At 74.0% G+C, this 56,860-nt stretch carries 50 protein-coding genes and 1 pseudogene (1 of these 51 cut by a window edge); 16 read left to right on the forward strand and 35 right to left on the reverse strand.

Features of this window, described 5'->3' with window-relative positions:
- The first annotated feature begins 129 nt into the window (after positions 1-129).
- Positions 130-213, forward strand: coding sequence for a hypothetical protein (locus ABD345_RS40360; protein ID WP_380276611.1), 84 nt, complete (start codon positions 130-132; stop codon positions 211-213).
- Entirely contained in the window at positions 210-1,022 is an 813-nt protein-coding gene (locus ABD345_RS28110; RefSeq protein WP_344555948.1) for a PaaX family transcriptional regulator, read from the forward strand. The genes ABD345_RS40360 and ABD345_RS28110 overlap by 4 nt, the downstream gene beginning before the upstream one ends.
- A gap of 4 nt (positions 1,023-1,026) precedes the next feature.
- Here ABD345_RS28110 and ABD345_RS28115 read toward each other — a convergent pair whose 3' ends face one another.
- From ABD345_RS28115 to ABD345_RS28130, 4 genes are all read right to left on the reverse strand, one after another.
- Complete coding sequence (locus ABD345_RS28115) at positions 1,027-1,983, reverse strand: PDR/VanB family oxidoreductase (RefSeq protein ID WP_344555949.1); 957 nt, start codon at positions 1,981-1,983, stop codon at positions 1,027-1,029.
- Entirely contained in the window at positions 1,980-2,159 is a 180-nt protein-coding gene (locus ABD345_RS28120) for a hypothetical protein (protein WP_344555951.1), read from the reverse strand. The genes ABD345_RS28115 and ABD345_RS28120 overlap by 4 nt, the downstream gene beginning before the upstream one ends.
- Positions 2,156-3,184 (reverse strand): Rieske 2Fe-2S domain-containing protein, encoded by a 1,029-nt coding sequence (locus tag ABD345_RS28125; RefSeq protein WP_344555952.1) that lies wholly within the window; start codon positions 3,182-3,184, stop codon positions 2,156-2,158. Before ABD345_RS28125 ends, ABD345_RS28120 begins: the two co-directional genes overlap by 4 nt.
- Positions 3,185-3,375: 191 nt before the next feature.
- Positions 3,376-4,125, reverse strand: coding sequence for an IclR family transcriptional regulator (locus tag ABD345_RS28130; protein ID WP_344555953.1), 750 nt, complete (start codon positions 4,123-4,125; stop codon positions 3,376-3,378).
- Between the two features lie 260 nt (positions 4,126-4,385).
- Here ABD345_RS28130 and ABD345_RS28135 point away from each other — a divergent pair, with 260 nt between their 5' ends.
- Positions 4,386-6,875: a glycoside hydrolase family 9 protein gene (locus tag ABD345_RS28135; RefSeq protein WP_344555955.1), complete on the forward strand. Its 2,490-nt coding sequence runs from the start codon at positions 4,386-4,388 to the stop codon at positions 6,873-6,875.
- A 69-nt stretch (positions 6,876-6,944) separates the two neighbouring features.
- On the opposite strand, the gene ABD345_RS28140 is transcribed toward ABD345_RS28135, so the two are convergent.
- The gene (locus ABD345_RS28140; RefSeq protein WP_344555957.1) at positions 6,945-8,288 is read right to left on the reverse strand and encodes an extracellular catalytic domain type 1 short-chain-length polyhydroxyalkanoate depolymerase; all 1,344 of its coding nucleotides are present in this window, start codon (positions 8,286-8,288) and stop codon (positions 6,945-6,947) included.
- A 521-nt stretch (positions 8,289-8,809) separates the two neighbouring features.
- Between ABD345_RS28140 and ABD345_RS28145 the strand changes: the two are divergent.
- Together ABD345_RS28145 and ABD345_RS28150 are read left to right on the forward strand one after the other, a co-directional pair.
- Positions 8,810-10,288: pseudogene (locus ABD345_RS28145) on the forward strand (glycoside hydrolase family 10 protein); the annotation flags it as partial.
- Between the two features lie 267 nt (positions 10,289-10,555).
- A complete protein-coding gene (locus tag ABD345_RS28150) occupies positions 10,556-11,953 on the forward strand; it encodes a non-reducing end alpha-L-arabinofuranosidase family hydrolase (protein WP_344556071.1) in 1,398 nt (465 codons plus the stop codon).
- Positions 11,954-12,055: 102 nt separating this feature from the next.
- Here ABD345_RS28150 and ABD345_RS28155 read toward each other — a convergent pair whose 3' ends face one another.
- From ABD345_RS28155 to ABD345_RS28185, 7 genes are all read right to left on the reverse strand, one after another.
- On the reverse strand, positions 12,056-13,759 hold the full coding sequence (locus tag ABD345_RS28155; protein ID WP_344555959.1) for an ABC transporter substrate-binding protein: 1,704 nt from the start codon (positions 13,757-13,759) through the stop codon (positions 12,056-12,058).
- Between the two features lie 70 nt (positions 13,760-13,829).
- Positions 13,830-14,867, reverse strand: a complete 1,038-nt coding sequence (locus ABD345_RS28160) for an ABC transporter ATP-binding protein (RefSeq protein ID WP_344555961.1) — start codon at positions 14,865-14,867, stop codon at positions 13,830-13,832.
- Positions 14,864-15,928, reverse strand: coding sequence for an ABC transporter ATP-binding protein (locus ABD345_RS28165; protein WP_344555962.1), 1,065 nt, complete (start codon positions 15,926-15,928; stop codon positions 14,864-14,866). Before ABD345_RS28165 ends, ABD345_RS28160 begins: the two co-directional genes overlap by 4 nt.
- A complete protein-coding gene (locus tag ABD345_RS28170) occupies positions 15,925-16,881 on the reverse strand; it encodes an ABC transporter permease (protein ID WP_344555964.1) in 957 nt (318 codons plus the stop codon). The genes ABD345_RS28165 and ABD345_RS28170 overlap by 4 nt, the downstream gene beginning before the upstream one ends.
- Before the next feature lie 3 nt (positions 16,882-16,884).
- Positions 16,885-17,874, reverse strand: a complete 990-nt coding sequence (locus ABD345_RS28175; protein ID WP_344555966.1) for an ABC transporter permease — start codon at positions 17,872-17,874, stop codon at positions 16,885-16,887.
- Positions 17,875-17,965: 91 nt separating this feature from the next.
- Positions 17,966-19,435, reverse strand: a complete 1,470-nt coding sequence (locus tag ABD345_RS28180) for a GH1 family beta-glucosidase (protein ID WP_344555968.1) — start codon at positions 19,433-19,435, stop codon at positions 17,966-17,968.
- A 361-nt stretch (positions 19,436-19,796) separates the two neighbouring features.
- Entirely contained in the window at positions 19,797-20,828 is a 1,032-nt protein-coding gene (locus tag ABD345_RS28185; RefSeq protein WP_344555970.1) for a LacI family DNA-binding transcriptional regulator, read from the reverse strand.
- 304 nt (positions 20,829-21,132) lie between these two features.
- On the opposite strand from ABD345_RS28185, the gene ABD345_RS28190 reads away from it, so the two are divergent.
- Positions 21,133-22,104 carry a glycoside hydrolase family 6 protein gene (locus tag ABD345_RS28190; protein ID WP_344555972.1) on the forward strand — a complete coding sequence of 324 codons (972 nt, stop codon included), beginning with the start codon at positions 21,133-21,135 and terminating at the stop codon, positions 22,102-22,104.
- 103 nt (positions 22,105-22,207) lie between these two features.
- Positions 22,208-23,497: a glycoside hydrolase family 6 protein gene (locus ABD345_RS28195; RefSeq protein WP_344555974.1), complete on the forward strand. Its 1,290-nt coding sequence runs from the start codon at positions 22,208-22,210 to the stop codon at positions 23,495-23,497.
- A gap of 90 nt (positions 23,498-23,587) precedes the next feature.
- Here the strand turns inward: ABD345_RS28195 and ABD345_RS28200 are convergent, their stop codons facing one another.
- The 7 genes from ABD345_RS28200 to ABD345_RS28230 form a co-directional block, all read right to left on the reverse strand.
- A complete protein-coding gene (locus ABD345_RS28200) occupies positions 23,588-24,808 on the reverse strand; it encodes an ROK family protein (protein WP_344555976.1) in 1,221 nt (406 codons plus the stop codon).
- Between the two features lie 12 nt (positions 24,809-24,820).
- Positions 24,821-26,101, reverse strand: coding sequence for a sugar ABC transporter permease (locus ABD345_RS28205; protein WP_344555978.1), 1,281 nt, complete (start codon positions 26,099-26,101; stop codon positions 24,821-24,823).
- A complete protein-coding gene (locus ABD345_RS28210) occupies positions 26,098-26,877 on the reverse strand; it encodes an ATP-binding cassette domain-containing protein (protein WP_344555979.1) in 780 nt (259 codons plus the stop codon). Before ABD345_RS28210 ends, ABD345_RS28205 begins: the two co-directional genes overlap by 4 nt.
- A 117-nt stretch (positions 26,878-26,994) precedes the next feature.
- Positions 26,995-28,089, reverse strand: coding sequence for a sugar ABC transporter substrate-binding protein (locus ABD345_RS28215; protein WP_344555981.1), 1,095 nt, complete (start codon positions 28,087-28,089; stop codon positions 26,995-26,997).
- A 602-nt stretch (positions 28,090-28,691) separates the two neighbouring features.
- Positions 28,692-29,573: a fructosamine kinase family protein gene (locus tag ABD345_RS28220; RefSeq protein ID WP_344555983.1), complete on the reverse strand. Its 882-nt coding sequence runs from the start codon at positions 29,571-29,573 to the stop codon at positions 28,692-28,694.
- Between the two features lie 342 nt (positions 29,574-29,915).
- Positions 29,916-31,007: a LacI family DNA-binding transcriptional regulator gene (locus tag ABD345_RS28225; protein WP_344555985.1), complete on the reverse strand. Its 1,092-nt coding sequence runs from the start codon at positions 31,005-31,007 to the stop codon at positions 29,916-29,918.
- 232 nt (positions 31,008-31,239) lie between these two features.
- Positions 31,240-34,344 carry an OmpL47-type beta-barrel domain-containing protein gene (locus ABD345_RS28230; RefSeq protein WP_344555987.1) on the reverse strand — a complete coding sequence of 1,035 codons (3,105 nt, stop codon included), beginning with the start codon at positions 34,342-34,344 and terminating at the stop codon, positions 31,240-31,242.
- 356 nt (positions 34,345-34,700) lie between these two features.
- Here ABD345_RS28230 and ABD345_RS28235 point away from each other — a divergent pair, with 356 nt between their 5' ends.
- Genes ABD345_RS28235 through ABD345_RS28255 form a run of 5 tightly spaced genes read left to right on the forward strand, consistent with a single transcriptional unit; the run spans position 34,701 to position 40,984 of the window.
- The gene (locus ABD345_RS28235; RefSeq protein WP_344555989.1) at positions 34,701-35,996 is read left to right on the forward strand and encodes an extracellular solute-binding protein; all 1,296 of its coding nucleotides are present in this window, start codon (positions 34,701-34,703) and stop codon (positions 35,994-35,996) included.
- Between the two features lie 10 nt (positions 35,997-36,006).
- On the forward strand, positions 36,007-37,035 hold the full coding sequence (locus ABD345_RS28240; RefSeq protein ID WP_344555991.1) for a carbohydrate ABC transporter permease: 1,029 nt from the start codon (positions 36,007-36,009) through the stop codon (positions 37,033-37,035).
- Positions 37,035-37,877 carry a carbohydrate ABC transporter permease gene (locus tag ABD345_RS28245; RefSeq protein WP_344555993.1) on the forward strand — a complete coding sequence of 281 codons (843 nt, stop codon included), beginning with the start codon at positions 37,035-37,037 and terminating at the stop codon, positions 37,875-37,877. The genes ABD345_RS28240 and ABD345_RS28245 overlap by 1 nt, the downstream gene beginning before the upstream one ends.
- Positions 37,878-37,932: 55 nt before the next feature.
- On the forward strand, positions 37,933-39,432 hold the full coding sequence (gene arfA / locus ABD345_RS28250) for an arabinosylfuranosidase ArfA (protein WP_344555995.1): 1,500 nt from the start codon (positions 37,933-37,935) through the stop codon (positions 39,430-39,432).
- Between the two features lie 34 nt (positions 39,433-39,466).
- The gene (locus tag ABD345_RS28255) at positions 39,467-40,984 is read left to right on the forward strand and encodes a glycoside hydrolase family 43 protein (protein ID WP_344555996.1); all 1,518 of its coding nucleotides are present in this window, start codon (positions 39,467-39,469) and stop codon (positions 40,982-40,984) included.
- Positions 40,985-41,006: 22 nt separating this feature from the next.
- Here ABD345_RS28255 and ABD345_RS28260 read toward each other — a convergent pair whose 3' ends face one another.
- Both ABD345_RS28260 and fdxA read right to left on the reverse strand, forming a co-directional pair.
- A complete protein-coding gene (locus tag ABD345_RS28260; protein WP_344555998.1) occupies positions 41,007-41,399 on the reverse strand; it encodes a hypothetical protein in 393 nt (130 codons plus the stop codon).
- Positions 41,400-41,492: 93 nt separating this feature from the next.
- On the reverse strand, positions 41,493-41,807 hold the full coding sequence (fdxA, locus tag ABD345_RS28265; protein WP_344556000.1) for a ferredoxin: 315 nt from the start codon (positions 41,805-41,807) through the stop codon (positions 41,493-41,495).
- 97 nt (positions 41,808-41,904) lie between these two features.
- Here fdxA and soxR point away from each other — a divergent pair, with 97 nt between their 5' ends.
- Complete coding sequence (gene soxR, locus ABD345_RS28270; protein WP_344556002.1) at positions 41,905-42,369, forward strand: redox-sensitive transcriptional activator SoxR; 465 nt, start codon at positions 41,905-41,907, stop codon at positions 42,367-42,369.
- Positions 42,370-42,411: 42 nt separating this feature from the next.
- Here soxR and ABD345_RS28275 read toward each other — a convergent pair whose 3' ends face one another.
- The 10 genes from ABD345_RS28275 to ABD345_RS28320 all read right to left on the reverse strand — a co-directional run bounded on the left by ABD345_RS28275 (position 42,412) and on the right by ABD345_RS28320 (position 51,624).
- Complete coding sequence (locus ABD345_RS28275) at positions 42,412-43,644, reverse strand: beta-ketoacyl-[acyl-carrier-protein] synthase family protein (protein WP_344556004.1); 1,233 nt, start codon at positions 43,642-43,644, stop codon at positions 42,412-42,414.
- Positions 43,637-43,891 (reverse strand): acyl carrier protein, encoded by a 255-nt coding sequence (locus ABD345_RS28280; RefSeq protein WP_344556006.1) that lies wholly within the window; start codon positions 43,889-43,891, stop codon positions 43,637-43,639. The genes ABD345_RS28275 and ABD345_RS28280 overlap by 8 nt, the downstream gene beginning before the upstream one ends.
- 29 nt (positions 43,892-43,920) lie before the next feature.
- The gene (locus ABD345_RS28285) at positions 43,921-44,934 is read right to left on the reverse strand and encodes a beta-ketoacyl-ACP synthase 3 (RefSeq protein WP_344556009.1); all 1,014 of its coding nucleotides are present in this window, start codon (positions 44,932-44,934) and stop codon (positions 43,921-43,923) included.
- A gap of 11 nt (positions 44,935-44,945) precedes the next feature.
- The gene (locus ABD345_RS28290) at positions 44,946-45,794 is read right to left on the reverse strand and encodes an SDR family NAD(P)-dependent oxidoreductase (RefSeq protein WP_344556011.1); all 849 of its coding nucleotides are present in this window, start codon (positions 45,792-45,794) and stop codon (positions 44,946-44,948) included.
- Positions 45,791-46,828: a 3-oxoacyl-ACP synthase III family protein gene (locus tag ABD345_RS28295; RefSeq protein WP_344556073.1), complete on the reverse strand. Its 1,038-nt coding sequence runs from the start codon at positions 46,826-46,828 to the stop codon at positions 45,791-45,793. The genes ABD345_RS28290 and ABD345_RS28295 overlap by 4 nt, the downstream gene beginning before the upstream one ends.
- A gap of 251 nt (positions 46,829-47,079) precedes the next feature.
- Positions 47,080-49,998, reverse strand: coding sequence for an acyl-CoA dehydrogenase family protein (locus ABD345_RS28300; RefSeq protein WP_344556013.1), 2,919 nt, complete (start codon positions 49,996-49,998; stop codon positions 47,080-47,082).
- 201 nt (positions 49,999-50,199) lie between these two features.
- Complete coding sequence (locus tag ABD345_RS28305; RefSeq protein ID WP_344556015.1) at positions 50,200-50,328, reverse strand: hypothetical protein; 129 nt, start codon at positions 50,326-50,328, stop codon at positions 50,200-50,202.
- 50 nt (positions 50,329-50,378) lie between these two features.
- Positions 50,379-50,627, reverse strand: coding sequence for a hypothetical protein (locus ABD345_RS28310; protein WP_344556017.1), 249 nt, complete (start codon positions 50,625-50,627; stop codon positions 50,379-50,381).
- A complete protein-coding gene (locus ABD345_RS28315) occupies positions 50,624-51,073 on the reverse strand; it encodes a DUF6228 family protein (protein WP_344556019.1) in 450 nt (149 codons plus the stop codon). Before ABD345_RS28315 ends, ABD345_RS28310 begins: the two co-directional genes overlap by 4 nt.
- Positions 51,070-51,624 (reverse strand): TetR/AcrR family transcriptional regulator, encoded by a 555-nt coding sequence (locus ABD345_RS28320; RefSeq protein ID WP_344556020.1) that lies wholly within the window; start codon positions 51,622-51,624, stop codon positions 51,070-51,072. The genes ABD345_RS28315 and ABD345_RS28320 overlap by 4 nt, the downstream gene beginning before the upstream one ends.
- A 77-nt stretch (positions 51,625-51,701) precedes the next feature.
- Here ABD345_RS28320 and ABD345_RS28325 point away from each other — a divergent pair, with 77 nt between their 5' ends.
- Both ABD345_RS28325 and ABD345_RS28330 read left to right on the forward strand, forming a co-directional pair.
- Complete coding sequence (locus ABD345_RS28325; protein ID WP_344556022.1) at positions 51,702-52,625, forward strand: NAD(P)H-binding protein; 924 nt, start codon at positions 51,702-51,704, stop codon at positions 52,623-52,625.
- A gap of 136 nt (positions 52,626-52,761) precedes the next feature.
- On the forward strand, positions 52,762-53,442 hold the full coding sequence (locus ABD345_RS28330; protein ID WP_344556024.1) for a hypothetical protein: 681 nt from the start codon (positions 52,762-52,764) through the stop codon (positions 53,440-53,442).
- Between the two features lie 47 nt (positions 53,443-53,489).
- Here the strand turns inward: ABD345_RS28330 and ABD345_RS28335 are convergent, their stop codons facing one another.
- The 3 genes from ABD345_RS28335 to ABD345_RS28345 form a co-directional block, all read right to left on the reverse strand.
- Complete coding sequence (locus ABD345_RS28335; RefSeq protein WP_344556026.1) at positions 53,490-54,011, reverse strand: hypothetical protein; 522 nt, start codon at positions 54,009-54,011, stop codon at positions 53,490-53,492.
- 138 nt (positions 54,012-54,149) lie between these two features.
- A complete protein-coding gene (locus ABD345_RS28340; protein ID WP_344556028.1) occupies positions 54,150-55,034 on the reverse strand; it encodes a class I SAM-dependent methyltransferase in 885 nt (294 codons plus the stop codon).
- A 101-nt stretch (positions 55,035-55,135) separates the two neighbouring features.
- A complete protein-coding gene (locus ABD345_RS28345; RefSeq protein ID WP_344556030.1) occupies positions 55,136-55,633 on the reverse strand; it encodes an FBP domain-containing protein in 498 nt (165 codons plus the stop codon).
- A 97-nt stretch (positions 55,634-55,730) separates the two neighbouring features.
- Between ABD345_RS28345 and ABD345_RS28350 the strand changes: the two genes are divergently transcribed.
- Positions 55,731-56,300, forward strand: coding sequence for a TetR/AcrR family transcriptional regulator (locus ABD345_RS28350; protein ID WP_344556032.1), 570 nt, complete (start codon positions 55,731-55,733; stop codon positions 56,298-56,300).
- Here the strand turns inward: ABD345_RS28350 and ABD345_RS28355 are convergent.
- Positions 56,183-56,860, reverse strand: the 3' portion of a protein-coding gene (locus tag ABD345_RS28355; RefSeq protein ID WP_344556034.1) for a tetratricopeptide repeat protein. The gene runs 228 nt beyond the window's last position; 678 of the gene's 906 nt are visible here — the last part of the coding sequence; its start codon lies off the right edge, out of view — the gene reads right to left on this strand; the stop codon is at positions 56,183-56,185. The genes ABD345_RS28350 and ABD345_RS28355 overlap by 118 nt on opposite strands.

Raw genomic sequence — 56,860 nt, forward strand, 5'->3', positions numbered from 1 at the left:
CTTCCAGGCAGTCACACCGAGCCCGGCCGCCGCAGCGGCATGACCCGATCACTGGGCGTCACCACCCCGGCTTGACAATGCCATTGGGAATCTCCTTCGTGGGGGTGGAACCGGCCTCAACTTAGGCAGATTCGTGTTAGCCGTCAAGATATTGCCAAATATTGTGGTCCCCGGTCCCCCGGCCCGGTCCGGGGTCCTAGGCTGGGCCCGTGATCGACCTCGACCCCGCACCCCGCCCGCAGTCCCTGATGCTCACCTTCTTCGGCGTCCACGTCCTGGGGCGGGACGCGGCCCTGTCCTCCGGCTGCGTCATCGAGATCTTCGAGCGGGTCGGCGTCACCGAGGAGGCGGTGCGCTCCACGCTGACCCGGATGGTCAACCGCGGGCTGCTCGACCGGCACCGGCAGGGGCGCAAGATGTACTTCGGCCTCACCTCCAGGGCCGTCTCCGTCCTCCAGGACGGCCACGACCGGGTCTGGAGCACCGGGGCGGTCAACCGGCACTGGCGGGGGCAGTGGACCCTGGTCGGGTTCTCCCTCCCGGAGGCGTGGCGCCGCCAGCGCCACGACCTGCGTTCCCGGCTGACCTGGGGCGGCTTCGGGCCGCTGCAGAACGGCCTGTGGGTGGCGCCGGGCGAGGTGGACGTCGCCGCGCTGCTCGGCGACCTCGACCTCGACGCCCACCTGCGGGTCTTCCGGGGCACGGTGCTGGCGCCGACCGAGGTCGCACAGGTGGTGGAGTCCGCCTTCGACACCGAGGCCATCGCCGCCGGCTACCGCGCGTTCCTGGCCCGCTGGAGCGGCCCAGCGACCGAACCCGACGACCCCCTGAGCCGCCAACTCCTGCTCCACACCGACTGGCTGGAGCTCGTCCGGCGGGATCCCCACCTGCCCGCCGAGCACCTCCCGGCCGACTGGCCGGCGATCCGGGCCGAGGAGCTGTTCCGCACCATCGCCCGGCAGGTCGCCGCCGCCGCGGGCCAGGAGGCCGCCCGACTGATGGACGTCCTGCGCACCGGGTGAGCGCTCACAGGTCGAGCACGAGCCGCTCCCCCAGGCAGCGCGAGACGCAGACCATCATGCTGGCCGACTCCGCCCGCTCCGCCTCGGTGAGCAGCGCGTCCCGGTGCTCGGGGCGCCCGTCCAGGACGTCGGTCTCGCACGTCCCGCAGGTGCCCTGCTCGCAGGAGTAGAGGACCTCGACGCCCGCGCCCCGCACGGTGTCGAGCACCGAGGCGTCCGCCGGGACGGTCAGGGTGAGCCCGGACCGGGCCAGCACCACGGTGAAGGCCCGGTCCGGCCCGGCCCCGGCCGGCTCGCGCGGCTGGAACCGCTCGACCCGGGCGGGCGGCCGGCCGGTGCGCTCGCGGTGCCGTTCGACGGCCTCCAGCAGCGGGCGGGGGCCGCAGCAGTAGACCTCGGCCCGTTCGTCCAGCGCGTCGAGGTGGGCGGCCAGGTCGGGCCGGCCCGCCTCGTCCCGGGGGTGGAGCAGGACGCGCGGCCCGTAGCGGTCGGCGAGCTGCCCGGCGAAGGCCATCGAGGAGCGGGAGCGGCCGGCGTAGAGCAGGCTCCAGTCGGCGCCGGCCGCCTCGGCCGCGGCGAGCATCGGCACCAGCGGGGTGATCCCGATGCCGCCCGCGACGAACAGGTACCGCGGGGCGGGCAGCAGCGCGAAGTGGTTGCGCGGGCCCCGCGCCCGGACGGCCGCGCCCCGGTGGAGCGTGTCGTGGACGCGGACCGAGCCGCCGCGCCCGCCGGCCTCGCGCAGCACGGCGACGGTCCAGGCGGCGCTCTCGGCCGGGTCGCCGCACAGCGAGTACTGGCGCTCCAGCCCGCCGCCGAGCAGCAGGTCGAGGTGGGCGCCGGGCGTCCAGCCGGGCAGCGGGCCGCCGTCGGGGCGGGCCAGGGTGAGCGAGACGACGCCCTCGGCCTCGTCCCGGCGGCCGGTGACGACCAGGTCCAGGGTCGGTTCGGGCGCGGTCACGGCCGTCCTCCTTCCGGCGGCGGGGCGGCGTGCCGGGGGTGGTCGAGCAGCCAGGCCCACACCGTGACCGGGTCCGGCTGGGTGGAGCGCGCGCCGCAGAAGCAGCGGGCGTCCAGCACGTCGCCGCCGGGCAGCCAGTCGACGCGGTACACCCGGCGTTCGGGGGCGGCGCTCACGCGTCGGCCCGGCCGGTGCCCGCGGCGGCCAGTGCGGCGAGGATCCGGCGGGCGGCCAGCGCGCCGGTGTCGATGTTGATGCTGAGCTCCTGGTAGGGGCCGGGCTCGGTGTCCAGGGCGCGCTGGAGCAGGTTGAGGGCGTCCACGTCCTGCATCACCACGGTGTGGTTGAAGTCCCGCAGGAACGCGGTGACCTCCTCGTCGCCGACCGCGAAGTCCCGCGAGACGGCCCAGAAGTCGTAGACCTTGCCGGGTGCGGACGGGGTGATCGCGTAGGTGATCTCGGTGCGGAAGACGGGCGCGGACCGCCCGACCGGGGTGATCCGGCTGTGCAGCAGGTACAGGCAGGGGGCGAAGTACTCGATGTCCTGGAGCCGGCTGATCCGGCCCTCGATGCCGGTGGAGCGGGCGTAGAACGGCGGGCACTCGGCGTCGGCCATGTGCCGCGAGACCCGGACGACGCCGGCCTCCTCGTCCACCTCGGTGGTGATCGGGGTGGCGGCCACCTCGGGGGTGCCGATGTAGCCGCCGTGCAGGTACGTCTCGTGCGAGAGGTCGAGCAGGTTGTCCACCAGCAGGCCGTAGTCGGCGTCGATCGGCTCCATGCCGCGCACGGTGGTCATCGCCGGGTCGACCAGGTGCGGGGCGCGCGGGACGCGGGAGGCGTCGGCGGCGGCCGGGTCGCCCACCCAGATCCACACCAGCGAGTCCTGCTCGACGACGGGGTAGGACGCGACCCGCGCGGTGCGCGGCACCCGGGTCTGGCCGGGGACGGACACGCAGGCGCCGGCCCGGTCGTAGGTGAAGCCGTGGTAGCCGCACATGATGCTGTCGCCCTCGCGGCGGCTCTCGGAGAGCGGGAAGCGGCGGTGCACGCAGCGGTCCGCCAGCGCGATCGCCCGGCCGTCCTCCCGCGAGCGGTAGAGCACCACGGGCTCGCCGAGGATCGTGCGGCCGAGCAGGTCGTCGCCGACCTCGGTCGTGTACGCGGCGACGTACCACTGGTTGCGGGCGAACTGTGTCATGGGGGCCGTCCCTGAATGGGTGGGGTTTCAGCGGGATGCGACGAGGCTCCCAGCGCCCCCCGCGGACCGACAACGGGACTTCCGTCAGGCGAAAGGCACCGCACGGACCACCACCGCGCGGTCCGCCACCGCGCGGCCCGCCACCGGGGCCCGTCCGGCCGTGCGCGCGTCGCTCCGGCGCGCCGGAGCCGTCAGGCGAGCCCCAGCGCCCGGGAGATGCCGCGCGCCGCGAGCCGCACGGCGGGGGCGAGCGCGGCGGCGCTGCCCTGGGCGCGCACGACCACGGAGACCGCCGCGACCACCGCGCCGTCGCCGCCGCGGACCGGGGCCGCCACCGACAGCGCGTCCTCGGTGACCTGGCGGTCGCTGACCGCCAGCCCGGTGGTGCGCACCTCGGCCAGCAGCCGCCGCAGCCGCTCCGGGTCGGTCACCGTCCAGGGGGTGAAGGCGGCGAGGGCGGCCGCCAGGTACGCCTCCTGGAAGGCCGCCGGGGCGTGCGCGAGCAGGGCCAGGCCGACGCCGGTGGCGTGCAGCGGCCAGTGCGTGCCGGGCCGGATGTGCACGCCGACCGAGGAACGGCCGGCCAGGCGGTCCACGTAGACCGCGTCGCCGCCCTCCCGGACGGCCAGTTGCACGTTCTCGCGGGTCGCCTCGTACAGGTCCTCCAGGAACGGCAGGGCCGCCTCGCGCAGCACCGGCCCGCGCGGGGCGAGCGTGCCGAGTTCGAACAGGCGCAGGCCGACGTGGTAGACGCCGTCGGCGTCGCGCTCCAGCGCGCCCCAGGCGGTGAGCTCGGACAGCAGCCGGTGCGCGGTGGGCAGCGAGAGCCCGGCGCGGCGGCCGACCTCGGTGAGCGTCAGGGCGGGGGCCGCCCGGTCGAAGGCGGCCAGCACGGACAGCAGCCGTCCGGCGGCGTTGGTGGCCGGGGTCTGGAAGGTCATGGGCGCGACCGTAGGGCATCGAGCGGTGCACGAACAGGGGTGGGCGCGGTGGGCGCGACCAGTGCGGATGCGCTCGGCCGCCGGCCCGGCGGCGCCGCGGGGCGGCTCCCGCTCCCGGGCGGACGCCAACTCGCTCTGGTTTACCGCCTCTTGACGTGCCCGCTGCCCGGCTGGCTTCATTGGGGCGGATGGGAGCGCTCCCACCCCCATGGGAGCGCCCACCCCACGCATCCCCTCCCCCCACAGGAAGGCTCCCACCCGTGCCTCCGATCACCTCAGGCCGCGGGCTGCCCCGCCGCGCGGCCGCCGTGCTGACCGGTCTGACCCTGCTCGCGGGCGGCGTCACCGCCACCGCGCTCGCCCCGGCCGGCGCGGCCACCGTCAGCGCGGCCGCCGTCGGCGCGCCCGCCGACTTCCCGGTCCGGGTCAACCAGCTCGGCTACCTGCCGGACGGCCCCAAGCGGGCCACCGTGGTCAGCTCGGCGACCGCCCCGCTCGCCTGGCAGCTGCGCGACTCCTCCGGCGCGCAGGTCGCGGCCGGCAGCACCACCGTGCACGGCGCCGACCAGGCGTCCGGCCAGTCCACCCACCTGGTGGACTTCGGCGCGTACACCGGCACCGGCAGCGGCTTCACGCTGGTCGTCGGCAACCTGGCCAGCCACCCGTTCGACATCTCGGCCTCGCTGTACGACGGGCTGCGCGCCGACAGCCTGAACTTCTTCTACCAGCAGCGCAGCGGCATCGCGATCGACGCGAACCTGGCCGGCGGCAGCGCGTACGCCCGCCCCGCCGGGCACCTGGGGGTGGCGCCGAACAAGGGCGACACCAGCGTGCCGTGCCAGGCCGGGGTGTGCGACTACCGGCAGGACGTGCGCGGCGGCTGGTACGACGCCGGCGACCAGGGCAAGTACGTGGTCAACGGCGGCATCGCGACCTGGGAGCTGGTCAACTCCTTCGAGCGGGCCCGCCGTTCGGGCGGGGACGCGGCCCTCGGCGACTCCACGCTGCGGGTGCCCGAGCGCGGCAACGGCGTGCCGGACGTGCTGGACGAGGCCCGCTGGGAGCTGGACTTCCTGCTGCGGATGCAGGTACCGGACGGCAAGCCGATGGCCGGGATGGCCTTCCACAAGATCCACGACGCGCAGTGGACCGGCCTGCCGACCCGCCCCGACCTGGACGACCAGCAGCGCGAGCTGCACAAGCCGTCGACCGCCGCCACGCTCAACCTGGCCGCTACCGCCGCCCAGTGCGCCCGGGTCTACGCGCCGTACGACGCCGCCTTCGCCGCCCGCTGCCTGGACGCGGCCCGCCGCGCCTGGACGGCCGCCAAGGCCAACCCGAACGTGCTCGCCCCGGCCACCGACAGCACCGGCGGCGGCGCCTACGAGGACGCCGACGTCTCCGACGAGTTCTACTGGGCGGCGGCCGAACTCCTCGCCACCACCGGCGAGTCCCAGTACCGGGACGCGGTCACCTCCTCGCCGCTGCACACCAAGCCGGTGGACGCGTTCTGGTGGGGCGGTACCGCGACGCTCGGCCGGATCACCCTGGCCACCGTGCCCGGCGTCGCGCTGCCCGCCGACGACGTGACCCGGCTGCGCGGCCTGCTGACCACGGCCGCCGACGGCTACCTGTCCACCATGAACGGCCAGGGCTACGCGGTGCCGCTCGCCCCCGACGGCTACGTGTGGGGCTCCAACAGCTCGGTCGCCAACAACGCGATGGTGCTGGCCGTCGCCTACGAACTGACCGGCACCGCCCGCTACCGCACCGGCGCGCTGGAGACGATGGACTACCTGCTGGGCCGCAACGCCCTGGACCGCTCCTACGTGAGCGGCTACGGCGAGCGCGCCTCGGAGAACGAGCACCACCGCTTCTGGGCGCACCAGAACGACGCCTCGCTCCCGCACCCGCCGGCCGGCTCCTTCGCGGGCGGCCCCAACTCCGGCCTGCAGGACCCGATCGCCGAGGCCCAGCTGGCGGGCTGCGCCCCGGCGGCCTGCTACGTGGACGACATCGGCTCGTACTCGACCAACGAGGTGGCGATCAACTGGAACGCCTCGCTGGCCTGGCTGGCCTCGTTCGCCGCCGAGCGGCACGCCGCCCCGGTGACGCCCGCCGTCCAGGTGGCCCCGGCGGCGGTGACCGTCCCCGAGGGCGGCTCGGCGTCGGTCGCGGTCAAGCTCTCGGCCGCGCCCGCCCAGAACGTGACGGTGACGGTCACCCGCACCTCGGGGGACGCCGACCTGTCGGCCGCCACCTCCTCGCTGGTCTTCACCCCGGCCAACTGGGCCACCGCGCAGCAGGTTTCGCTGACGGCGGCGCAGGACGCGGACACGCTGGCGGGCAGCGCGGTCTTCACCGCGGCCGGCCCGGGCGTCCAGTCGGCGACCTTCACGGCGACCGAGGCGGACGACGACACCGCGCCGCCGGCGGCCTCCTGCGCGGTGGCGTACAAGGTGGACAGCTCCTGGGGCAACGGGTTCACCGCGACGGTGACGGTGAAGAACACCGGCGCCTCGACCGTCTCCGGCTGGACGCTCGGCTGGAGCTTCGGCGGTGACCAGCGGATCTCCAACGCCTGGAACGCGACGCTCTCCCAGAGCGGCGGCGCCGTGACCGCGCGGGACGCCGGCTGGAACGGCACCCTGGCGCCCGGCGCGAGCGCGAGCTTCGGCTTCCAGGCGACGTACTCCGGCTCCAACGCGACGCCGGCCCGGTTCACCGTGAACGGCGCCGACTGCGCCTGAGCACCGGTCCGGCCGCCCACCCTCGCGGGGTGGGCGGCCGGGCCGTCAAGGCAGCTGGGCGTCAGGGCGTCAGCCCAGCTTCCACTGCTGGTTGCTGCCGCCGCTGCAGCTCCACAGCTGGACGGGCGTGCCGTCGGCGGTGCCCAGCCCGGCCACGTCCAGGCAGAGCCCCGACTGCACGCCGGTGACGGTGCCGTTGGCGTTGACCTGCCACTGCTGGTTGGGCTGGCCGTTGCAGGACCAGACGATCGCCTTGGTGCCGTTGGCGGTGCCCTTGGCCTCGGCGTCCAGGCACAGCGTGGCGCCGCCGACGGTCACGGTCAGCTGGTTCGACGCCGTGCGGGTCCAGGTCTGGTTCGCGGCGCCGTTGCAGGCGGCGATCTGCTGCTGGGTGCCGGCCGCGGTGCTCGGGTCGGTCAGGCACTTGCCCGCGCCGACCGCGCGCAGCGCGCCGGTGCCACCGCCGGAGGGGGCGGCGTCCAGGCCCATGAAGTGGATCGCGTTGGCGGCCATCCCGGCGCCCTGGACCGGCAGTTGGTGTCCGGCGCCGGAGATGGCGTACGCCTCGACCTGGGTGGTGCCGGAGCCGTTGTTGTAGCGGGTCCTGGTCCAGCCGGAGGCGGGGGTGTCGGTGGCCGAGGGCGTCTGGCTCACGCCGAGGACGTCGGTCCACTGCTTGATCTCTTCGCCGAGGTTGTTGTAGTTGAGGATGGTGTCGGCGGTGCCGTGCCACAGCTGCACCCGCGGGCGCGGGCCACTGTAGCCGGGGTAGGCGCCCCGCGCCAGGTTGCCCCACTGCTGCGGGGTCATCGAGACCTGGCCCTGGGCGCAGGCCGAGTTCCAGCCGCGCACCGAGCCGGTGTAGAAGCAGTGCTGGGGCACGCCCATGAACGCCGCACCGGCCTTGAAGACGTCCGGGTAGTCGGCGAGCATCACGTTGGTCATCATGCCGCCGGAGGACTCGCCGGTGACGTACACGGCGTTGGCGTTGCCGCCGTAGTGCTGCTCGGTGTAGGTGATCATCGACATCAGTCCGACCGGGTCGCTGCCGCCGCCCCGGGTCAGCGCCTGGTCGGAGGAGACGTCCCAGCAGCTGCCGCTCGGGTTGGTCGACGGGTAGATGACCAGGAAGCCGTACTGGTCGGCGAGTTGGCCGAAGTCGGTGCTGGAGTACAGGTAGGGGCCGGTGCCCTGGCAGCCGTGCAGGGCGAGCAGGATCGGCGGATTGGGCTTGACCGAGGCCGGCACGTACAGGTGCATGAGCAGGCCGGTCGGGTTGGTGCCGAAGTTCGTGATCTGGGTCAGCGAGGCCGCGGCGGCGCGGGGCGCCGTCTGCAGGTTCAGGCCGAGGGCGAGGGCGAGCACGGCGAGGACGCCGACCAGCCTGGACGCGAACGAGTGGATTCGGGGCATGGTGCCTCTCCGTCGGGAGTGCCAACGGCGTGAAGAGGGTCCGGCGCCACCACGGATGAGCGACCGATGGTACCCGCCGCACGCCGCCGCTGTCGCCGACTGCCCTGTCGGCGGCAGGAGTTGACCGAGGCGCAGCACCCCTTCCACCTGGGGTTCCACCGGACGGCGGCGCCCGCCGCCCGTCGTGAAAGTTGCAGGTCGCGAGGGGCCGGGCCCGCCGTGGGGGCCGGGCCGTCGGCTCTGATCGGCCGCTGCGCGGAGTATTGACAACCCGGGGCGCCTGGTACACATTTCACCGGGGCAACCGTGGAGAAGCGCTCTTTCTCGCAACAATGATTGTTAGCGCTAACAGCATGATCGAGGACCCGGCGCCCACCTCCCCCTCGACCGCTTCTCCCGCCCCGCGCGCCCTGCCGGTCAGGAACGACCCGGCGGGGCACGCGCCCGCACGACCGTCGGCGCGAGGCACCAGGTCTCCCCGGCGCGCACTCTCCTCCCCCACCCAAGGAGAACGATCCGTCATGCCACGGCTCAACGGAAAGACCCGTCTCCGCACCTTCCTGACCCCGGCCGCCTGCACGGCGGTCGGCCTGGTGGCGGTCCTCACCGCCGGCCCCACCGCCCAGGCGGCCGGGGCGACCACGCTCGGCGCCGCGGCGGCCGGCAGCAACCGCTACTTCGGCACCGCGGTCGCCTCGGGCCGCCTCGGCGACTCGACGTACAGCACCATCCTCGACCGGGAATTCAACATGATCACCCCGGAGAACGAGATGAAGTGGGACACGGTCGAACCGTCCCGGGGCTCGTTCAACTTCGGCCCCGGCGACTCGATCGTCAACCACGCCAACGCGCACGGCCAGCGGATGCGCGGCCACACCCTGGTCTGGCACAACCAGCTGCCCGGCTGGGTCAGCTCGATCGGCGACGCCAACACGCTGCGCAGCGTGATGAACAACCACATCACCCAGGAGATGTCCCACTACAAGGGCAAGATCTACGCCTGGGACGTGGTCAACGAGGCCTTCGCCGACAACGGCACCGGCCAGCACCGCAGTTCGGTGTTCCAGAACGTGCTGGGCAACGGCTTCATCGAGGAGGCGTTCCGCACCGCGCGCGGCGTCGACCCCGCGGCCAAGCTCTGCTACAACGACTACAGCATCGAGGACTGGTCCTCCGCCAAGACGCAGGGCGTCTACAACATGGTGAAGGACTTCAAGGCCCGCGGCGTGCCGATCGACTGCGTCGGCTTCCAGAGCCACTTCGGCAGCGGCGGCGCGCCCGCGAGCTTCCGCACCACGCTGTCGAACTTCGCCGCGCTCGGCGTCGACGTCCAGCTCACCGAGCTCGACATCGCCCAGGCCTCCGGCGGCGCGTACGCCAACGCCGTCCAGGCCTGCCTCGACACCGCCCGCTGCACCGGCGTCACGGTCTGGGGCATCCGCGACAGCGACTCCTGGCGCACCGGCGAGAACGCGCTGCTGTTCGACAACAACGGCAACAAGAAGGCCGCCTACACCTCGGTGCTCAACGCCCTGAACGGCAGCAACGGCGGCGGCGGCACCCCGACCGGGGGCATCGTCTCCGGCAACGTGTACGCGCTCACCGACGTGGCGGCCGGGCGCGTCCTGGACGAGCCCTCCGGGCAGAACGGCAACGGCACCCAGCTCCAGGTCTGGGACGCCAACGGCACCGCCGCCAACCAGCACTGGCGGGCCACCCAGAACGGCGACGGCAGCTACACCCTGACCAACACCGCCAGCGGCCGGGTGCTGGACGAGCCCGGCAGCCAGACCGCCAACGGGACGCGGATGCAGGTCTGGGACGCCAACGGCGGCGCCAACCAGCACTGGCGGGCCACCCAGAACGGCGACGGCTCCTACACCCTGGTCAACGTCGCCAGCGGCAAGGCGCTGGAGATCCCCGGCGGCCAGACCGCCAACGGCGCGCCCGTCCAGATCTGGGACTCCAACGGCGGCGCCAACCAGCACTGGGCCTTCCAGTGAGCCCGACCGCCCGGTCGAACCGCTGAACCGCTGAACCGCACCACCGTGCCGGCCCGCTGAGCCGGCCCACCGAGCCGAGCCGCGCCCGCCTCCGGTCCCCGGACCGGGCGCGGCTCCTTCCGGCGGCCCGACCGCGAGTCCGAGCGCACAGGACTGTGAGCGCTCACATCCGGGCCGCGCCCCCACCCCTCCCCCCACCCCGAGGAGATTTCCGTGCACAGCCGAAATCCGAGCCGCAGGCAGCTGTCCGTGCTGCTCACCGCGATGGTCGCGACCGTGGCGGCGCTGGCGGCGATGCTCGTCGCCGGCCCCGCCGCCCAGGCGGCCACCACCGGCGCCCTGAAGAGCACGTCCTCCGGCCGCTGCCTCGACGTGTCGGGCGGCACCCAGACCGACGGCGCGCTGCTGCAGATCTACGACTGCTGGAACGGCACCAACCAGCAGTGGACGCTGACCTCCGCCAACGAGCTGACCGTCTACGGCAACAAGTGCCTGGACGTCCCCAACCACGCGACCGCCGCCGGCACCCGGGTGCAGATCTGGGCCTGTAGCGGCGGCGCGAACCAGCAGTGGCGGTTGAACGCCGACGGCACGGTCGTCGGCGTCGAGTCCGGCCTGTGCCTGGACGTCACCGGCGGCGCCACCGCCAACGGCACCGCCGTGGAGCTGTGGACCTGCAACGGCCGCAGCAACCAGCAGTGGACCGGCCTGGGCACCAGCAGCCCGACCACGCCCCCGTCCACCGGCGGCACCACCTGCCCGCTCCCGTCGACCTACCGGTGGAGCTCCACCGGCGCCCTGGCGCAGCCCGCCAACGGCTGGGCCGCGCTGAAGGACTTCACCGACGTCGTCTACAACGGCAAGCACCTGGTGTACGCCTCGAACGTGAACGGCTCCTCGTACGGCTCGATGGCGTTCGCGCCGTTCACCAACTGGTCCGACATGGCCTCGGCCGCCCAGACCGGGATGGGCCAGGCCGCGGTGGCGCCGACGCTGTTCTACTTCGCGCCGAAGAACGTCTGGATCCTCGCCTACCAGTGGGGCGCCTCGCCGTTCGTCTACCGCACCTCCAGCGACCCGACCAACCCCAACGGCTGGTCCGCGCCGCAGGCGCTGTTCACCGGCAGCATCCCCAACTCCGGTACCGGCCCGATCGACCAGACGCTGATCGCCGACGACCAGAACATGTACCTGTTCTTCGCCGGTGACAACGGCAGCATCTACCGGGCGAGCATGCCGATCGGCAACTTCCCGGGCAACTTCGGCTCCTCGTACACCACGGTGATGACCGACACCGCGAAGAACCTGTTCGAGGCCCCGCAGGTCTACAAGGTCAAGGGCCAGAACCAGTACCTGATGATCGTCGAGGCCCGCGGCGCCAGCGAGCAGCGCTACTTCCGCTCCTTCACCGCCACCAGCCTGAGCGGTTCCTGGACCCCGCAGGCCGCCACCGAGGCCAACCCGTTCGCGGGCAAGGCCAACAGCGGCGCGAGCTGGACCAACGACATCAGCCACGGTGACCTGGTCCGCAACAACCCCGACCAGACCATGACCATCGACCCCTGCAACCTGCAGCTGCTCTACCAGGGCAAGTCGCCCACCGCGTCCGGCAGCTACGACCAGCTCCCCTGGCGCCCGGGCGTGCTGACGCTCCAGCACTGACCCGGCCCGAGCCGCGGTGGGCGCCTCCTGACGGGCGCCCACCGCACGTGGAGGGGCCCCGGCCGTCCGACGGCCGGGGCCCCTTCGCGTGCGGTGGCGGGATCAGTCGCGCGGGCTGAGGTGCAGGATGATGTACTCGTACGCCTGGGAGTTCGGCGACGGGTTGATGTAGGGGTCGTTCTCGTTCGGCCAGCCGGTGAAGTCGGTGTCGTTGTACTCGTACCAGGCCGCGCCGTAGAACACCGGGACGGCGGGGACGTCGTCCGACATGATCTGCTGGAGGGTGTTCAGCGCCGTCTTCTCGGCGTCGGCGTCGCCCGCGTTCTGGAACGCCTTGACGGCGTCGCGGACCTTCGGGGAGTCGTACTTGCTGAAGTCGCCCGCCGCGACCTGGCCGGCCTCGGCGCCCATGCCCGGGTCGAGGACGTACTGCAGGCGCTGGAACGGGGTGCCGCCCTGGCCCCAGTGGACGGCCGCCTCGTAGTTGCCGGTGGTGATCGCGGTGTTCCAGCTGTTGAAGTCGAAGGCGCCGTTGGTGCTGACGTCGAAGCCGAGCGCGTTCAGGTCCTTGGCCATCGCCTGCGCGGTGCACCAGTAGTCGGAGAACGAGTTCGGGTCGATGACGGTGAACTTGATGGTCTTGCCGTCGCGGGTCCACTTGCCGCCGCCGTCCTTGGTCCAGCCCGCCGCGCCGAGCAGCGCGTCGACCTGGGCCGCGTCGGCGTCCGGCTTGAGGTCGTTCGCCAGCGCCGGGTTGACCATCGCCTGGTCGGCCGGCAGCAGCAGGCCGCCGGAGGAGGTGGCGGGGCGGGCGTAATCGGTCTCGCACTGGCTCGCGTAGGCGCGGCGGTTGAGGCCGGCGCTGATCGCCCTGCGGACGGCGGGGTCGGCGAGCGCCGGGGAGGTGGTGCTCTTGTTGTTGAGCATCAGGGAGACCGTGTTGGACGCCGGGAAGTACGGCGCCGTGGCCTGGAACAGGTGGTGGTGCTCGGGGTCCTTGCCGACGAAGGTGTTCTGGACGTTGGTGATGTTGTTGCCGGTGAGGTCGATCTCGCCGTTGTTGAGCGCCAGGGTGGCGGCGTCGTTGGTCGCGTAGGCGGGGAAGGAGACGTGCTGCACCTTCGGCTTCTCCCGGAAGGCCGGGTTGACCTTGAAGGTGACGTTCTGCGCGGTGAACTTGTCCACCAGGTACGGGCCGGTGCCGATCGCCTGGTCGGCCTTGATGACCGCGTTGCCCGGGCTGCTGATCGTGGACCAGATGTGCTCGGGCACGATCAGCTGGTTGCCGATGCCGATGAAGTTGGCCTTCTGCGGGCTGTCGAAGGTCAGCACCACGGTGGTCGCGTCCGGGGTGGCGATGCTGCTGGGCAGCGGCGCGCCGCCGGTGTTGGTGGCCGGGTCCGCCTTCAGCATCTCGAAGGTGAACTTGACGTCCTCGGAGGTGAAGGGCTTGCCGTCGCTGAAGTTGATGCCGGACTGGAGCGCCAGGGTGAGCGTCCGGTTGCCGTCCGACCACGCGAAGGACTTGGCGAGCCACGGGATCGGCGGCTGGTCGGCCTTGAGGGTGTTGAACTGGAAGAGCGGCTCGAAGACCAGCGAGCGGGCGTTCTGGGCCGAGATGAAGGAGTTGCCGTCGAAGGGGTTGTAGTTCTCGGTGAACGACGGCATCGGGGTCGACTCGACCACCAGGGTCCGGTCGGCGCCGGCGTCGGTGGACTTCGAACCGCCGGCGTCGGTGCAGGCGGTGGCGCCGAGGCCGACGGCGGCGACCAGGGCGAGGGCTCTGAGCAGGGTGGAACGGCGCATGGCAGGGTGCTCCTGGGGTGGGGTGTCGGGGTGGGTCCCGGATGGGTTCCGGGTGGGGGGTGACGGTCGTTCAGGCGGGCGCGGTGCCCGGTGCCCGCTCGGGGTCGAGCAGCCAGCAGGCGGCGACCTGGTCGCCCGCGGCGGGCCGCACCGGCGGCGCGCTCTCGGCGCACACCGGCATCGCGAGCGGGCAGCGCGGGTGGAAGCGGCAGCCGCTCGGCGGGTCGATCAGGCTGGGCGGCGCGCCGCGCCCGCGCAGCACCACCGGTTCGCGGCGGTGCGGGTCGGGGGCGGCGCTCAGCAGCAGCCGGGTGTAGGGGTGCGCGGGGGCGTCGGTGACCTGGACGGCCGGGCCGGACTCGACGACCTGCCCGGCGTACATCACCACGACGGTGTCGGCGAGGTAGCGGGCCGAGGCGATGTCGTGGGTGACGTACAGGATGGCGAGCCGTTCGCGTTCGCGCAGTTCGTCGAGCAGGTTGAGCACGCCGAGGCGGATCGAGACGTCGAGCATGGAGACCGGCTCGTCGGCGAGCAGCACCCGGGGCCGCACGGCGAGACCGCGGGCGATGGCGACCCGCTGGCGCTGGCCGCCGGACAGCTCGTGCGGGAACTTGTCGAGGTAGCGTTCGGCCGGGGTGAGGCTGACGCGTTCGAGCAGCTCCGCGGCGCGGGCGTCGAGTTCGGGCCCGCGCAGGCCGTGGTGCAGCTTGAGCGGGCGGCGCAGGTGGTAGCGGATGCTGTGCACGGCGTTCAGCGAGGAGAACGGGTCCTGCAGCACCAGGTGCACCTGGCCGGCGTAGGCGCGCCGGGCCCGCGCGGAGCCGCCGACCGGTTCGCCGTCCAGCAGCAGTTCGCCGGCGGTCGGCGCGGTCAGCCGGGTCAGCAGCCGCGACAGGGTGGACTTGCCGGAGCCGGACTCGCCGACCACGGCGGTGACGGTGCCCTCCGGCAGGGCCAGCGAGACGTCCTCGACGGCGCGCACGACCCGGCCGCGCCGCAGCCCGCCGTGGACCGGGAAGTGCTTGGTGAGGCCGCGGGCCTCCAGGGCGGGGGTGCCCGGGCGCTTCGGGCCGTGCACCACCCGGGCGGTGTCGGTGCTGGTCACAGGGTGCTCCCAAGGACTCGGGCGAGCGGCGCCGGGACGTGCTCGCCGCCGGTGTGCAGCCAGCAGGCGGCCGCGCGGCCGGCGGGGGCGCCGTCGGGTGCGGGGGCGCCGTCGGGTGCGGCGGGTTCGGTGAGCCGGGGGGTCTCGTGCGCGCAGCGCTCCAGCGCGAACGGGCAGCGCGGGTGGAAGGCGCAGCCGGCGGGCAGCGCGGTGAGCGCGGGCGGGGCGCCGGGGATGCCCTCCATCCGCACCCGTTCGCCGTGCAGCGCCGGGAAGGAGTTCAGCAGCCCCAGCGTGTACGGGTGCCGCGGGCTGTGGAACAGCCGCTGGGCGTCGGCGAGTTCGACGATCCGTCCGGCGTACATGATGGCGATGGTGTCGGCGAGTTCGATCAGCAGCGACAGGTCGTGGGTGATGAACACGATCGCGAAGCCGAGGCGGTCCTTGAGCTGCATCAGCTCGTCCAGGATCTCCCGCTGGGTCACCACGTCCAGTGCGGTGGTCGGTTCGTCCATGATGACGACCCGGGGCTCCAGGGCCAGCGCCATCGCGATCATCACGCGCTGGCGCATGCCGCCGGACAGTTCGTGCGGGTAGCTGCGCAGCCGCTCCTCGCCGATGCCGACCAGGCGCAGCAGTTCGACGGCCCGCTCCCGCCGTTCGGCGGCGCCCAGTCGGGAGCGGTGGGCGCGGAGCGCGTCGGTGAGCTGGGCGTCGATCCGGGCGACCGGGTTGAGCGCGTGCATCGCGCTCTGGAACACCACCGAGATCTGGTCCCAGCGGATCCGGCGCAGCGTGGCGGCGTCCGCCTCCAGCAGGTCGAGGACGCCGTCGGGGCCGTGGAAGCGCACCTCGCCGCCGGTGATCACGCCGGGGGCGCGCAGCAGCCTGGTGACGGCGTACGCCAGGGTGGACTTCCCGGAGCCGGACTCGCCGGCCAGGCCGAGGACCTCGCCGCGGCGCAGGGTCAGGGTGGCGTCGGTGACGGCGCGCACGCCGCCCTTGCCGACGCCGTAGTCGACGCACAGGTCGCGGACTTCGAGGACGGGTTCGCCGGTCACGGCTGCGCCTCCTTCAGCAGGACGGGGCTGGACGAATCGGCTCGCGGCGCGGCGGACTTGAGCACGGGGGTGAGGCCGAGGCGGAAGACCACCCCGCGGGCCCGGCCGGTGCGGGCCGAGGTCAGCCGGGGGTTGATCACCTCGTCGATGCCGAAGTTGACCAGGGCGAGGGCGATCCCGACCAGGGCGACGGCCAGCGCCGGCGGCAGGTACCACCACCAGTAGCCGTTGACGGCGGCGCCCGAGGACTGGGCCTCGTTGAGCACGGTGCCCCAGGTCACCGAGGCGGGGCTGATCACGCCCAGCCAGGCCAGTGCGGTGTAGGTGCCGATGCCGTAGATGACGGTGAAGATGAACGCCGACGCCAGGATCGGCAGCAGGTTCGGCACCACCTCGAACAGGATGATCCGCCAGGTGCGTTCGCCGATCACCCGGGCCGCCTCGACGTAGTCGGCGGCGCGCAGCGCCAGGGTCTGCGCCCGCAGCACGCGGGCGCCCCAGGCCCAGGCGGTGAGGGCGATCACCGAGCCGATCAGCAGCGGGTTCGAGGTCTCCGCGGGCGGCAGCGGCTTCATGATCACCATCAGGATCAGCAGGCCGGGCAGTGCCAGGAAGATGTTGGCCAGGGCGGAGAGCAGGTCGTCCACCAGGCCGCCGACGAAGCCGGCGGTGACGCCGACCACGACGGACAGCACGCAGGCGAACAGCCCGGCGAGGAAGGAGATCAGCAGGGTGTCCCGGCCGCCGGTCAGCAGCCGCGAGAACAGGTCGTGCTGCTGCTGGTCGGTGCCGAGCCAGAACCGGCCCGAGGGGGCGAGCGGCAGACCGCTGGTGCGGTCGGCCTGCCAGTCGGCGGAGTGCGGCGCGATCATCGGTCCGACCACGGCCAGCAGCAGGAGCAGCAGCAGCAGGACCGAGCCGGCGAGCACTTTCGGGGAGCGGAGCACGCGCATCGCTCAGGCCTCCTTGCGGGCACGGGGGTCGAGGGCGACGTAGGCGAGGTCCGCGACCAGGTTCACGGCCAGCACGGTGAGGACGACGACCAGCAGGATCCCCTGGAGCAGCGGGTAGTCGCCGGCGAGGATGGCCTGGTAGATCTGCCAGCCGACGCCGGGGTAGGTGAAGACGATCTCGGTGACCAGTGAGCCGGTCACCACCAGGCTGATCGACAGGGCGAAGTTGGAGATGGTCGGCAGGATCGCGTTGCGCGCCGCCACCGCGGCCACCCGCCACTGCGGGAGCCCCTTCGCGGCGGCGACCAGGACGTAGTCCTCGTCCATCGTGGTGATCATCATGTTGCGCATGCCGATCACCCAGCCGGCCAGCGAGGCCAGCACCACGGTCAGCGCCGGCAGCGTGCCGTGCTCGATCACGCTGGTGACGAACGGTCCGTTCCACCCCGGGGTCAGGTGGGCGTGCCGGCCGGTGTCGTAGCCGTTCTGGTAGGGGAAGAAGCCGCCGAAGTAGCCGAGCGTCATCATCACCAGGAAGGCCAGGATGAAGTACGGCACCGACTGGAAGAAGGTCACGGCGGGCAGCAGGCCGTCCAGCAGCCCGTTGCGCTTCCAGCCGACGACGATCCCGGCCAGCGTGCCGACCACGAAGGCCAGCGCGGTCGCCGTGCCGACCAGGCCCAGCGTCCACGGCAGGGTGTCGCCCAGGATCGAGGAGACCGGCGCGGACTGCGAGGTGGACAGGCCCAGGTCTCCGTGGAGCAGGCCGGACAGGTAGGTCAGGTACTGGCTCAGCACGCTGTGGTCGGCGCCGGTGCCGTACTGCGCCTCCAGGGCCCGGATCGCCGCCGGGTCGAGGTTGGCGCCGCGCAGCTTGGCCAGCGCGTTCTGCAGGGCGCTGCCGGGCAGCAGCCGGGCCAGGAAGAAGTTCAGGGTCACCGCGGCGAAGCCGGCCAGCAGGTAGAAGCCGAGGCGGCGCAGTAGCGTCCGCATGCCGATGCTCCCTTCGGGGTCCTCGGGCGCCACTGGCGCGTGGGTGGTCGGTGCGGCCGGGCGGCCGCGGGACGGAGGGGGCGGGGCACGGTCAGGACAGCGAGCGCGGGACGGCGCCGGTGCGGCACGCCCGGCCGTACCAGTGCGCGCTGGCCTTCGGGGTGCGCCGCTGGGTGGGGAAGTCGACGTGCACCATGCCGAAGCGCTTCGCGTAGCCGTACGCCCACTCGAAGTTGTCCAGCAGCGACCACAGGAAGTAGCCCGCCACCGGTACGCCCGCCTCGATCGCCCGGTGCACCGCGGTCAGGTGCTGGTGGACGAAGGCGATCCGCTCCCGGTCGTTCACCACGCCCTCGGGGGTGACGTAGTCCTCGCAGGCCATCCCGTTCTCGGTGATGACCACGGGCAGGCCGGGGCGCTCCAGGTGGATCCGGTCCAGCAGGTCGCGCAGGCCGGTCGGGTCGATGCTCCAGTTCATCGCGGTCAGCTCGCCGGGCGGCTGGTGGAAGGCGACGTGCTCCGCGCCGGGCCACGGCGAGTGGTCGCTGCGGCCGTGGCAGTCGTCGCGGGAGGCACCGCTGCCGGAGACCACCGCCGGGGAGTAGTAGTTCAGGCCGAGCTGGTCGATCGGCGCGCCGATCGCCGCCAGGTCGCCGGGGCGCACCAGCTGCTCCCAGTCGACCAGGTGCGCGGTGTCCTGGAGCAGGTCCGCGTCGTAGCGGCCGCGCAGCACCGGGCTCAGGAAGATCCGGTTGCCGACGGCGTCGATCCGGCGCACGGCCTCCTGGTCCTCCGGGCTGTCGGTGAGCGGCCGCACCTGGTGCAGGTTGAGCGAGACCGACAGCTGGGCGGTGCCCGGGAGGGCGGCGCGCAGCGCGGCGACGCCCCGGCCGTGCGCCAGGTTGAGGTGGTGGGCGGCCTTGAGCGCCTCGCCGGGGTCGGTGCGGCCCGGGGCGTGCACGCCGGAGCCGTAGCCGAGGAAGGCCGAGCACCAGGGCTCGTTCAGCGTGGTCCAGTGCCGCACCCGGTCGCCGAGGGCCCCGGCCACCAGGGACGCGTACTCGCCGAAGCGCTCCGCGGTCTCCCGGACCGTCCAGCCGCCGCCCGCGGCGGAGCCGCCCGTCGACGGAGTCTCCAGGTGCTGCGGCAGGTCCCAGTGGTACAGGGTGGCCAGCGGGGTGATGCCGGCCGCCAGCAGTTCGTCCACCAGGGCGCGGTAGAAGTCGAGCCCGCGCTCGACGGCCGGGCCGCGGCCGGTCGGCTGCACCCGGGGCCAGGCCACCGAGAAGCGGTACGCGCTCAGCCCGAGGTCCTTCATCAGCGCGACGTCCTCGCGCCAGCGGTGGTAGTGGTCGACCGCCAGGTCGCCGGTGTCGCCGCGGTTGACCTTGCCCGGCGTGTGGCTGAAGGTGTCCCAGATGGACGGGGTCCGGCCGTCCTCGGCCACCGCGCCCTCGATCTGGTAGGCGGAGGTGGCGGTGCCCCAGAGGAAGTCCGGCGGGAAGCGGAGGAAGTCGTCGGCAGGGGCCTCGGCGGCCTTGCGGTCCTGGACCTCGGTCATTGTGGGAGCGCTCCCATGCATTCGAAACGGCTGCCGCCGCGGCGTCTGAACGATGCGCCGGGTGGGCAGGAAAGAGGCGAGAGGCCCACCGGAAGCCGGAAGCGCTTCCAGTGGCGGTGCCGGAAGTTTCTGGCTTGTCAGGTGGAGGTGTCAAGAGTTTGAACAGCCGATACCGGAATGAAACTGGAAGCGCTTCCAGTCCGTGACCGGAGCCGCCCGGCGGGTGGCGGGCAGGCGGTGCCGGCGGGCGGGCACCGGGCGCCAGGCGGGGCGGGCGGGCAGCGGGCGGTGCGGCGGCAACGCGACCGGCCCGGCTCCCGCCGCGTGTACGGGCGGGGCCGGGCCGGTCCGCGGGGGCGGGTCAGTCCGCCGTCGGCAGGTCCGGGGCGGACTCGCGCACGGTCAGGCGGGTCGGCAGGATCAGCGGGCCGGGGTCGTTCCCCTCGATGGCGCCGACCAGCATCCGGGCCATCTCGCGCCCCAGCGACCGCACCGGCTGGTGCACGGTGGTGAGCGGCGGGGCGGTGTGCCGGGCACTGGCCAGGTCGTTGAAGCCGATCACCGCGACGTCCTCGGGCACCCGCAGCCCGTGCGTGCGCAGCGTGCGCAGCGCGCCGATGGCCATCGCGTCGGAGGCGGTGAACAGCGCGTCCGGCGCGGGGTGGGCCGCGAGCAGCCGCTCCATGGCCGCGGCTCCGCCGTCCTCGGTGAAGTCGCCGGCCTCGACGCCGAGCAGCGGCACCCCGGCCAGGGCCAGGCCCTCGGTGAAGCCCCGCTCGCGGGCGGCGGAGACCTGGGTGTCCAGCTGGCCGGTGATCATGACGGGCCGTCGGCGCCCGGTCCGGACGAAGTGCTCGGCCGCCAGCCGGGCGCCGCCCCGGTTGTCGGCGTCCACGTACCAGCGCGGCTCGCCGGTGAGCGGCAGGCCGCCGAACACCACCGGGAGGTCGGTCTGTTCGGCGAGCCGGCCGAGCGGGTCGTCGCCGCGCAGCGCCATCAGCATCACGCCGTCGGCGCGGCGCGAGCGCAGCAGCCGTTCCAGCCGGTCGCGCCCGCGCGGGGTGTTCGCCAGCAGCAGCACCAGCTCCAGGTCGGTCGGCTCCAGCGCGGCGCTCACGCCGACGATCACCTCGGCGAAGAAGGGATCGGCGAACAGCCCCGGCTCGTCGCTGGAGACCGCCAGCACCACCGCGCCGACCCGGCGGGTGGCCAGGGCCTGCGCGGTCGGGTTGGGGACGAAGCCGAGTTCGCGCACCGCGCGTTCGACCGCCTCCCGCTTGGCCCGGCTGACGTGGGGGGCGTTGTTGATCACCCGGGAAGCCGCCGTGCGCGAGACGCCGGCGCGCTGGGCCACCTCGTCGAGCGTGGGCATGCGCTTGGGTGACGACTCCATGGAAACGGCTGCTCCTCGGGCTGCGGGGCGTCGGACAGGGGTCATGATTCCACGGCATCCGGCGGCCACGAAGTCCGCGGAAAGCGGTACCCGCCCCGGCTCGGCCATGAAAAGTGGTAGCGCTTCCAGCGTACCTCGACCATCGAAGAGCGACAGTGGCCGAATCGCGCGGGACCGGATGCCCCTGGTGCAGGAAGTATTGACACGGCTCCCCTCTGGGCCCAATCATCCCCATCACGCGATTCGATTCGCACCAAACTGGAAGCGCTTCCACTTCTCCGCCCCCACCCACGGAGGAAGAACCGTGCGCAAGCCCACCCGAGCGGCAGCCTCGCTGCTGGCCGGCCTGCTGGCCGCCGGCCTCGCCCTGACCGATGCCGGTCCGGCGTACGCGGCCGACCCCACCACCATGACCAGCGGTTTCTACGTGGACCCGGACAACTCCGCGCTGCGCTGGGCCGACGCCAACCCCGGCGACGGCCGCGCCGCCGCGATCCGCGCCAACATCGCCAACACCCCCGCGGCCCGCTGGTTCGGCAACTGGAGCGGCGACATCGGCACGGCCACCGGCGCCTACGTCGGCCGTGCCGACGCCTACGACAAGCTGCCCGTCCTGGTCGCCTACAACATCCCCAACCGGGACGTCTGCGGCGGCCAGTCCGGCGGCGGCGCGGGCAGCCGGGCCGCGTACGACACCTGGATCGCCGCCTTCGCCAGCGGCATCGGCAACCGCCCGGCGGTGGTCATCCTCGAACCCGACGCGCTCGGCGACCAGAGCTGCCTGACGTCCGCCCAGGTCTCCGACCGCAACGCCATGCTGAAGAACGCCATCGCGCAGTTCAACGCCAAGGCCCCCAACACCTGGGTCTACCTCGACGCCGGCAACCCCGGCTGGATCAGCGCCCCCACCATGGCGCAGCACCTCGCCGCCGCCGGGGTCAGCGGGGCGCACGGCTTCTCGCTGAACGTCTCCAACTACTTCACCACCGGCCAGAACACCACCTACGGCAACGCCGTCAACAGCGCGCTCGGCGCGTACGGCTACACCAAGCCGTACGTGATCGACACCAGCCGCAACGGCAACGGCTCCAACGGCCAGTGGTGCAACCCGGCCGGGCGCCGGACCGGCACGCCCACCCGGACCGGCGGCGGCGCCGAGATGCTGCTGTGGATCAAGGAGCCGGGCGAGTCCGACGGCAACTGCGGCGTCGGGGCCGGCTCTTCGGCGGGGCAGTTCCTGCCGGAGGTCGCCTACAAGATGATCTACGGCTACTGACGCCGCGTCACCGCGCCGGACGCCCACCGCCCCACCGGGCGGGCCCGGGGGAGCCGCTCCCCCGGGCCCGCCACCACCGACACCCACCCACCGAAGGAACACCGTGCGCATTCCCCTGCACCGCGCCGCCCTCCCGGCGAGCGCGTTGGCGCTGCTGATCGGCGGTGCCGTCCCGGCCGCCGCCGCGCCCCGCTCCGCCCCGGCCTCCCACGCGCTCGCCCCGGACACCGTGTTCTACGTCGACCCCGACAGCGACGCGACCCACCAGGCGCTCACCGACCTGAAGCACCACGACCTCGCCGGCGCCCGGGACATGGCGAAGCTGGCCAGCTGGCCCGAGGCCGCGTGGTTCACCGGCGGCACCCCGGCCGAGGTCGAGTCCCAGGTCCGGGACCTGGTGCGCCGCGCCGGGCGCGCCAAGGCGGTGCCCGTGCTGGTGGCGTACGACATCCCGCTGCGGGACTGCTCCCAGTACTCCGCCGGCGGCGCGCAGTCGGACGCCGAGTACCGGGCCTGGATCGACGCCTTCGCCCGGGGCCTGGGCGACAGCAAGGCCGTGGTCGTGCTGGAGCCCGACGGGCTGGCCAACCTCCCGGCCGACTGCGCCCCGGGCGCGGACCCGACCGGCGAGCAGACCGCGGGCCGGCTCGCCGACCTCAACCACGCGGTCGACGCGCTGGAGCGGCAGCCGAACAGCGTGGTCTACCTGGACGCGGGCAACAGCCACTGGCAGAGCGTCGGCAACGCGGCGCAGCGCCTGATCGACGCGGGCGTCGGGCGCGCCCAGGGCTTCTCGCTGAACGTCTCCAACTACTTCGCCACCGACCGGGCCACTCGCTACGGCACCTGGGTCTCGCAGTGCGTGTGGTTCGCCACCGCGGGCCCGGAGTGGGCCAGGGGCCACGCCGACTGGTGCGCGAGCCAGTACTACTCCCCCGCGGCGCCGAACGACGGGCAGCCGGGCGACGCGGTCGACGTGGAGGACCCGTCCACCTGGCACTGGACCGACCAGTGGTTCCAGCAGAACGTCGGCAGCCCGTCCGCCGGCGAGCTCGCCCACTTCGTGGTCGACACCAGCCGCAACGGCCGCGGTGACTGGAAGCCCCCGGTCGGCAAGTACAGCGGCGACCCGCAGACCTGGTGCAACGCGCCCGGCAGCGGGATCGGCGACCGTCCGACCGCGAACACCGGCGTGCCGCTCGCCGACGCCTTCCTGTGGATCAAGACCGTGGGCCAGTCCGACGGCCAGTGCAACCGCAGCGTCCCCGGCGGCACCGTCGACCCCGAGTACGGCGTCGTCGATCCGGCCGCCGGTGCCTGGTGGCCCGAGCAGGCCGCGTCCCTGGTGGCGAACGCCGCTCCGGCGCTGACCTTCAACCCCGCCCGGCACTGACCGTCCCCGCCGTCGCCGTACGGCCGGCCGCCGTCCCCTCCCGCCCGGGGGACGGCGGCCGGCCGTGCCCTTTCCCGGGCCGGGCCGGGCCTAGCGTCCGAACGGCCGGGCGAGCCGGGCGAGCGTCTCCAGCGGTCGGGCGAGCACCTCGGAGAAGGCCAGTTCGGCGGCGCCGATCAGCACGGTGTCGTCGCCGAGTTCGCTGACCCGCAGGCGCAGTCGCTCCCGGACGGCGGCCAGCGCGTTGGTGTTGATCCGGCTGCGCACCTGGGCGGCGGAGCCGAGGAAGACGTCCCGGAGGGTGCCGCCGAGGACGACCAGTTCCGGGTCGAGGAGGTTGGCCAGGTTGGCGATGCCGATGCCGAGCCAGTCGCCGACCCGGTGCAGGGCGGCGCGCGCGGTGACGTCCCCGAGGTCGGCGGCGGCGACGACGGACCGGACGGCCTCGGTGCCGGTGGTGCGGCCGTCCCGTCCGGCGGCCTCCAGCAGGGCCCGTTCGCCGGCCTCGGCCTCCAGGCAGCCGCGGGCCCCGCAGCCGCAGGGCCGCCCCTGGTGCGGGTTGACGGTCATGTGGCCGATCTCGCCGGCGTACCCGCGTTCTCCGCGCAGCAGTTCGCCGGCGGTGATCACGCCGGCGCCGATGCCGATCTCGCCGTGCAGGTAGACCAGGTTGCGGCTGCCGCGGCCGGTGCCGCGGCGGTGCTCGGCGAGCGCGCCGAGGTTGGCCTCGTTGGCGACCTGGACGGGCACGTCGGGGCGGAGCCGGGCGGTGAGCGCGCCGGCGAGGTCGACGCCCTTCCAGCCCATGTTGGGGGTGAGGCTGACCAGGCCGTCGGGCTGGCGGACGATGCCGCGGACCGCCGCGGCCACGCCGACGCAGGTGCTGCCCTCGGGGGTGCGGGCCAGCATCTCGCGGGCGGAGCCGGCGAGCAGGTCGGCCACCCGTTCCGGGTCCTGCGGCTGACCGTCGGACCACGGGTGCTCGCGGCGGTCCAGGAAGGCGCCGCCGAGTCCGACCAGGGCGGCGGACAGCCGTTCGACGCCGACGTCCAGCGCGAGGACGTGCGCGCGGGCGGGCTCCGGGCTGACGACCAGTGAGGGCCGGCCGGCCCGGCCGGTCTCCTGCGGGAGTTCCTCGCGGACCAGGCCCGCGGCCGCCAGGTCGCCGACCAGGCCCAGGATGGTGCTGCGGTTGAGGCCGAGCCCGGCCGCCAGGACGGCCCGCGAGGTCGGCCCCTCGTAGTGGACGTGGCGCAGCAGCGCGCCCAGGTTGTGCTGGCGGACCTCTTCCTGGGAAGGACCGGCTCTCATCGCGGGTGACCCTCATCGTCGGGCGGTGCGGCGGCGGGACATGGCGTCCACGCCGGCGGCCACCAGCAGTACCGATCCCGTGACAGCGTACTTGACGCCCGAGCTGTACCCCATCAGTCCCATGCCGTTCTGGATCACCGCGACGACCAGGCCGCCGAGCACCGCGTCGACCACCCGGCCGCGGCCGCCGAACAGGCTGGTGCCGCCGATCACGGCGCTGCCGACGGCGAGCAGCAGGACGTTGCTGCCACCGGTGTTGGGGTCCACGGAGTTGCCCCGGGAGGCGGCGATGACGCCGCCGACGGCGGCCAGGCAGGAGCAGATGACGAAGGCGGCGATCCGGATGAAGGCGACGTTGATCCCGGCCCGGCGGGCGGCCTCGGGGCTGCCGCCGACGGCGTAGACGTGCAGGCCGAAGTTGGTGCGCTGCAGGGTGAAGGTGCCCAGCAGCAGGAGCGCGCCGATCACCGGCACCACGAGCGGGACGCCCTTGAGCGAGTTGACCAGGACGTTGCGGCTGCGTTCCTGGTTGAGCAGGGCCACGGCGGTGGCGCCGAGCACGACGACGGCGCCGATCCGGACGGCGAGCAGGGCCGTCGGGGTGCCGGTGAGGCCGCGGCCGCGCCGGTCGCGGCTGCGGCGCACCTGGAGGACGGCGTAGCCGGCGGCGCAGGCGGCCAGCAGCAGCCAGCCGAGCAGGGGGCTGAGGTTGTCGTTGGCGATCGCCAGGACGGTCGGGTCCTTGATCGAGACGTTGGTGCCCTCCTTCAGCAGGATCAGCACGACGCCCTGGAAGCCGAGGAACGCGGCCAGCGTCACCACGAAGGACGGGATGCCGACCTTGGCGACGAGGGTGCCGAGCAGCAGCCCGATGACGGCGCCGGTCAGCAGGGCCGCGGTCACCGCGCCGTACCAGGGCCAGCCGTGGTTGGTCAGCAGGATGGCCAGGACGGCGGCGCAGACGCCGCTGGCGTACCCGGCCGACAGGTCGATCTCGCCGAGCAGCAGGACGAAGACCAGGCCCATGGCGATGGCGATGCTGCCGGCGCTCTGGGTGAGCAGGTTGGCGAAGTTCAGGTTGGAGAGGAAGACCGGGCGCAGCAGCGCGAAGAACGTGCACAGCACGACCAGGCCGGCGACGGCGGGCAGCGAGCCGAGTTCGCCCGCGCGGATCCGGTCGAGGTAGCCGCGGCCGAGTTCCGCCAGGCCGGTGCCGGGTCCGGGTCCGGCCGGCCGCTCGGGGTTCCCGGGCTTCCCGGGCTGCTCCGGCTTCTCGGAGGCGAGGGCGGTCATGCGGCGGCTCCCTTGGGGGTGTGCTGCGGGCCGAGGTCGCCGCTGCGGCCCGAGGTGATCAGTTCGACGACCTGGGCGTGCGTCACGTCGGTGGCCTTGACCTGGGCGGCCATCCGGCCGAGGTAGAGCGCGGCGATCCGGTCGGAGACCGCGAAGACGTCGTTCATGTTGTGCGAGATGAGCACGACGGCCAGGCCGTTGTCGGCCAGTCGGCGCACGAGTTCGAGGACCTGGGCGGTCTGGGCGACGCCGAGGGCGGCGGTGGGCTCGTCGAGGACCACCAGTTTGCTGTTCCACAGCACCGCCTTGGCGATGGCGACGGTCTGGCGCTGGCCGCCGGAGAGGCTGGAGACCTTCTGGCGCAGGGATTTGACGGTGCGCACCGACAGGCTCTTGAGCGTGGCGGCGGCCATCTCCTCCATGGTGGCGTCGTCGAGGACCAGGCCGCGGCGCTTCTCCCGGCCGAGGAACATGTTCTGGACGATGTCGAGGTTGTCGCACAGCGCGAGGTCCTGGTAGACGATCTCCACGCCGAGCGCGGCGGCGTCGCGGGGGCTGTGCACCTGGACCGGCCGGCCCTCGAAGAGGTAGTCGCCCGCGTCGATGGGGTGGATGCCGCCGATGCACTTGACGAGCGTCGACTTGCCCGCGCCGTTGTCGCCGACGAGGGCCGTCACCTCCCCGGCGCGGGCGCTCAGCGCGACGTCGTGCAGGACTTGGACCGGGCCGAATGCCTTGTCGATCCCGCGCAGTTCGAGGACCGGTGTTTCTGTCATGGGTGGGACTCCTGGTGGGCGTCAGCGGGGGTGCGGCGGGGCGGGCCCCGCGCCGGGGGCGGCGCGGGGGCCCGCCGGGAGCGGCCCGGCCCGGGGCCGGCGGCCGCGCGCGGGGCGCTACTTGATGCCGGCCTTCGCGCACGCCTCGGTGTACTCGGCGGTGCACAGCTCCGCCTTGGTGACGTAGCCGTCGGTGACGACGTCCTGGACGTTCTCCTTGAAGATCGCCTGGGGGGCGAGCAGCACCGCCGGGACGTCCCGGTTGCCGGTCGGGTCGTGGACGGTCGCGCCGGGGTCGCTCTTCTTGCCGCCGGCCAGGTCGACCGCGAGGGCGGCGGCCGCGTCGGCCTCCTTCTTGACCGCCTTGTAGACGGTCATGCACTGGTCGCCGGCCAGGATGTTCTGCAGGCCCTGGACGGTGGCGTCCTGGCCGGTGATCGGGACCTGCCCGTTGCGGTGGTTCTTGCGCAGCACGGCGATCGCGGAGTTGGCCAGGCCGTCGTTGGCGGCGAGCACGCCGTTGATGTTCGGCTGGCTGGTGTACATCTGCTCGAAGATGGTCTGGGCCTGGGCGTTGTCCCAGTCGGGCACCGACTGGTTGGGGCCCTTGGTGTACTCGCCGGAGGCGTACAGCGGGTCGAGCACGCTGTTGTAGCCGTTGGCGAACAGGGTGGCGTTGTTGTCGGTCGGGGAGCCGTTGAGCTCGGCGACGACCGGGTTCTTGGCCCCCATGTCGCTCAGGCACTTCGTCAGGCCCTGGCCCTGGAGCTTGCCGACCTGGGTGTTGTCGAAGCTGACGTAGTACTGGGCGGAGCCGCCGAGGGTGAGCCGGTCGTAGTCGATGGTGGCCACGCCCTGGGCCTTGGCCTTGTCGAGGACGGCCTTGCCGGTGCCGCTGTCCAGGTTGACGATGACCAGCACGTTCACGCCGCTGGTGATCATCTGGTCGGCGATGGTCTGGAAGGCCTGCTTGTCGCCCTCGGCGTTCTGGATGTCGTAGTCCACGCCGGCGGCCTTGAAGGCGGCCGCGAGGTAGGTGCGGTCGGCGGTCTCCCAGCGGACGGACGACTTGCTGTCCGGCAGGATCACGCCGATCTTCGGCTTCTTGCCGCCCGCCGAGTCACTGCCGGAGCCCGAGGACGAGCAGGCGGTGGCCGTGGTGAGCAGGGTCGCCGACAGGGCGGCGGTGGCGAACAGGAGGCCCTTGCGCATGGGCAGGGTCCTTTCGGGGCGTGTCCGGTCCGGCCGGACGTGCGTGGCTGGGGAGGGGTGGGGAAGCGCGCGGGAACGGGGCGGAAGCACCCCGGCGCGGTTTGTTGCCCGCCACAACATACGGTCTGCCAAGGGGGCCGCCAAGCCCTCTCGTCGACGCCGACGGGTAACGATCACATCACCGACCACCCGCCGACCGGAGTCCGACGAGCGGTCAACTCGGCTCGCGGACAACGGAGATGACAAGCGGCGCCGGCCCGTCGGCGGCGAAGGGCGCACTCCCCCGGGGACGACAGGGGAAGGGCGCGGACGGACCGCCATCGAGCCGGCGCCGCTCACGTCCGCCACGGGTGACCCGCGCTGGGGAAGCGGGCCGGCCGCGGCGGGGCCCGGTCCGTCAGCCCACCCTCAGGAGCGCGGACCGGGAGCCGCCGGAGGTGCGCCGAGGACCCGGCTGCACCGACGCTGGAATGTTAGCGCTCACAAAACGTGTGTCAAGATCCCGGGGCCACGACCGGACGGGTGGCGCCGGAGGCCACGACCGGACGGGTGGCGCCGGGGGCCACGGCCGGGCTCGGCAACGCCGGAAGGCACGGCCGGGTTCAGCGGCGCCGGAACGGGGCCAGCGTGGCGCGCACCAGGTCGGCGGCGCCCCAGTCGGGGTCGAACTGGGCGATCACGGCCAGGTGCTGGCGCAGTTGGAGGATCGGCGTGCGTTCGCGCCAGTCGCGGTCGAGCCCGGTCAGTTCGGCGTAGCGCCCGAAGAACGCGCGCGCCTCGGGCGGCGGTGCGGTCGTCCACAGGTGGGCCAGGTCGACCTCGGCCCAGGTGTACGAGACCGCCGGGTCGATCAGCGCGGGCCGCCCGCCGGGGTCGGCCATGACGTTCGACGCCCACAGGTCGCCGTGCGTCAGGCACGCGGGCCCGGCCGGCAGCAGTTCGGGCAGCCGGTCGCACAGCCGCTCCAGCGCCGCCCGGTCCGCCGCGTCGAGCGCCTCCCGGACGCGGGGCTCGTCGAGCCAGCGCAGCAGGCGGTGCCGGGCGAAGAACTCGAATCCGTCGTCCTCCCAGGTGTTGACCTGCCGGCGGCGGCCCAGCCAGTTGTCCCGGTGCCACCCGAACCGGGGGTGCCGGGTGGTGCCGTGCAGGTGGGCGAGCGCGTGCGCGAACCGCTCCCAGAAGACCTCGGTGTCCGGGCGGGGCCGCAGCACCGACAGCACCAGCACGTCACGGTCGGCGCGGACGACCTCGGGCGTGACGACCCCGCCCGTCCCGCGCAGCACGGCGAGCCCTTCGGCCTCCGCCGCGAAGGCGCCGTCCGACGGCGGCCCGTCGAACGCCTTGACGAACACCGACGTGCCGTCGCCCCGGCGTGCGAGCCCGGCGACCGCGGCGAGGCCCCCGGCGGCCGGCTCGACCGCGACGACGTCGGCCAGTCCGGCCGCGTGCAGGCGTTCGAGCAGGAAGGACGTCGGGTCCGGCACGGGCGTGCTCCTGTCGTGGTCGTGACCGCCGGGGTCCGCTCCCGGCCCGGCCGTTCCACCGCAGGCCCCCGCCCCGGTCCGAACGGTCCACCCGCCGGTACGGCAGCCGGACCCGGCCGACACCGCGCCGACCGCCGGGAAGGATCTTCCGCCGCACCGGCGGCCGGGTCAACCCCCGTAACGCTCAAGGGAGTTGGCCTCCGGGCGAGATCGGCCGGCCGCCGCCGGGCCCTGCCGGTCGATCTTGTCGGATCAGCGCGCGGGGTCGGGCTCCCCCGGCCCCCTCGGAACCGGAGGCGATCCGGCGCCGCGCGCTCGGCGGGATCGGCCGGACTCAGGACACTAGCGCCCCGCTCCCGATGCGTCCGAGAACAGCGCGGCCGTGCCGACCTCCGCCGCCCGCCGCCCGTCGGCGGTGCTCGCCCTGACCACCAGCTCCGGCCGGACGCTGACGTGGGCGAGGGGGGCGGTGGGCTCCTCGATCAGCCGCAGCAGCATGCCGATCCCCTCCCGGCCGACGGCGGTGAAGTCCTGCCGGACGGTGGTCAGCGGGGGCGTGAGGTAGGCGCCCTCGGGGAGGTCGTCGAAGCCCGCCACCGCGACGTCCTGGGGGATCCGCACCCCGGCCTCGTGCAGCGCGCGGATGACGCCCAGGGCCATGTGGTCGTTGGCCGCGAACACCGCCGTCGGCCGGGAGCGGGCGCCGCGGCGGAACGCCTCCGCGACCTTCCGGCCCGCGGCGTGGCCCGAGGCGGGACTCCAGTCGCCCGCCAGGTGCGCCGGCACCGGCAGCCCGGCCGCCTCCAGCGCGGTCCGCCAGCCCCGCAGCCGTCCCTCCGCCTCGATCCACTCGCCGGGCCCGGCGACGTGCCAGATCCGGGTGTGGCCCAGCGAGAGCAGGTGTTCGGTGAGCGCCCGCGCCCCGCCGACCTGGTCCACGGCCACGCCCGGCAGGTCGAGGTCGTGCCCGCCCTCGACCGTCACGATCGGGAACGGCTGGGGCAGCCGGGCCAGCGCCGCCACGGCGTGCCGGTGCGGGGTCATCACCACCGCGCCGTCCACTCCCCAACCGCCCAGCCGCTCCAGGGCCTTGCCCAGCGCGTGCTCGGTCAGCTCCTCCAGCCCGACCGACGCCACCAGGTAGTCCTCGCCCCGCGCGGCCCGCTCCAGGCCGGCCAGGATGCTGGCGGGACCGAACAGCGTGGTGTTCGCGGCCACCACCCCGATGGTCCGGCTGCGCCGGGTCACCAGCGTCCGGGCCGCCGAGTTCGGCCGGTAGCCGAGTTCGGCGATCGCGCGCAGCACGCGTTCCTTGGTGGCCTCGCGCACGTTGGGGTGGTCGCTGAGCACCCGGGAGACCGTCTGGTGCGACACCCCGGCCACCTGGGCGACGTCCGCCATCGTCGGCGGGCGGCGCTCACCGGTCTCGTCCATCGCTCTCCCGTCCCGCCCGGCCCGGGCCGGACACTACCCCGGTGTCCACCCTAGTGGCCGCCACCGGCTGTCAGGCACCCTACCCGCGCGCACCCGACACCGCGTCAGGGGTTCCCGGCTGCGGGTTCCCGGCCGCCGGCGCACGGCGGCAGGCACGCGGCGGCGGGCACACGGCCGCCGGCCGGACGCGGGTGCGTCCGACCGGCGGTCGGTGTGCGGTGCGCGGTGCGCGCTACCGGCGGTCGGTGACCGCCAGCGCGGCGCACTGGCCGGTGGCGGCGCGGGAGGTGTGGTTCACCGCTCCGCCGTCGACGGGGGCGGGGTCGTTCCCGGCACAGTCCAGGGCGCCGTCGACGGTGTTGCCGGAGAGCAGCGGGGCGCTCCCGGTGTTGCCGGTGAGGCCGAGCGTCCGGGCGAAGGTGTTGCCGCTCAGGCTGATCCGGCCGGTGGTGCCGGACAGCGTGGCGTTCCCTTCGAAGGTGCTGTTCTCGGCCACCACGGTGTTCCCCCGGTGGACGTTCAGCGGTCCGCGGACGGTGCTGTCGACCACGACCAGGACGGCGGTGTCGTCGACGACGTTGACGGTGCCGACCTCCGCGTCCCGCACGCAGGTCGTTCCGGCGGTGACGACCAGGGCGCTGCGGCTGTGCCCGGTGACGGTGCGGGTGCACGTCGGGACGACGTCCACGGTCGCGGTGCCGGTGGCGCTGCGGTTGCCGGCCCGGTCGGTGGCCCGGTAGGCGGCGGTGTGCCGGCCGGGCGTGTCGACGGTGACGGGGGCGGTGTAGGGCCGCCAGTCGCCGCCGTCGAGGGCGTACTCCAGGGTGCCGGTGCCGGAGCCGGTGTCCTCGCCGGTCAGGGTGAGGGTGGCGGAGCCCTCGTACAGGTGGCCCAGGGTGGGGGCGGGCAGGTGGGCGGTGACGGTGGGGGCGGTGGAGTCCCGCTTCACGGTGAGGCGGGCCTCCTCGCTGGTGTTGCCCGCGGTGTCGGTGGCCCGGTAGCCGAGCTCGGTGGTGCCTTCCGGCAGGGTGAGCGGGGCCCGGTAGGGCTGCCAGCTCCCTTCACCGAGGCGGTACTCGACGCCCGCGACGCCGGAGTCGTCGGTGGCGGCCAGTTCGACGGCCACCGGGCCGGTGAACCAGCCGTCCGAGCCGTCGGGCGCGGCGGGGGTGGTGCGCGCGGTGACGGCGGGGGCGGTGCGGTCGGAGCCGAAGCGCCAGTCGTCGACGTCGAACAGTTCGCCGGTGCCGGTGCCCCGGGCGGTGAAGAAGACGTGGTGGGTGCCGGTCACCGGGGCGGTGAGGTCGGTGCGGACCTCGGTCCAGGCGCCGCCGGAGGAGGCGGGGACGGTCAGCGTGCCGATCAGGGTGCCGGTGGCGTCCGGGTGGTCGAGGCGGACCTCGATCCGGCCGCCGGCCTTCGGCAGCACGTCGGCGGCCAGGGTGGTGGCGCCGTCCGGGCCGAAGTCGACGCCGGCCAGCGCGGTCCACTCGCCGTCGTGGAGGTTGCCGAGCTTCTGCTCGCCGGTGGTGTCGGCGCCGATCGGCAGCACCCGGATGCCGGAGGCGGGGTCGTAGGCGTCCTGGATGCCGGAGTCCCAGGCGATGGTCTCGGCCTCGATCCGCCGGTGCGCGTCGAGCGTGCCCTGCTGGGACGGGCCGCGGTAGGTGCCGGTGACCGGGGCGATGGAGCCGTCGGCGTTGACCGTGACCTGGTCGATGTGGGTGGAGCGGTAGCCGTGGGGCTTGTCGAGGGAGCCGCCGGCGACCAGGGCCGTCTGCACGGTCTGGGCGTGGTAGGTGATGTAGGTCTGGCCCTTGAACTCGAACATGGCGTGGTGGTTGTTGCCGCCCGCGCCGAAGAAGGAGCCGGGGTTGCCGAGGATCTCGCCCTGGTAGGTGAAGGGGCCCGTCGGGCTGTCGGACACCATGTAGGCGATGTTGCCGTAGCCGATGGCGTGGCCGTCGATCGTGCTGGAGTGGCTGAAGTTGGTGCAGTAGCTGTAGTAGTACTTGCCGTTGATCTTGTTGATCCCGGAGTCCTCGAACACCGCGGGGGCGTCGATGGTCGCGGCCGTGCCGACCGTGCTGACCATGTCGTCGCCGAGCCTGATCACCCGGGTGCTGCGCGGGTGGTCGGTGCCGTCGGTGGGCACGCCGCCGCCGAAGTACAGGTACGCGGAGCCGTCGTCGTCGACCAGGACCGCCGGGTCGAACATCCACACCACGCCGGCGGTGCCGGGCGTCGCGGGGCTCACCAGCGGCTTGCCGATCGGGTCGGTCCACGGGCCGGTGGGCGAGTCGGCGGTCAGGACGCCGATGCCGCCGCCGCTGTTGGCGAAGTACAGGAAGAACTTCTCCTTCCCGTCGACCTTCTTGTGCGCGGCCGCCGGGGCCCAGGAGTTGGCGGCCCACTTCGCGGCGCCGGGCGCGCCCGCCACCTTGACCTGGCCCTCGTTGGTCCAGTTGACCAGGTCGGCGGAGGAGATCACGGTGAGGGTCTTGATCTGCCCGTAGCCGTTGTCCTTGACGTTGCCCGCGGCGTCGTACTCGTAGGACTGCGTGACGTCGCCGTTCGCGTCGTACGAGGAGCCGTCCGAGGTCATGTACTCGTACACGCGGCCGTCGTAGACCATCGCCCACGGGTCGGCGCCGTACTGGTAGTCCATCAGGGGGTTGGCGTTGCCGATGCTCTTGGCGGGTGCGGCGTGGCCGGGCGGGTGGGCCGCCGAGGAGTCCGCCTCGGTCAGCGAGACGTCGTCGGCCTCGAAGTCCATCAGGTTGGCGTGCGGGGCGCTCGCCGGGTCCTGGACCCAGGGGGTCTCCAGGAAGAGCCGGGCGGTGCTGACGTCCTGTCCGGCCGGGACGGTGAAGGTGCCCTGGACGAGGCCCCACTGGCCGCGGGGGACGGTCACCGTGCCGAGGTTGGTGTAGGTGGCGCCGCCGTAGTGCATGGTGGCGAAGAACTGCTTGGCCGCCGGGGCGGCGGGGTCGTCGTACTTGACCCGGGCGGTGACGGTGTAGCTGTGTCCGGCCTTCACCTTGCCGGAGACGTCCTGCATCGGGCCGGATCCGGTGGTCCTGCGGCCGGTGACGAGGACGGCGGAGGCGCCGGAGTGGGCGTCGGAGGTGAGCGAGAGCGCCGCGCCGTCGGTGGGGTTGCCCTGGTTGGCCGACCAGTCGGCGAGGCCGTCCTCGAAGCCGCCGTTGACGACGAGTTCCGGGGTGGCGGCTCCGGCGGGCGTCGCCGCGACGAGCAGGCCGGGGGTCAGCAGGGCGACGGCCGCGGTGATCGCGGCGGTTCTGCGACGGGTGGCGCTGAGCCAGCGTCTGTACATGGACATCCTTGGGTGGGGGGATTGGCCCCCATGTTGTTAGCGCTAACAAAACCTGTCAAGCCTCGCGACAGGACGCCGGGGGCGGGAACTTCGAAATGTTTCGGTGTTATCACCCCGTAATCAGTCGCAACTTTCGGCAACTTTTCGGAAACAAGTTATTGACGGCCACTCGGCGGCGAGCACATACTCTCCAGCATTCGAACCGCCCCTGCCGACCGGCCCACGTCCGGTCACGCCGATCCACCCGCACGCGATCGGACCGCACGGGTCGCGGTGATCCCACCTGACGTGCCCTCACTTCGCGTACCCCCACCCGGGTGCTCCCGGCGACGACGACAGAACAGGAAGTCCCCACGATGACGAGAAAGACCCGCCGCACGGCGGCCGCCGCGATCGCCCTGGGCATCACGCTCGCCGCCACCGGCTGTGCCGGCAGCGACGGCGGCGGCAGCGGCGGCTCGTCCGACGGCAAGGTCACGCTGACCCTCTGGGAGAACGCCCAGCCCGGCGCGGGCGCCGAGTACTGGAAGGCGGCGGGGGCGGCGTACGAGGCCCTGCACCCGAACGTCAAGGTCAACATCCAGACGGTCCAGAACGAGGACCTGGACGGCAAGCTGCAGACCGCGCTCAACTCCGGTTCCGCGCCGGACATCTTCCTGCAGCGCGGCGGCGGCAAGATGCAGGCCATGGTCCAGGCGGACCAGGTCCAGGCGCTGGACCTCACCGACGCCGACAAGGCGAACGCGGGCGCGGCGGGCATCGCCGGGTACTCGATCGACGGCAAGGTCTACGCGATGCCGGTCGACACCCAGCCCGAGGGCATCTACTACAGCAAGGACCTGTTCCAGCAGGCCGGCATCACCACGCCGCCCACCACGATGCCCGAACTCCAGGACGCCGTGGCGAAGTTGAAGGCGATCGGGGTCGCGCCGATCGCGGTCGGCGCCAAGGACGCCTGGCCGGCCGCGCACTGGTACTACAACTTCGCCGTCCGCGAGTGCAGCCAGGACACCCTGAAGAAGGCCGCCCAGTCGCTGAAGTTCGACGACCCGTGCTGGACCAAGGCGGGCGAGGACCTCGCCTCGTTCATCGGGACCGAGCCGTTCCAGCAGGGCTTCCTGACCACCTCCTCGCAGCAGGGCGCCGGTTCGTCCGCGGGCATGGTCGCCAACCACAAGGCGGGCATGGAGCTGATGGGCAACTGGAACCCGGGCGTGATCGCCAGCCTGACCCCCGACCAGAAGCCGCTCCCCGACCTGGGCTGGTTCCCCTTCCCGTCCGTGCCGGGCGGCCAGGGCGACCCGGCCGCCATCATGGGCGGCCTCGACGGCTTCTCGCTGTCCAAGAAGGCGCCGAAGGAGGCCCTCGACTTCCTGCGCTTCCTGGTCACCACGGAGCAGCAGAAGGAGTACGCCAAGGCGTTCGTCGCCATCCCGGTGAACAAGGAGGCCCAGGCGGGCGTCACCGAGCCCTACAACGTCTCGGCGCTGCAGGCGTTCAACAAGGCCCCCTACTCGGTGCTGTTCCTGGACACCGAGTACGGCCAGAACGTCGGCAACGCGATGAACACCGCCGTGGTGAACCTGTTCGCCGGCAAGGGCAGCGCGGCCGACATCGCCAAGGACACCAACGCCGCCGCCGCGAAGGGCTGAGTAAGCACAGATGAGCAACACCCTGGGCACTGAGCCGGCCGACGGCCACCAGTCGCAGGGCACGCCCGGAGCCGGGAGCGCGGCCTCGTCCGCGCGCCCGGCTCCGGCGCCGGCGGCGGCCACCCGCCGCCGGCGCGGCCGTGCCAAGATGCGCTTCGAGATCGCGGTCCTGTCCGGCCCGGCGATCCTGGTCTTCCTGGCCTTCGTGATCTTCCCGGTGGCCCTGGCCGCGTTCTACGGCTTCTACCGGTGGCACGGCTACGGGCCGCCCACCGACTGGGTCGGCCTGAACAACTACAAGCTGATCCTCACCGACCCGGCGTTCCAGCAGGTGCTGTGGCACACCGGCGTGATCCTGGTGCTCTCGCTGCTCGTCCAGGGCCCGCTGGCGGTCGGCCTCGCGCTGCTGCTCAACCAGCGGATCCGCGGCCGCTCGGTGATCCGCGTGCTGATCTTCCTGCCGTACGTGGTCTCCGAGGTCATCGTCGGCACCGGCTGGAGCCTGATGCTCCAGAGCAACGGCGCCCTCAACGACCTGCTGCGGCACGTCGGCCTGGGCTTCCTGCAGGCCGACTGGCTGGCCGACCCGGACCTGGCGATCTGGACGCTGCTGGGCATCATCTCGTGGAAGTACATCGGCTTCGCGGTGATCCTGATGCTCGCGGGCCTGCAGTCGATCCCCGAGGAGCTGTCCGAGGCCGCCCAGATCGACGGCGCCTCGTACTGGCAGATCCAGCGGCGCATCACGCTGCCGCTGCTGGGCCCGACCATCCGGATCTGGGCGTTCCTGTCGATCATCGGCTCGCTGCAGCTGTTCGACCTGGTCTACATCATCTGGGGCCCGTACGTGGCGGGCACCGCGGGCACCTCGACCATGGCGATCTACATGGTCGGCCAGGGCCGCAACGCGGGCAACTACGGCTACGGGAGCGCGATCGCGGTCGTGATGTTCCTGATCTCGCTCGTCGTCGCCCTGCTCTACCAGCGCTTCCTGCTCCGCCGCGACCTGCAGGGTGCCATCACCGAAGGAGCCTCCTGATGAGCGCCCGGACGGCCGACCGGCCGCAGAAGTGGGGCAACCCCTTCACCTACTTCGTCGCCCTGCTGTTCATCGGCGTCTGCGTCGCCCCCGTGCTCTACATCGTGGTCGGCGGGTTCCGCACCAACTCGCAGATCAGCACCAGCCCGGCCGGCCTGCCCGAGCCCTGGGTGATCAGCAACTACCTGAACGTCCTGAAGTCGGTGACGTTCTGGGGCGAGTTCGTCAACTCCCTGGTGGTGGCGCTCGCCAGCACCGTCGGCACCGTGGTCCTCGGCCTGATGGTGAGCTTCGTGCTCGCCCGCTACGACTTCAAGTTCAAGGGGGCGATGTACTCGCTGTTCGCGGCCGGCCTGATGTTCCCGATGGTCATCGCGATCACCCCGCTGTACATCGTGATCAAGGACCTCGGCCTGGTCGACAACCTGCTGGGCGTGATCGTCCCGCAGATCGCCTTCGGCCTGCCGACGACCGTGATCATCCTGGTGCCGTTCCTGCGGGCCATCCCGAAGGAGATCGAGGAGGCCGCCGCGATCGACGGCACCGGCCGGCTCGGCTTCTTCTTCCGGATGGTCGTCCCGCTCTCGCTCCCCGGCGTGGTGACGGTCGGCATCCTCGGGTTCATCGGCAGCTGGAACAACTACGTGCTGCCGCTGTACGTCCTGAACTCGCAGGCGAACTTCACCCTGCCGCTCGGCGTCCAGGTGTTCTCCTCGCAGTACTCCGTGGACACCGCGAGGGTGCTCGCCTTCACCTCGCTCGCCATGCTGCCCGCGATGGCCTTCTTCGCCGCCTTCCAGAAGAGGATCGTCGGCGGCCTCACCGGTGCCGTGAAGGGCTGAGCGCCGGGCCCCGGCGCCCGGCCCGCCCCGCACCGACCCGCTGAAAGGAACCGCTTTGCCCCGCGCCCACATCGCACTCGACCGGAAGGCCGTCGTCGGCCCCGTCCGGCGCCGCACCTTCGGCTCGTTCGTCGAGCACCTCGGCCGCTGCGTGTACACCGGCATCTACGAGCCGGACCACCCGACCGCGAACGAGGACGGCTTCCGGATGGACGTGGTCGAGCTGGTGCGGGAGCTCGGCAGCACGACCGTCCGCTACCCCGGCGGGAACTTCGTCTCCGGTTTCCGCTGGGAGGACTCGGTCGGCCCGCGCGAGCAGCGCCCGGTGCGGCGCGACCTGTCCTGGCACTCGCTGGAGTCCAACCAGGTCGGCCTGGACGAGTTCGCCAAGTGGCTCAAGCTCACCGGCTCCGAGCTGATGCTGGCGGTCAACGTCGCCACCCGCGGCATCCTGCCCGCCCTGGACCTGCTGGAGTACGCCAACCACCCGTCCGGCACCGCGCTCTCCGACCTGCGGATCGCCAACGGCACGCCGGAGCCGCACGACGTGCGGATGTGGTGCCTGGGCAACGAGATGGACGGCCCCTGGCAGACCGGCTTCATGACGGCGGACGACTACGGCAAGATCGCCGCCCGCACCGCCGCCGCCATGAAGGCCGCCGACCAGGACCTCGAACTCGTCGTCTGCGGCTCCTCCGGCTCCGGCATGCCGACCTTCGGCGACTGGGAGCGCACCGTCCTGGAGCACAGCTACGACTACGTCGACTACGTCTCCTGCCACGCCTACTACCAGGTGCACGACGGCGACCTCGGCTCCTTCCTGGCCTCCTCGGTCGACATGGAGTTCTTCATCGACACCGTGCTGGCGACCGCCGACCACGTCGGGCACAAGCGGCAGTCGAAGAAGCGGATGAACATCTCCTTCGACGAGTGGAACGTCTGGTACCTGGAGGAGCACAAGGCGTCCGACGAGGTCAACGACGAATGGCGGTACGCCCCGCGGCAGTTGGAGGACGTCTACACGGTGGCTGACGCCGTGGTCGTCGGCAACCTGCTGATGACGCTGCTCAAGCGCAGCGACCGGGTCACCTCGGCCTCGCTGGCCCAGCTGGTCAACGTGATCGCGCCGATCATGACCGAGCCCGGCGGCCCGGCCTGGCGGCAGAGCACCTTCCACCCGTTCTCGATCACCAGCCGGCTCGCCTCCGGCGAAGTGCTCCGGCCGGTGATCGAGGCGCCCACCTACCTGACGGCCCGGCACGGCGAGGCGTCCCTGGTGGACGCCGTCGCGACCGTCGACGACGACCGGGCCGCGGTCTTCCTGGTCAACCGCGACCTGTCCGAGCCGGCCCGGGTCACCGTCGACGTCCGCGACCTCCCCGTGTCGCGGGTCGTCGAGGCGCTCACCCTCGCCGACGCCGACCCGTACGCGCAGAACACCCTCGCCGACCCGCTCCGGGTCGTCCCCGCCGCGAACGGCAGCGCCGTCCTCGCCGACGGCGTGCTCACCGTCGAGCTGCCCCCGGTGTCCTGGACGGCGATCGCCCTCGGCTGACCGGCCGCACGCAGCTCTTCGAAAGGACCGCCCCGTGCGGACGTACGACAACCCCGTGATCCCCGGGTTCCACCCGGACCCCAGCGTCTGCCGGGTCGGTGACGACTACTACCTGGTGTGCTCCAGCTTCGAGTACGTCCCCGGGCTGCCGCTCTTCCACAGCCGGGACCTGGTGCACTGGCGGCAGCTCGGCAACGTGCTCGACCGCCCCGGGCAGCTGCCGCTGCCGCTGCCCGGCAGCACCGCCTCCCGCGGCCTGTACGCGCCGACGATCCGTCACCACGGCGGCCGGTTCTGGGTGATCTGCACCAACGTCACCGCGGGCGGCAACTTCCTGGTGACCGCGGAGCGGCCCGAGGGCCCCTGGTCGGACCCGGTCTGGATCGACCTGCCCGGGATCGACCCGGACCTGGCCTGGGAGGAGGACGGCACCTGCTGGGCCGCCTCCACCTCCCCCGGCATCCACCTCAGCCGGATCGACCCGGTCAGCGGGAAGGTCCTGGAGGGGCCCTTCCCCACCTGGTCCGGCACCGGCCTCAAGTGGCCCGAGGCCCCGCACCTGTACCGGATCGGCGACTGGTGGTACCTGCTGATCGCCGAGGGCGGCACCGAACGCGGCCACGCCGTCTCGATCGCCCGCGCCCGCTCCCCGCGCGGCCCCTGGGAGGGCGCCCCGGCCAACCCGGTGCTCTCCGCGAGCGGCACCGACCGGCCGGTCCAGAGCACCGGGCACGGCGACCTGGTCACCGCGCCCGACGGCAGCTGGTGGATGGTGCTGCTCGGCACCCGGCCGCGCGGCTTCAGCCCGGGCTTCCACGTGCTCGGCCGGGAGACCTTCCTCACCCCCGTGACCTGGGACGGGGACGGCTGGCCGGTCGTCGCGCCGGTGGCCGAGCGGCACCCCGCCCCCGGCGGCGCCCGGCACCCCTTCCCCGCCCCGCCCGTGCGCGACGACTTCGACGCCCCCGTGCTCGCCCCGCACTGGATCTCCCCGCACGCCCGCCCCGACGGCTCCTGGTCGCTGACCGAGCAGCCCGGCCGGCTCACCCTCACCGCCACCGGCCCCACCCTGGACCGCCCCGGCCACACCTTCGTCGGGCGCCGCCAGCAGCACCACGACTGCCGCGCCTCGGCCCGGATCGACCCGGGCACCGGCCGGGGCGGCCTGAGCGTGCGCCTGGACGAGGCGCACCACTACGACCTGGAGGCCGGCCCGGGAGAAGTCCGGGTCGTCGCCCGGATCGGCCCGCTGCGCCAGGTCCTGGCCGTCCGCCCGGTGCCGCCCGGCCCGCTCACCCTGACGGTGACCGTCCGCACCACCGACCTGGTGCCCGCCTCCCCCGAGCTGGCCGGCACCGAACCCTTCGGCCCCGACACCGTCGCCTGCTGGCTCGGCGACCCCGGGGCCCCGGGCGCGGAGCCGCTCGCCGAACTGGACGGGCGCTACCTCTCCACCGAGGTCGCGGCCGGCTTCACCGGGCGCGTCATCGGCATGTACGCCACCGAGGGCACCGTCGCCTTCGACTGGTTCGACTACCTCCCGACCCCCTGACCGGTCCTCCCGCGTCCGGTCCTCACCGGCGGTCGTCGGGCCGGACGGGGACGGCCGCGGGGCGGCCGGCGGTGACCCGCAGCAGGGCTTCCAGGATGCCGGTGCTCTCCGCGGCGGACACCGCGACGGGCTGCGGGAGCCCGGGCCGGGTGCAGGCGATCTCCAGCAGCACGCGGGCCGCGTCGGCCAGCGCGGCCGCGGCGTTCTCCGCGCGCTCGACGGGGTCGGTGTCGGCGATCAGGCCCAGCGCGGCGGCGGTGCGGCGGCGCTCCCGGCGGGCCTCGTAGGCGCGCTGCCGGCAGGTCTGGCCGCAGTACTTGGGGCGGGTGCCCCGCTTGCCGGCCGCGGCGGCGGGCTTCCCGCACCAGACGCAGGGGTGCGCGTCCGTCCGGGCGTCGGGGGTGGGGTCGTCCATGCCCTGATCCAACGCCCGCCGCCCGGCGGGCGGGACGGGAGCGGGGCCGGTTCACCTGAACGGGGACGGCCCGCGGGGAACCCGCCGCGGCGCTCAGACCTTCGGGAGGGCGGCGACCAGCGGGTGGTCCCTGCCGATCGGGCCGATGCTCGCGGCACCGCCCGGGGAGCCGAGCCCCGCGCAGAACTCGGCGTTCACTGCGGCGAACGGGCGCCACCCCTCGGGGAGTTCGTCCTCGTAGCGGACCGCCTCGACCGGGCAGACCGCCTCGCAGGCACCGCAGTCGTCGCACTGGTCGGGGTGGATGTAGAGCATCCGCTCCCCCTCGTAGATGCAGTCGAACGGGCACTCCTCGACGCACGCCTTGTCCTTGACGTCCACACAGGGCTGGGCGATCACGTAGGTCATCGGGTCGCCGTCCTCTCCGGTTCGGTGCCGTTCGCCGCTCTGGCACGGCCGACCGTAGGACCTCAAGTAATGTTGAGGTCAACAGGGGAGGCGGCGGATGACGGCCCACCAGCCGGACGGGGCGGAGCCCGCGGCGGACGACCGGCTGCCGATCGGCGAGGTCAGCGCGCGGACGGGTACGGCGGTGTCCGCGCTGCGGTTCTACGAGGAGCTCGGCCTGATCGCCTCCGAGCGCGACGGCCGCAACCGACGCAGCTACCCGCGGCACATGCTGCGCCGGATCGCGCTGATCTCGGTGGCGAAGCGGATCGGCATCCCGCTGGAGGACCTGCGCGCGGCGTTCGCCGACGTGCCGCTCGACCGGCCGCCCAGCCACCAGGAGTGGCAGCGCGCCTCGCGCGGCTGGAAGCTCCGGCTGGAGGAGCGCCGCCGGACCATCGAGCGGCTGGAGGCCGAACTGACCGGCTGCATCGGCTGCGGCTGCCTGTCGATGAAGGCGTGCGCCCTGCTGAACCCGCACGACGCCCTGGCCGGGGACGGGACCGGCCCGCGCCGCCTGTGACGCCCGCACCGCCCGTACCGCCCGGACGGGTGTGACGGCCGGTCAGGGGCGCAGGGCCAGGACGGTGTTGTGGCCGCCGAAGCCGATCGAGTGGCTGAGCGCGAGTCGGGGGGCGTGTCGGCGGGGTGCGCCGGTGACCAGGTCGAGGCCGGCCGTGTCGGGGCCGGGGGCGTCGTGGTTGGCGGTGGGCGGGACGGTGCCGGTGCGCAGGGTGCGGACGGTGAGGGCGGCCTCGATCGCGCCGGCCGCGCCCATGGTGTGGCCGAGGGCGCCCTTGGCGGAGGTGACGCTGGGCGGGGTGCGGGCGAAGAGTTCGCGGATCGCGGCGGCCTCGACCCGGTCGCCCCGTAGGGTGCCGGTGCCGTGCGCGTTGACGTGCTCGACCTCGTCGGGCCCGGCGCCCGCGGCGCGCAGCGCGAGGGTGACGGCGGCGCGCAGGCCGCGTCCGGCGGGGTCGGGGGCGGTGGGGTGGTGGGCGTCGGAGGTGGCGGCCCAGCCCGCGAGGTGGGCGAGGGCGGGGGCGCGGCGGGCGGTGGCGTCGGCGGCGCGTTCCAGGACGAGGACGCCGGCGCCCTCGCCGAGGACGAAGCCGTCCCGGTCCCGGTCGAAGGGGCGGGAGGCGGTGGCGGGCCGGTCGGTGCGCCGGGACAGCGCGCCCGTCCTGGCGAAGGCGGCGGCGCACAGCGGGGTGGCCATCGCGTCGGTGCCGCCCGCGACGGCGAGGTCGCAGGCGCCGGTGGTGAGCAGCAGCGCGGCGTGCGCGATCGCGTCGGCGCCGGAGGCGCAGGCGGTGGAGGTGTGCAGGGCGGGGCCGGTGGTGCGCAGGGCGAGGGCGAGGTGTCCGGCGGCGGAGAGGTTGGGCAGGTAGCCGGTGAGGGTGAGCGGGGAGAGCGCGGCGGGGCCGCGTTCGAGCAGGCGGCGGTGGGCGTTCTCCAGGACGGCGATGCCGCCGGCGGCGGAGCCGACGACGACGGCGACCCGGCCCGGTTCCCAGTCGGGGTCGCGGTCGCCGAACGCCTCGATCCCGGCTTCCCGGAGGGCTTCCCGGGCGGCGGTCAGCAGGTAGCGGGTGGAGCGGTCCAGCCGCCAGCCCTGCCGGACGGGGGCGTCCTCGGGGTGCGGGGGCCGGCAGCTGATCGGCGCCGGGCCGCCGTCCAGTGCGGGGTCGCGCCGGGCGGTGCCGTGCCCCTCGCACAGGGTGCGCCAGGTCGCGTCCATCCCGTCGCCCCCGGCGGTGACCGCCCCGGTGCCGGTGACCACGATCCGGTCAGTCATCCCCGGGTCGCCGCCCGTCCATCAACTTCCGTACTTCGTCGACGAGTTCGCTGACCGTCGTGTCCGCTCCGGCGGCTTCGGCGTCCAGCGGGACGCCCCACTCCTCCTGGAGGGTGACGTACAGCTCGACGATGGACAGCGAGTCGAGGTCGAGCTCCTGGAAGCTCGCCCGGGCGGTGATCAGGTCGGCGGGGACGTCGAACTTCTCGGTGAGGACGGCGGCGATGCGTTCGGTGACCTGGTCCACGGAAAATCTCCTCTCCGGTACGGGGTGCGTCAGGGCAGGGTGCGCCGGACGGGGGTGGCGGCGGGCCAGGTGAGGGCGACGGAGGCCCAGGTCAGGCCGCCGCCGAAGGCGGTGAGCAGGGTGGGGGTGCCGGGGGCGAGGGCGCGCTGCGGGCCGTCGTCGGCGAGCACCAGCGGGATGGAGGCGGCGGCGGTGTTGCCGAGTTCGCGCAGGTTGCCGAAGCGGACGGCGGGCGGCAGGCCGAGCCGGTCGGCGACCGAGTCGAGGATCCGCTGGTTGGCCTGGTGGGCGACGAACGCGCCGAGGTCGGCGGGCCGCCAGTGGGCGGCGTCCAGTGCCCGGACGGCGGAGTCGGTGAGGTGCCGGACGGCCTGGCCGTAGACGGAGCGGCCCTGCATCCGGAACCAGTGCGCGTCCGGGTCGAGCCGCTGCCGGTCGGGGTGCCGGGAGCCGCCCGCGCCGATGGTGATCAGGGCGGCCCCGCCGCCGTCGCTGCCCAGGTCGGCGGCGTGCAGGGCGCCGGGCGCGCCGTCCTCGGCGGCGGCCAGCAGCACGGCTCCGGCGCCGTCGCCGAACAGGGCGGCGGTGTCGCGGTCGGCGGGGTCGACGATGGTGGAGTAGGTGTCGGCGCCGATCACCAGCGGGTGGCGGCAGGTGCCGGCCCGGACCAGCGCGTCGGCGGTGGCCAGTGCGTACAGGAAGCCGGAGCAGACGGCGGACAGGTCGAGGGCGGGGACCCGCGGCAGGCCGAGCCGGTGGGCGACGGCGGGTGCGGTGGCGGGGCAGGGGTGGTCGGGGGTGGTGGTGGCGAGCAGCACGAAGTCCGGTGCGGCGTCGGCGGATTCGATGGCGGCGGCGGCCGCGTACACGGCTAGGTCGCCGGTGGCGGTGCCGGGGGCGGCGCGGCGGCGGCGGTGGATGCCGGTGCGCCGGCGGATCCACTCGTCGCTGCTGTCCAGGCGTCCTGCGGCGATCACCTCCTCGTTGTCGACGCTGCGGGCGGGCAGGCAGGAGCCGATCCCGACGACGGCCGCGCGGGGCACCGGACGCCTCCTCAGGCCGCGAACGGGGAGGGCGGCTTGGGGATGGCCGCCAGGCCGCCGTCCGAAACGCTCAGTCCGCCGTCCAGCACCAGGGCCTGCGCGGTGACCAGCGCGGAGGCGGGCGAGGCGAGGAACAGCACCGCTCCGGCGATGTCCTCGGGGGCGCCCCAGCGGCCCTGCGGGACGTGCGCCATCAGCCACTGCGAGAACGGCTCGGTGCCGGAGGCGAAGTCGGTCATGTCGGTGGTGGTCCAGCCCGGGCAGACCGCGTTCACCCGGATCCCCTCGCGGGCCCAGCCGACGCCCAGGCTGCGGGCCAGCGAGATCTGCGCGGCCTTGGTCGCGGCGTACGCGTCCAGCAGCGGGGTGCCCATCACCCCGGACGCGGAGGACATCAGGATCAGCGAGGCCCGGTCGGACGCCGCCAGGTGCGGGTGCGCGGCCCGGCAGATCTCGGCGGTGGCGTTCAGGTTGACCGAGACCACGTAGTCCCAGTCCTGCTGGGTGGAGTGCTGGAACGGCACCAGGACGGGGCTGCCGTCCGCCGCGGTGGGCAGCACCCCGGCGTTGTGCAGCAGCACGTCGATCCCGCCGAGCGCCGCGGCCGCCCGCTCCACCAGTGCGCCGGGCGCGCCCGGTTCGGCCAGGTCTGCGGGCAGGGCCACCGCCCGCACCCCGTGTCCCTCGGCCTGCTCGACCACCTCCCGCAGCGCGGCCCCGGTCCGGGCGCTCAGCACCAGGTCGCTCCCGGCTTCGGCCAGCGCCAGTGCGCAGGCCCGTCCGATGCCCCGCGAGGCCCCGGTGACCAGGGTGCGGGCGCCGTCCAGCCGGAACGCCCCCGGCAGCGTGCTGTTGCTCATGACAGTGCTTCCTTCCGTTCGTGCCGTTCGTGGTCGGTTCCGCCCGGGGGCTCGGACCAGCGCAGCAGTGCGCTGCCCCAGGTCATCCCGGCCCCGAAGACGGTCAGCAGGATCAGGTCGCCGGGCTGCAGCAGCCCCTCGGCGTGCGCGGTGGCCAGCGCGTAGGGGGCGCTGGCCGCGCCGATGTTGCCCACCAGGTCGCCGACCACGGTCATCCGGTCGGCCAGGCCGGCCTCGGCGGCGAGCCGGCGCAGCAGGACGGGGTTGGGCTGGTGGGTGATCACGTGGTCGATGTCGCCGACGGCCAGGCCGTGCCGTTCCAGCGTCTCGTGCAGCATCCGCGGGAACGCGTCCCGGATGAACCGGCTGACCGTCCGCCCGTCCATCCGGATCCGGTGCGCGCCCTCCGCGAGCGTCTCCCGGCTGGCCGGACGCCGGCTGCCGCCGGCCGGGATCAGCACCCGGTCCGCGAGCGTGCCGTCCGAGCCCAGCCGGAACCCGCCCAGCCCGCCCGGTGGTTCCACCGGGCCCAGCACGGTGGCCGCGGCGCCGTCCGCGAACAGCACGGCGGTGCCCCGGTCCGCCGGGTCCAGGAACTTCGAGTACGCCTCCACCCCGACCACCACCGCGAGCATCGGCCCGTCCTCCTCCCGCAGCCAGTCGTGCGCGACCTTCGCCCCGAACAGCCAGCCCGAGCAGGCCGCCGACACGTCCAGCGCGACGGCGTTGCCCGCCCCCACCAGCGCCTGCACCCGGCAGGCCGTCGCCGGCCCCAGCTCGTCCGGCGTCGAGGTCGCGCACACCAGCAGCCCCAGTTGGGCGGCCGTCACCCCGGCCGAGGCCAGCGCCCGGCGCACCGCCTCCGCCGCGAGGTCGGAGGCGGCCTGCTCCCCCGCCGCGACGTGCCTGCGGCGCACCCCCGTCCGCTCCACGATCCACTCCGCGGTCACCCCGACCGCCGCCGCCACCTCCGCGTTCCCCCGCACCCGCGACGGCACGTACCGCCCGGTGCCCCACACGCCCACTGCGTTCACCACCACGAGCTCCTTACCTGTGCAGACGAATTCGGGAGAGATCAGGGGCCCGGGGAACGGCGGGCCGTGCTGCGCATGGGCCCCGTCAGGGCCCGGGGAACGGCGGGTCGATGCTGCTGACGGCCGGAGCCCATCGAAGTGTCCGTGCTGCTGCGTGTAGTAACAGAACCGGAAGCAGATGCGCGCCACGGCAGTGCACCGTCAGCAGACCCGTGCTCGCCGTTCCCCGAGCCCCTGAATGCGCTCGCTGTTCAGACGATCTCGTCGGGGAAGGCGAAGTCCCGCTCCACCTCCTCCAGGTGCGGGAGCAGTCGGTCGTAGCCGCGTTCGAGGGCGTTCTCCAGTCCGGCGAGTTCGCCCGGGGCGAGGGTGCGGTGGCGCAGCAGCGGGCCGGCCAGCCGGTCGGCGGCGCGGAGGGCGGCGAGGTGGGCGAGGGCGGTGGTGGCGCCGTCCGGGGGGAGGGTGGCGAGGGCGCGCGGGAGGTCCTCGGCGGCGAGCCGGGCCGCGTACGTGGCGCCGAGGTCCGCGGCCCGGTCGAGCAGCGGGTTCCACACCTCGAAGGGGGTGGCGCCCCCGTGCGCCTTCTCGGTGGTGGCCCGCCGCAGCCAGGTGGTCTGGGTGTGCTGGTGGCGGGCCAGGACGGCGGGCCACCAGCCGGGGTCGGCGAGGTCGGTGGGGATCGGCGGGAGCGTGCCGGTCGGGGGGTCCTCCAGCAGGGCGCGGCCGAGGTCGTAGCGGATGAGCCTGCTGTCGCCGCCGGCCGGGTCGAAGGAGCGGGCGAAGCCGTGGTAGCCGGCCAGCCGGTTGCCGTCGGCGAGTCCGGCGTGGCCGCAGCGGCGCTGGCAGTCGGCGATGATCCGTTCGGCCTCGTCGGCGCAGTGCGCCTTGTACGCGGAGAGCGGGCGGCTGACGGCGGCCCACGGGGCGAAGCCGCTCCCGGCTTCGGCGGTGTCGGATTCCCGTGCGGCGGCGAGCAGTTCGCGGGCCCGGGCGGCGGCGCAGCTGAGCGCGAAGGCGTCGGCGAGGGCGCCGAGCAGGGCGCGCTGCTGGCTGCGGTGGGCGAGCAGCGGGCTGCCGGGGGCGAGCGCGGCGCGGGTCTCGCGGTGGCGGGAGTGCCGGACGGCGAGGACGGCGGACTGGCGGGCGAGCGCGGCCAGGGCGGTGGGCAGGACGCCCCACAGGTCCTGGCCGACGGCGAGGGTGCGGCGCAGCCGGTCGGCGGGGGTGCGCGGGTCGTGCAGGTGGCCGTGCGCGTCGAGGTCGGCGTCGTCGCGCAGCCAGTGCGCCTCGGGGACGCGCAGGCCGTCGAAGCGGACCCGGTGGTAGCTGAGCGGGAGGGCGCCGACCGGGACGGGCGGGGAGAGGGTGACGCCGGGCCGGGGGCCGTCGTGGTCGGCGAGCCGGGTCAGGAAGGCGAACACCCCGCCCGGCCGGCCGGCGGCGTCGACGGCGCGGGCGATCACCACGGCGCCGCGCGGCCCGGGGTACTGGGCGACGCCGCCGAACTTGGCGTCCTCCTGCTCGGGGGTGCGCAGCACGAACTCCCGCCGTCCGGGGTGGAATTCGGCGATCGTCGCGGCGTCGAGGTGGCTGCTGGCGCGGCCGGCCTCGGTGACCAGGTAGCCGATCCGCAGTTCGCCCGCGTCGACGGCGTCGAGTTCCGTCCGGACGTCCTCGGCCTGCCCGGCCAGCCGCAGCAGCGAGCCCTGCCCGAGGACGTTCTGGGTGACGAGGGTCATGCCGAGCCGGGGGTCGGCGACGGCGGCCCAGGCCAGGGCGGCGGCCAGCGCGTCGGCGTCGGCGTGCAGGTCGGCGGCGGCGGGCAGGGCGCGCAGCAGGGTGCGCAGGCGGCGGTGGAGGTAGGGCTCGCGTTCGCCGGGCGACTCGGCGACGCGGTACGGGTGCCGGGCCAGGGCCCGGTGCAACCGGGGCAGGTAGCCGGGGTGGTGGCGGCCGTGCAGCAGCTCCCCCAGCGTCCGGTACGGCTCGCCCGCCGTCCCGGCCCGCTCCCCCGGCATCCGCGCGTCCTCCCTCGCCGTCCCGGCCGGCTCCCCCGCGTTCCCGCTCGGCGGCCCTGCCGTCCCGGCCGCCCCTCCTGCCGTCCCGGCCGCCCCTCCTGCCGTCCCTCCCGGTGCCCCGACCGTCCCGCCCGGTGCCCCGACCGTCCTTCCCGGTGTGCTGCGCGGCTCCTTCGGCATCCGGACTCCCTTCCCCTTCACCGGAGTTGACGTTTCGTCGGTCGTGGTCCCGGCCACCCGGGCGCCGGTGCCGCGCAGGCAGTCGGCGGCGTTGCGGCCGAGCGCGCTGCCGGGGCCCGCCTCGTGGTAGTCGGTGTGGCCGTGGGCGGCGAGCAGGGCGAGGATCCGGGGCAGGTGGGCGGGGCGGACCAGGCAGTCGGCGGCCCGGGCGGCGAGGTCGTCGGCGGGGGTGTAGCGGCGTCCGGCGACGGCCGAGTAGAGCGGTACGGCGGGTGGGCCGATCGGCGGCCCGCCGCGCAGCAGGGCTTCGAACCGGGCCCGCTGGTCGGCGAGTTCGGGGTGGTGGGAGCCGAAGGGCAGGCGCAGCCGGACGGCGGTGAGGCCGCGGGCGGCGGCGAGTTCTTCGACGGCGGCGAGTTGCTCGGGCGGGCCGCCGAGCACGCACTCCCGGGGGCTGTTGACGCAGCCCACGGCGACCCGTCCGGCCCCGGCGCGGGCGGCCAGTTCGGCTGCCCGCTCCTCCCCGCAGCCGATCAGGGTGAGTGCGCCGGGCGCTCCGGCCAGCACCCGGGCCAGTTGCAGGGCGGCGGTGGCGCCGGCGCCGACCGTCCAGGCTCCGGCGGCGGTCAGTGCGGCGAGTTCGCCGAAGCTGACGGCCAGCAGGGCGTCGGGCGGGCCGTGCCGCTCGGCCAGTACCCGGTGCCAGGCCAGCGCGGCGCCGTGGTGGGCGAGTTGCTGCAGGCCGGTCGGGCCCTGGGCCAGTTCCCGTCCCCCGGGCGGGTGTTCGCCGAGCAGCAGGGCGACCAGGGCCGGTGGCGGTCCGGCCTCCGGGCCGGCGGCGAGGGCGGCGTCGATCTCCTCGTAGACGGCGTGCAGTGCGCGGCGCAGTGCGCCGTCCCGGGCGGCGGCCAGGTACAGCGTCTGGACGGGGAAGTCCCCCTGGCCGGGGAACATGTGAACCGACACGGGCATGACTGGACGCTCCGCAGCAGCGAGGGGGCCGATCCGGGACGGGTCGCGGTGCGACCGGCCGCGGGCCGGCTCCCCCCGGCGCGGCCGGTGTCCGGCCCGCCACCACAGTGCCCAATCGGTACGTCCACCATCCAGTCATATGACCGGTGAATGTGTTGAAAGTTCCGCATCGGTTGAACGTTCACCCGAACCGGCGGGCAGCTACCGGTGCAGCGCCCCGTAGACCCTGGCCAACCCGATCACGATCCACGGCGAGGCGAGGACGAGCACCACCAGTACGGCCACCGCCACCGCGAACTGCACCACCACCCGCCGTGCTTCCCGCCCCATCGCCCGCCCTTCCGCCGTCCGCCGTCCCGGGAACGACGCCGTCCCCGCCCTCACGGTTGCACCTCCGGCACCGCCCGACGCAGCACCGCCCGACGCAGCAGCACCCGGCACTCCCGCGACCACTGCCCGTCCACCGCCCGCCCGCACAGCGGTTGGACCAGCACGTCCCGCGCCCCGAACCGCACGGCGCCGTCGCCCCGTTCGCGCAGCCAGGCCGCCACCGCCTCCGGTGCCGACGGCCGGCCCGCGCCGAGCTCGTACCGCCCGACCTCCACCCAGTCGTCCCCGGCCGGTCTCACGCCTCCCCCTCGCCGTCCAGGAACGCCGCCACCCCGGCGGCCAGCGCGGCGAGTTGCTCCCCGGCCTCCAGCCAGGTGGTCAGCTCGGCCCGCCAGCAGCCGTCGGCGGCGCGCCAGGGTCGTAGCGCCCAGGTCAGGCCGACGTGGCCGCCGGGTCCGAAGGCCGCGCGCAGCGCGAGGTCGCCGTCGGCGTTGTGCCACTCCCGTTCGCCCGGCCAGCCCCGGAAGTCCGCGGCCAGGCCGGCCAGGAAGCCCGCGAGGCCGCCGGCCGGGCCCAGGTCGACCACTCCGTCCAGCCGCGCCGCCAGCCCGGGGGCCCGCAGCAGTTCCACCGCGAACCGCGCGACGCCGTCCTCCTCCGCCCGGTCCGCCAGCCGGACGGCCGCCTCCCGGTCCCGTCCGCACCGCACCCGCACGCCGCCGGCCCCCGGCCCCGATCCGTTCACCGGGCGATCATCCCGGCCAGCGCGAGGTCGAGCAACCGGTCGGCCTGGGCGGGGGTGTCGTGCTCGCGGGCCCAGGCGGCGGCGTTCATCAGGGTGAACAGGTCGGCGCCGGTGGTGTCGCCGCGCAGCGCGCCGGCGGCGCGGGCCCGGTCGGTCAGCAGGTCGCCGATCCCGGTCATCCGGTGGCAGGAGTCCTGGAGTTCGTCGGAGCGGGCGGCCAGTTCGGCGGCCAGGCCCTGGTAGGCGGCGGCGTGCCGGACGACGGCGCGGATCCAGTCGGCCAGCGCCCGGGCCGGGTCGGGATCGGCGGCGAGCCGGTCGCCGTGCTCGAACAGCTCCCGGTTGCGGGCCTCCAGCAGGGCGGCGACCAGGGCGGTCCGGGTCGGGAAGTGCCCGTAGAGGGTGCCGATGGCGACCCCGGCCCGGCGGGCGACGCCCTCCAGCGAGGCGCCGGTGCCCTGCTCGCGAAAGACCGCGTCGGCTTCGGCGAGCAGCCGTTCGCGGTTGCGCAGCGCGTCGGCGCGCGGTCGGCGGCGGGTGCTTTCGGTCACGTCAACTCCCCTTTCCGGTCGGGCCCTTGCGCCCGGCCAACAAGTCGAGGCATCCTCGACTTGAAACGAAACCGAGGATGCCTCAGCTTACCCGGGCGCCGCGCGCCCAGACCGGGGGAACCACCGTGATCCTGCTGACCGGAGCCACCGGCTCGATCGGCCGCCACCTGGTGCGCCGACTCACCGACCGGGGGGCCGACTTCCGCGCCCTGGTCCGCGACGAGGCCAAGGGCCGCGCCCTGGGCTGCCCGTACGCCGTCGGGGACTTCGACCGCCCGACCTCGCTGACCGCCGCCTTCGCGGGCGTGGACCGGCTGTTCCTCGGCGGGCCCGGCGCGCTGCCGGTGGACGGCGAGCAGCCGATGGTCCGTCAACTCACCGCCGCCATCGACGCGGCCGCGGCGGCGGGCGTCGAACGGGTGGTGAAGGTCTCGGTGTGGCACGCCGCACCGGGCGGGCTGCTGGCCCAGGGCGCGCACGGCGTGCTCGACCGCCGACTGGCCGCGGCCGGACCGGCCTGGTCGCTCCTCCAGCCCTCCGGCTTCCTGCAGAACCTGCTCGCTCCGGGGGCGTTCACTCCGGACGGGCGGCTGGTGGCCCGCTACGGCGGCGCGCCGGTCTCGCACATCGACGCCCGGGACGTCGCCGAGTGCGCGGAAGTGCTGCTGACGGGGGCGGCGCGGCCGGGCGAGTCCTTCGTGCTGACCGGCCCGCAGGCGCTCACCGACCGGGAGTTGGCCGAACGGATCGCGCACGCCCTGCACCGGCCGGTCGGCCTCGCCCCGTTCGCCCCGGCGGAGGTCGCCGCCGCCCTGACCGCCCAGGGCGCCCCGCCCGGCTTCGCCGCCGCACTGGCCGGCCTGCTGCACGAGGTCGCGGCGGGATCGCTGGCCGGGGTGACCGACGCCGTCCCCGCCCTGCTCGGCCGTCCCGCCCGCACGGTCGACGCCTTCCTGGCCGACCACCTGCCCGCCGTCCGGGCGGCGGCCCAACTCCCGTGAACCGGGGCGCCCTTGCCCCGCCGGACGGAATCCGGAATCTGAGTACGGGTACTCTGGCCACCGATCGGCCGCACACGGAATGATGACCGCACCGGCGGGCCGCACCGGCCCGCCCCGCCGACCGGAGCGCCCCACCGTGAAACGTCCCGCCCTGGCCGTGGCCGCCGCCGTGCTCGCCGCGGGCACCCTGCTCACCGGCTGCGGCTCCACCCACGCCTCCGGGGGCGCCGACTCGGCGGGCGCCTCGAAACCGGGCGTCTCGAACGCGAGCGCCTCGAACGCGAGCGCCTCGGCCGCCGCGAAGGAGGCCCAGCAGAGGTACGAGCAGCAGCGGCAGCAGGCGCTGGCCGACCACGACCGGGCGTTCCCGGCCGTCGCGAAGACCTGCGCGGGGAAGTCCACCGCGCTGCCGTCCCCGGTCGACTCCTCCACCCCGGTCGACCCCACGCCCCCGCTCGGCGGGGACTCGCACGTGGTCCAGCCCGAGAACCCCAAGTACAACGAGAACCACGCCTACCTGCAGACCGCCCCGCTCAACCCCGCCCAGCAGTGCCGCGGCGACGCGCACGCCGCGCGGATCACCGCCGAACTCGCCGGGCGGACCCCGCCGAACGACCCCGAGCAGGCGAAGGCCCTGCTCACCCGCCTCGGCTACCCGGACGCCACCGTCACCCCGGGCACCAGCGGCGTGCAGTTCACCTTCTCCGTCCCCCAGGTCGGCCCCTGCCTGACCGGCACCCTCTCCACCCCGCCGCACATCGAGGTGCACGGCCCCTACCTGGAGGGCGGCTGCATCCCCTCCAAGGGCGGCCACTGAGCCCCGCCCCGCCCGAACTCCCCCCGCGCCGGACGCCCGACTCCCGATCAACAGTTGGAGCAGTCCAGCGGCGGGGCCTCGGGAAAGGCGTCGTTCCCTTCGAGCCAGTCGGTCAGCCACTCCGCCAGGGTGAACCTCTCCGGGAAGAGGAAGTGGCGGTCGCAGAGCGCGTTCGGGTCGATGCCCCACATGTCGCCCTGCGGTGTGCTGAGGTCGATGCACCACCAGATGCCGCATCCCATGGTGACGAGCGGGACCACGTGGGCCGGATGGACGCCCTCGTATGCGGACGACCACCCGCGGTGGAGCCACCCGAGGGAGTCCGCGTCGCTGAAGCGGTGCCACGTCCCGGCCTCCACCAGCGACACCACGTCGCCGCGGACCCCGAACCCGCCGTTGGCGACCTCACAGTAGATCCTGCGCAGCAGTAGCGGCAGGGGGTGGCCGACAGCCGCCTCGAACTCGTCGGCAGCCTCGACCGGAACAGGCGGAGGGAGCCCGTTGGCCTCGGCGAACTCGCGGACCTTGGCGATGATCTCGTCGTCCGTCCAAGCCACGGGTTCGGTCATGGCCAGACCATAGAGGACCCCACTGACCACGGCGGGCACCCGGTCGACGGCCGCACCGGGATCCTCATGCTGCACCCGGGTCCTCCTTCCCGGGCCACCGCCGACGGCCCGGTCAGAGCCAAATCCAGCGGAGCGCCGTCAGCCCCGCCGGGCCGAGACCAGCAGCGCGGCGTGCGGCAGCGCCAGCCCGCCCTCCGGGTCGCGGAACTCCTCGGCCAGCCGGCCGAATTCGGCCTCGATCCGGGCCCGGACCTCCGGTGTCTGGTGGTGCAGGAGTTCGCCGATGAAGGCGACCCGGCCGGCGGGTCCGGACCACCACTCCTCGGTGGTGGTGCGGTGGTTCCAGCGCAGGGTGCGGCAGTCCGGGTCGCGCAGACCGGCGTCGGCGAGCAGTCCGGCCAGGCCCTCGGGGGTGGCGACGGCCTGGAGCGCGGCGGGTGCCGGCGGCAGGTGCGCGGGGCGGGGTGCCGCCGCGGCTTCGACGGCCCGGCCGAGCAGGCTCTGCCCGGGTGCGGCGGGGTTGGCCCAGACGGTGAGGGCGATCCGGCCGCCGGGGCGCAGCACCCGGCTCAGTTCGGCGACGGCGGCGTCCGGCCGTCCGACGTGGTTGATCACGAAGTTGCCGACCACCGCGTCGAACGACTCGTCGGGGAAGGGCAGTTCGGGCAGGGTCGCGGCGTGCAGTTCGGCCTGCGGGGCGTTGCGGCGGGCTTCGGCCAGCATGCTGGGTTCGGCGTCGACGGCGGTGACCCGGGCGCCGCGCGCGCAGGCGGCGGCCGCTGCGGTGCCCGTCCCGGTGCCGACGTCCAGCACCGCGCGGCCGGGCCCGACGGCGGCGGCGTCGAGCAGGGCGGGCACCGGGTGGGCGCAGAGCCGGGCGAAGCTCGCGGCGTAGGCGGCGGCCCGCCCCGACCAGATCCGCCGCTCCAGGGCGTCGAACGCGTCGAGGGCCTCCCGGCTGTCGGCCGCCGCCCCGCCCGCCGGGTGCCCGCCGTCGGAGCCGTCCACCGTGAAGTTCGCCATCCGCCCGCCCCTCTCCTCGCCGCGCCGGCCGTTCCGTCCGGACGCCGGCCGTCGCTGCCCACCGGTCGTCATCCGTGGTTGTCATCCGTCCCGACGACGGCTCAGCCCCGGTCGGTTCCGCGCACCTTCGCCAGGAAGCCGGCCAGGTTGTCGCGCATCCGCTCGATCCGCTGCTCCTGCGTCAGCGACTCGTGGATCTTGGTGCCGGTCTCGCGCAGGCCGCGGACGTACAGCGGGCAGGCCAGGTCGCTGCACATGTACGCGCCGACGGAGTTGCCCTGCCGGCCGGCCGGGCCGGCCAGCGGGGCCACCAGCAGGGAGACCCCGCCGGTGTGCGTGGTGACGCACAGCGAGCAGATGCTCCGGCGGGGCTGCCAGGAGGCGCCGGAGGAGGCGCGCAGGACGACGGCCTGCGGCCGGCCGTCGATCTCGGCGACCAGGTAGGCCCGGTCGGGGGCCTGCGGGTCGCGCCAGCCGAGGAAGTCCAGCTCGGACCAGGGCTGTTCGGCCAGCTCGCGGGGCAGGTTCAGTCGTTTCGCCTCGCCCTTGGAGCAGTTCAGGAACGCGGCGCGGATCTCGGGGTCGGTCAGCTCTCTCACGAAACACCACGCTAATTTGCCTAAGTCGTTTAGGCAAATGGATAATGCCTTCAGGAAGCGCGGGCCGGAGGGCCCGGGAGAGGAACGGGTGAACACGGTGGCACGCGCAGGTCTGACCCCCGAGGTGCTGGCCCGGGCGGGCGCCGAACTGGCCGACGAGGTGGGCTTCGAGCAGGTGACGGTCACCGAGCTGGCCCGGCGCTTCGACGTCAAGGTCGCCAGCCTGTACTCGCACGTCCGCAGCTCGCACGACCTCAAGGTCCGGATCGCCCTGCTGGCCCTGGAGGAGCTCGCCGACCGGGCCGCCGACGCGATCGCCGGGCGCTCCGGCCGCAACGCCCTCGCCGCCTTCGCCGAGGCGTACCGCGGCTACGCCCGCGAGCACCCGGGCCGCTACGACGCCACCCGGCTGCGCCTCGACCCGGAGACCGCCGCCGCGAGCGCCGCCCCCCGGCACTCCCAGCTGACCCGGGCCATCCTGCGCGGCTACCACCTCCCCGAGCCCGGCCAGACCCACGCGGTCCGGCTGCTCGGCGGCGTCTTCCACGGCTACATCGGCCTGGAGGCCGCCGGGGGCTTCGCCCACACCCCGGTGGACCCGCAGGAGTCCTGGGACTGGATCGTCGACTCGCTGGACGCCCTGCTCCGGGCCCGCGCCGACGGCTGAACCACCGGGCCGCACCACCGCCCCGCACCACCGCCCCGCCCGAACCCGCCCGCGCGCTCCAGCGGCTGCGGGGGCTGCGGGGGCTCGTGGTGCCGCAGGAGCGGCAGCGCCTCCTCGAACCGGCCCAGCTCGGCGAGGTAGCCGCCCGGGGCGGGCCGGTTCCAGTCCGGGTCCGGGGCCGCCCGGAGCAGGGCGACGGCCTCCTCCAGCCGCCCGGCGCGCGCCAGCATCGAGGCCACCTGCCCCGCCGCGTACCAGACGTCGCCCTCCGGGTGGGCCCGGCTCTGCTCGACGGCCTCGTCGATCCGGCCGCAGGCGGCCATCAGCGGCAGCCGCATCCCGTACTGCTCCCAGTGCTCCTCGCCGCCGCGCCGCGCCTTGAGGGCGTCGAGCAGTTCCAGACCGTGCTCGGGGCGGCCGAGGTCGAGGCAGAGACCGGCCAGCAGGTCGAGGTCGCAGTCGTCCCCGCCGCCGCGCTCGGCGCACCGGCGGGCCACCTCGATCGCCTCCTCGCCGCGGCCGTGCCGGACCGGCAGGTCGACCAGCAGTGCCGGCACGTC

Source organism: Kitasatospora saccharophila (genome assembly GCF_039529925.1).
Lineage (GTDB): Bacteria > Actinomycetota > Actinomycetes > Streptomycetales > Streptomycetaceae > Kitasatospora > Kitasatospora saccharophila.

Coding starts and splice junctions, on each gene's coding strand:
- ABD345_RS28125 (WP_344555952.1), bottom strand. CDS start 3,184: ATGACACAGTTCGCCCGCAACCAGTGGTACGTCGCCGCGTACACGACC.
- ABD345_RS28130 (WP_344555953.1), bottom strand. CDS start 4,125: ATGACCTTCCAGACCCCGGCCACCAACGCCGCCGGACGGCTGCTGTCC.
- ABD345_RS28140 (WP_344555957.1), bottom strand. CDS start 8,288: ATGCCCCGAATCCACTCGTTCGCGTCCAGGCTGGTCGGCGTCCTCGCC.
- ABD345_RS28150 (WP_344556071.1), top strand. CDS start 10,556: ATGGTCGCGACCGTGGCGGCGCTGGCGGCGATGCTCGTCGCCGGCCCC.
- ABD345_RS28155 (WP_344555959.1), bottom strand. CDS start 13,759: ATGCGCCGTTCCACCCTGCTCAGAGCCCTCGCCCTGGTCGCCGCCGTC.
- ABD345_RS28170 (WP_344555964.1), bottom strand. CDS start 16,881: ATGCGCGTGCTCCGCTCCCCGAAAGTGCTCGCCGGCTCGGTCCTGCTG.
- ABD345_RS28175 (WP_344555966.1), bottom strand. CDS start 17,874: ATGCGGACGCTACTGCGCCGCCTCGGCTTCTACCTGCTGGCCGGCTTC.
- ABD345_RS28180 (WP_344555968.1), bottom strand. CDS start 19,435: ATGACCGAGGTCCAGGACCGCAAGGCCGCCGAGGCCCCTGCCGACGAC.
- ABD345_RS28185 (WP_344555970.1), bottom strand. CDS start 20,828: ATGGAGTCGTCACCCAAGCGCATGCCCACGCTCGACGAGGTGGCCCAG.
- ABD345_RS28200 (WP_344555976.1), bottom strand. CDS start 24,808: ATGAGAGCCGGTCCTTCCCAGGAAGAGGTCCGCCAGCACAACCTGGGC.
- ABD345_RS28205 (WP_344555978.1), bottom strand. CDS start 26,101: ATGACCGCCCTCGCCTCCGAGAAGCCGGAGCAGCCCGGGAAGCCCGGG.
- ABD345_RS28210 (WP_344555979.1), bottom strand. CDS start 26,877: ATGACAGAAACACCGGTCCTCGAACTGCGCGGGATCGACAAGGCATTC.
- ABD345_RS28215 (WP_344555981.1), bottom strand. CDS start 28,089: ATGCGCAAGGGCCTCCTGTTCGCCACCGCCGCCCTGTCGGCGACCCTG.
- ABD345_RS28225 (WP_344555985.1), bottom strand. CDS start 31,007: ATGGACGAGACCGGTGAGCGCCGCCCGCCGACGATGGCGGACGTCGCC.
- ABD345_RS28230 (WP_344555987.1), bottom strand. CDS start 34,344: ATGTACAGACGCTGGCTCAGCGCCACCCGTCGCAGAACCGCCGCGATC.
- ABD345_RS28235 (WP_344555989.1), top strand. CDS start 34,701: ATGACGAGAAAGACCCGCCGCACGGCGGCCGCCGCGATCGCCCTGGGC.
- ABD345_RS28240 (WP_344555991.1), top strand. CDS start 36,007: ATGAGCAACACCCTGGGCACTGAGCCGGCCGACGGCCACCAGTCGCAG.
- ABD345_RS28245 (WP_344555993.1), top strand. CDS start 37,035: ATGAGCGCCCGGACGGCCGACCGGCCGCAGAAGTGGGGCAACCCCTTC.
- ABD345_RS28260 (WP_344555998.1), bottom strand. CDS start 41,399: ATGGACGACCCCACCCCCGACGCCCGGACGGACGCGCACCCCTGCGTC.
- fdxA (WP_344556000.1), bottom strand. CDS start 41,807: ATGACCTACGTGATCGCCCAGCCCTGTGTGGACGTCAAGGACAAGGCG.
- soxR (WP_344556002.1), top strand. CDS start 41,905: ATGACGGCCCACCAGCCGGACGGGGCGGAGCCCGCGGCGGACGACCGG.
- ABD345_RS28275 (WP_344556004.1), bottom strand. CDS start 43,644: ATGACTGACCGGATCGTGGTCACCGGCACCGGGGCGGTCACCGCCGGG.
- ABD345_RS28290 (WP_344556011.1), bottom strand. CDS start 45,794: ATGAGCAACAGCACGCTGCCGGGGGCGTTCCGGCTGGACGGCGCCCGC.
- ABD345_RS28300 (WP_344556013.1), bottom strand. CDS start 49,998: ATGCCCGTGTCGGTTCACATGTTCCCCGGCCAGGGGGACTTCCCCGTC.
- ABD345_RS28305 (WP_344556015.1), bottom strand. CDS start 50,328: ATGGGGCGGGAAGCACGGCGGGTGGTGGTGCAGTTCGCGGTGGCGGTG.
- ABD345_RS28325 (WP_344556022.1), top strand. CDS start 51,702: ATGCCTCAGCTTACCCGGGCGCCGCGCGCCCAGACCGGGGGAACCACC.
- ABD345_RS28335 (WP_344556026.1), bottom strand. CDS start 54,011: ATGACCGAACCCGTGGCTTGGACGGACGACGAGATCATCGCCAAGGTC.
- ABD345_RS28340 (WP_344556028.1), bottom strand. CDS start 55,034: ATGGCGAACTTCACGGTGGACGGCTCCGACGGCGGGCACCCGGCGGGC.